The organism is Vibrio sp. 1CM24A (genome assembly GCF_023161725.1).
GTDB classification, from domain to species: domain Bacteria; phylum Pseudomonadota; class Gammaproteobacteria; order Enterobacterales; family Vibrionaceae; genus Vibrio; species Vibrio coralliirubri.
The window spans coordinates 230,687-288,357 of sequence record NZ_JALNTS010000002.1 but is presented as its reverse complement, the minus strand read 5'-3'; the positions used below and the strand labels follow the sequence as shown (position 1 = coordinate 288,357).

The following is a 57,671-nucleotide window of genomic DNA, read 5'->3' as shown; positions in this document are numbered from 1 at the left end:
CTTTATGACTAATGATGTTTAGCTCTCGCCAGCGAAGAACCGCTGGCAAATACCAGTCGCCAGTTAATCAAGATCTTTGGATTGAATTTGTTGCTCTATAAGCAATCGGCTACCCGAGATGTGTCTTCGCATTAGCATTTCTGCTAGCTCTTCATCACGGTTGCGAATCGCTTGTAAAATGTATTTATGTTCATCAAGCGCCTCTTTTGGTCGAGACTGTGCTCTAGGCGATTGGTAGCGGTACATGCGTAATAGGTGATAAAGCTCGTCACACAACAGAGAAATCAATTTGCTGTTACGACTCGCTTTGATAATGCGGTAATGAAAATCGAAATCCCCATGTTGATGGAAGTAAGATGAACCTTCGACTTCATCGATATGTTTAGAATGTGTCGACAATAATCCTTCAAGCCCGATAAGCTCTTCTTGTGTGATATGTCGCGCTGCTAAGCGAGCCGCCATGCCTTCCAATGCCTCTCGCACCGCGTACAACTCGAGTAGTTTGTCTGCAGAAAAAGTAATAACTCGAGCGCCGACATGAGGAATTCGCTCAATAAGCCCTAGCCCTTCAACACGCATTATCGCTTCACGTAGTGGACCTCGACTTACCTCAAAGCGTTTAGCCAGTTCGGGTTCCGAGATCTTACTGCCCGGTGGTAATTCACCGTTAACAATCGCCTCAACGAGATACTCAGTGAGGTTTTCTGATTTAGTGTTCTCTTTATCGCTCACACGTGTCTTCGTGTTTGCATTTAAGCTGAGATCTTTTATCGCAGTATTCATATTCACGCTGCTCACTTCTGATTGCTGAACCTTAGTTGTCAACAATTTCATAACATGAACATAAAATACACGAACAAATTGTCGACAATCAAGCCAATTGTCGACAATTTAGACTAAGGTAGTACTTTTTACAGACGATAAAAACTCATCCAAAAGGACACAAAAAATAATTTAACCATTTGTTATTTAGAGATTTAAACAGATTAACAACCACCAACCCGATACCTACTCTAAAATTATTTGAAATCGATGTGTCGACAACTTATAGCCGAACTTGTCAAACGCAGCCCCCCTTTGTATCTATCCGCCAGCTCACCGATAAACAGATATAAAAAAGGCGCACTCATGTGCGCCTTTCATTCATAGAGCCTGTTCTAACAAGCCACTTTACTCAAGCAATCTGACGAGTGACTTCGAGGTATTTGTTGATATCGACAAAATCAATTTGTTCCGGCTTCAAATACTCTTCTGCATAACGCAGGTGAGTACCGCTGGTTAAGAACAATCTAAACAGCTCGATATCGAGATGCTCATCTAATGCCATTTTGTACATGATGTCGACAGCAACACTGATTGGCTTCGCCTTCTTATAAGGCCTATCCGCAGCGGTCAACGCCTCAAAAATATCGGAGATCACCAGAATACGTTCTGGGATTGAAAGGTCATCACCAGTCAGTTTCCTTGGGTATCCCGTACCTTTGAGTGTTTCATGATGCGTCGAAGCATAGCGAGGAACACGGCTTAGCTCTTTCGGGAATGGCAGATTCTCAAGCATCTTAATTGTTCCCAGCATGTGCTCGTTTATCTTGAATCTGTCTTCTGCAGTCAACGTGCCGCGTGCAATACTCAGATTGTAGACTTCGCCTAGGTTGTATAAGTGCTCAGGTACATCCATTTTGATTTGATGTTTCGGGTCAAACTCTAACAGTCTATCTCTTTTCACTATATGCTCTGCTTTATCACTTAACAGTGGCTCTGTCGCAGGTAAGCTCGAACTCGGTTCTCGATTTAACGCCTCTACCGGCGATAAACCAAGTTGATCATCAAAGTTACGTGTCCAAGTCGTCTCAGCTATCGAGCGAATGCGAGCAACTTTGTCATCACTCATGAATTCACCACCAACGTTCGATGTCGCGATAAAAGCAAAATCATCTTGTAGCTGTTGTTTGGTTGTCGCAAGCTCATCGGAAATTTGCTGCGTTGTTAGCGTACCTTCAAGTTGCTTTCTCAAAGCGGTGATTTCCGCATCACGCCAAAGTACTTCAAATCGAGTTCTGACCTCGTGAATTCGGTTGTAGTTCGCTTCTAGCTTCGTACCTTTATCGACGATGTGTTCAGGTGTCGTGATCTTGCCACAATCATGGAGCCAAGCCGCAATTCTGAACTCACGACGTTCATCGTCATTTTCAAATTTAAAATCTTTAAAGTAGTCTGATTGAGACTTTTCAGCCGCTTCTGCCAACATCAAACCGAGCTCAGGCACACGGTTACAATGCCCTGCGGTGTAAGCAGACTTGTCATCGATGGCTTGCGCGATAAGTTTAATAAAGGATTCGACGAAGGCTTCCTGCGTTTGTTCGTGCTGCTTTATTTCAGCAGCCATGTCTTTAACCGCTACGGATAGATCCCATACTTCTTTAATGCGAGTATCAAGCACCTTCACGCTATCATAATCGCGCTGTTTCACTTTGTTGGTTTCAGCTTCAAGTTGACGTATCGGTCGAACAATCGGCGCACCAAAGATCCACGCAACAGGCAAAGTAAGGCTCATTAACAGAACTGTCACACCGATCGAAGTCGCAACTCTCTTATTAACTGCGCTGTATATTTCAGCTTCGGGGATGGCTACCGCAAAGTATTCTGAGTAATGCTCCCCCGTATCGATCTTCTTCAAATATAGATGTTTAAGTTCACCATTGAGGTTTAGCTCAACCATCTCACCTTCAACAGTCGCTGTTGCCGTTTTTTCATAGAGCTCTGTGTAAGGAATCGTCGTACCAGCATTCAAAGCATGATGATCAAACCACTTTTGAGCTAACGCTATTTTCTGTTCATCAGTAAGCGACTGGATAGCTTGGTTGATGATAGGTAACAGCTGTTGGTGTTTATTCTGCAAAACGATATGGAATTGATTAGGATAGTCTGTTTTGAGATCAAGGAGCGCTTCACTTACTTTCAAGTTCTGATGGAAGAACTTATCCAATGAAAATGACAGTACAGGCTTAACATCAATTACCGCAAAAACCTCTTCGTTGTCGACAGCGTCTAGCGCTGCCTCAATATCCGTAAACTCCAAAAGCCTAATATTTGGGAAGTCAGACCTTAATTTCGGTGTAATTGACCATCCAGATAAAATGGCGACGCTCTTGCCATCAAGCTCTTGGTAGTTAATTACGTCTAGAGCATCACGTTTCGTGACTACAGCAAACGGTAGTCCATAAATCGGGTCAGTGTATAAACCGCTAATACCGTTGCTTTCGTAATTCTGAATAGAGTGCAAACCATCGATGCTTCCCTCATGAAACTTGCCCGTTAGCTCTGCCCACGAAAAGCCATTAACAAACTCGAATTTAACGCCACTCATTTCACTGATCATTTTCAGAAGATCAATCGCATAACCGTGTGGCTGTCCGGATACTGCAAAATCCATTGGCCCCCAATCGCTTTGGTTAGAGAGTAACAAAGGAGGCGTGTTCTCAATGACAGCTTGTTGCTGAGCAGACCAATCGATTTTACTTGTCTGAGGGAGTGCATGTTTCGCTTCAGTGTCTCGATTAGACGCAATGATATTGCCCGATTTAGAGTACAGAAATGACTCAACCTGACTGTCTTCATCTAAACCTAACGCACTCGCAGATAACTTACTCGCTAACGAAGACAACACGATATCAATGCCGATTACATGTTGCGTGTCAGCAACGGCCTTTGATTCAAAAGCTAAGGAATAAGTTTGTCCCGTGATCTGAAGGTGTTGGAAAAGATAAGGCTGTGTTTTTTCAACTGTCTCAGTATTCGCGGAAACATACCAAGGTCGTGTCGTGGGAAAGTAATTGCTTGGCTCAGTCTTTGAGTCTCTGAGGTTAAACTCAAGGTCGTAATACTTAGTCGTGCGGATACGACCTGCTTCCCTGTCGCTTATCTCGATCACCACCCAACGGTCTGAGCGATCGGCACCAATTTTTTCTCTAACAAAAGGAGAAGATTCCAGATTGATAATTTGGAAGAAGCGTTCGTTAGAAGAGCCTATATAAATACTGTAAAAAAGAGGGTTATCTTTTATCGCTTCTGAGAGAATCCCACGCGACTCTTCGCGAGAGATTTGATGACTAATAGAGCGATGCACTGAAGAGAGTAAGCGAGCGGTATTTATCGCATCTGAATCGACGTTGCCGATATAGTCGCTTAAATCCTGAGATACCATGGTCAACTTCGACAAGGTATGCTCAGTCGCCATTTTCTTACTGAAGTAGTATTGAAGTGAAACCGCGACGATCGCCGTCAGCACTGTCGCAAGTAAAAACATCCCTCCAACGGTAAACCGCAACGAGATTTTTGTGTTTGCCATTATTCTATCCTTGAATAACCACTAGCCCAGAAATGTAACATGCTAGCAATATTTATATTATTACTACGGCATACTATCTCTAGCAACACATTATTCTATATATTATTCAAGATCTCCCTATATCCCCTTCTACGTCGCAATATCATTGTATTTAAATGACATTTAACAATATAAATCAGCTGCCAATTACCATAATTAATTTAATGGTATTAGTTTTCATAAAATGGAAACACCTCACGCCTTTATTGTCAGGCTTATTATATTATTTACTTTATGCTATAAATTTAGATATAAAATTTTAACATTAAGTCAGTTCGTTAGTATCGACATAACCTTATGTCAGAACATCTTCGAGCATTATCAGGCGAGCCTATGACGGATAATTTCTCCCCTTCTGCCAGCACTATTGTGGCAAAAGATTCTAAAAGCAACGAGCATGCAGTCAGCGATTTTGCAATTTCTGAGTACTTATCGAAGCCTTTTAAAATCGAACTAACCATCATCTCAAAAAACTTTGTCATCGATGATCAATTGGGGCAAAAGCTCTCTATCACCCGCTTCGTTAATGACACCGATAATTTGACCGCTACGCGAGTATTCAACGGTATTGTTACCCAGGTTCAATTACTGGGTATGGACGGTAACCTGCAGTACTCTAGTTACCGCGTCACTCTAAGACCTTGGTTCTGGTTACTGAAGCACACCCACTCTTTCCGCGTTTATCAAAACCAATCAACGAAAGACATCGTTTCAGACGTATTGACCCAAGCTGGCTTCAGTGGCTCATATAAGACGGGCACCATGCCTTCGTCTAAACGCGAATATTGCGTTCAATACGATGAAAGCGACTTTGATTTCGTAACCCGATTGCTTGCAGAAGAAGGCGTTCACTACTTTTTCCAACACAGCGATTCCGACCATCTAATGATGCTGCAAGATGCGCAAAGCCCCTTTCAAAAATCGGATGCTGGCAAGCTAGACATGATTGAGGTCCCATCAGGCAGCAATCCATTAATCAACAAATGGATGCCACAGGGGCAATTTCATGGTGCTAGCATTGAGCTAACCAACTACGACTACTCACAAACCAAATTGGTGAGCAGTAAAGAGAAGAAATCCAGCCATAAGATCGCCAACAATACCAAATTGACCAAGCAGTTTTACCCTAACCTTGGTATCACTGGTGGGATGGAAGATCTCGCTAGCAACCTAGTCAAAAGGCGAATAGAGCAGCTTGAACAAAGTTATCAAACCGTTGAAGCCGAAGCTCAACACGATTCATTTGAATTAGGCACTTGGTTCTCATTATCTTCCCATTTAGATAAGTCTCAACTCGGCGATTATCTGGTCACAGAACTTCACATTCGATACAACACAGATAATCACTGTGAGACCAAACTTACCCTACTCGATACGTCGATTCCTAATTACCCGTCACCGAGAGACAAAGCCAAAATCCACGGTCTGCAAAGTGCGATTGTCGCAGGCAGTACGGCGGGTGAAATCAATCAAGACGATCAAGGCCGCGTGCGCATTCAATTTCATTGGGATACCGAAGCCTCTGGCGACAAAACAAGTTGCTATGTGCGTGTCGCTCAGATGATGGCAGGCAGCGGTTACGGTGCTCAGTTTATTCCGAGAGTCGGACAAGAGGTATTAGTCAGCTTCATTGATGGCGACCCTGACCAACCGATTATCACAGGAAGCGTTTATAACAGTAAAAATCCGCTACCTTACAAAGAGGCGAACGCCACGAAAACAGGCATTAGCACCAAATTAAGTGGCTTAGCGAATGAGCTCTATTTCGATGACAAGAAAGATAATGAGCTGTTGTATATGCATGCGACCAAAGATTTCACCAAAGAAGTCGAGAACAATCTGACTGAAACGATCAAAGGTGAGCTGATTCAGAAAACCACCAAGCAAGTGACCGTTTCAACAGAAGATAACTACACGCTTAGCTCGGATAAAGCGATCAGTGAGAAAGGCAAATCCATTTCACTTGAAGCCGATGACAAGATAGAGCTGACCGTTGGCTCAAGTAAGATCACCATGTCTTCATCTTCCATCAGTATCGAAGCCAGTAACATTGATATTAAAGCGAGCAGCGCACTCAACCTCGAAGGGATGAACGTGACCAGCAAGGCTACATCTGCAAACAAGATTTCAGGCGTTACCACGGCTCTAGAAGCAACGAGCTCCAACAGCATTAAAGGCCTCAGTGTCGCGATTAAAGCCGATACCACCCTCTCAGCAGAAGGTTCATTAAGTGCTGAGTTTAAATCCGGCCTCAAAGGCACTTTCGATGGTGGCGTGATGGGTGAGTTAAAAGGTGCGATTGTTAAGGTGAATTAGCGAGTTCAAATCGCCAGCACTTAAACCACGCCGCAGTACAAATTTAGGTAGAACAAAAACATGTATAAAAAGATTCCGTATCAGACAGGCCGACAGTTACTCGATAGGTTCTCAAGCTCTGATGAAGCTCAAGCGCTGATCGATGAAGAACTTAATATTGATGACTCCATTGAAGCGTTGTTGGAAAACGAGCTCTATTTCGATTTAGTTCAGTTTCTGGCTCACGGGCTACCGGTTCGAGAGGCCATTTGGTGGGGCACGCACACGCTCGATGCGAGAAATGACGTCTGGTCTGCAATGCAAAAGCAATGTATTTCCACAGCTAAAGCGTGGGTCAAATCGCCATCAGAAGAGCAAAGGCGCAAGAGTGAACTATTCTCTAATAAGCTCAAATTAAATTGCGGGCCTTCTTGGTTAGCTCAAGCGGTATTTTGGAATGGTTCTGGCAGCATTGTGGCACCTGATTTACCCAATGTACTTCCAGACCCTTTTCTGTATTCGAAAGCTGTAGCAGGCGCGATAAACCACTCCGCAGCACTGCCCAATTGGGATAAAACCGACGAGTACTATAAGAAATCTATTGGAATTGCCCTTGAGCTTGCCAAAGGCAGTAAGGCATAGGAGTTACTGATGACGTTAGCCGCACGATTAACTGACATGCACGTTTGCCCAATGCAGACACCCGCTGTTCCGCCGATCCCTCACGTAGGTGGGCCAATCAGTGGGCCCGGAGTACCAACAGTTCTCATTGGCAATATGCCAGCCGCGACGCTTGGGGATATGTGCGTATGTGTCGGGCCTCCTGATAGCATCATCAAAGGCAGTGCCACTGTGCTCATAATGAGTAAACCAGCAGCACGCATGGGAGATACAACCAGCCACGGCGGTACGATTGTTCTAGGTATGCCAACTGTGATGATTGGAGGTTAAATACCTTACTTTTCATAGGGTTTCAAAAAAACCGTGACATCGGTCCACTTTCTTAGATGAAGTTCAAAGTTTTGAGTAAATATCTATTTTGCATGAGACTTTTCACGAAAAAGCTCTAGAATTAATAAATGTTAACAAGTGTTTACGAAACATAAGGATTATGTATCAAATATGACACTTTGGTGCGATCAGGATAACAATAGATTTTTACAGGATGTATATGACAGAAATCGCTCGCCTACTTGTTCCAATCTCGGATGAAGAGCCTTCAGGCTCTTATTTGAAGTTAGATCGAAGTGCCTATCGCAGTTTGAGAAACGTTTACAATAGCGCTCAATCCTCATTTCGACAGTTGGTTGAAACGCCTGATGCATCGTCTGATCCCGCAATCGTCGATGCCAATACAGACAACTGGGCTGAATTAAGAAAGATTTCAGAAGAAACGCTGACCTCACAGTCCAAAGACTTAGAGATATTAGGTTGGTACATCACAAGCCAACTTTTTACTTCTCAACCATTTCACAACCTTGCGAATGCTATCCCGGCTTTAAACCTTTTCATCGACCAATTTTGGGATACGCTAAACCCTATGCTTCCGGAAGCTAAACTCAAAGCTTCTGACGATGCAGGGAAAGCAAAGGAAATCACTGAATTTAAAACTAAACCCCTACTTCAACTCGTTGGTGAGTCTGTTGATTCAAGCTCCGTTTATATTCCTTTTCAAATGCTTGATTTTTGCGCGGGCGTTACTTTTGGTGATTACCTCACTGCTGAGCGTAAAGGCAATATCGCAGAGCTAAAAGAATCAGCGTTAGGCTCATTTGATGGAAGTGTTTCAGAAACACTCTATCTACTTGCGAGTATTTTTAGTGAATTAGAGATTGCAGAGAAAAACTTAGCTGAAAAATGCCAATCTGTTGGTGCGACCGTAATCAGCTTCAACTTCATTAAGACAAACGTACGTGACTTAATTAAAGCGATACATTTCCTTGTTGGAGAAAAATTCACTCCTTGGCCGTTGGATGACAACTTCCACGTTATCCAAAATTCAACAGAAGCACCTCAGCAAGAAGATTCGATACATTCGGCATCCCAGCAAGCAAGTGATACCCCTATTAATTCAAGTTTAACTACTGAAACAAGCCAAAACTCAGGGGCAACTAACCAGGTAAATCAAGGTAACGGAAGCGTGGCTAGTGACGGACAAGCACTAAGCAACCTTGCCTCTCAAAACCAAACTCAAACGATTGTTCAAAACGTCTCGAGCATCAACGGCATTGTTAATCGCGATCATGCGTTTCAAGAAATTAGAAAAATCGCAGAGTACTTTAAAGAAACAGAGCCTCATAGCCCTATTGCATTCTTACTCGAACGTTCAATTCGTTGGGGCTACATGAGCTTCCCAGAGTTACTCCAAGAAATGGTTGGCAATGAAAGTGTCATCGCCCAAATCAATCAAATGACAGGAATGGACAACCTAGACAAAACCGATTTGTCCGGAAAGTCCGTTCCAGTAATGACTTCCGCTCCGGAAAGAACTCCGGTAGCAACACCGACTATTGAAGAGCCAGCGGCAGTATCGCCAGTTCCTGATAGTTCAAATAGTACGACAGATACAATCCAAACATCTGAACCGACTTCCAACTCATCATCGAGCAGCCTGCAAGATTTTGAGTGGTAAAGCACATTAATGCGTTGAGCAAGGAGAAAGTAATGGCTTCTATTTTTATGAGAATTGATGGTACGACACCAAAAGGTGCAGCAACGGTAGAAAAGATCGGGGGTAAAGATGGATTCTTTGCACTTGATAGCGTTTCTTGGAGTGCAGTACGTGGTGTTGGTATCGATGTAGGTAATGCAAACAATGCGGACCAAGGTATGGTTGCTCTTGGTGAAGTCAACATGACTCGTGGCTGTGATGGTGCAACACCTCATCTAACCACTTTCTTATATGCGCCGGGTCCAGAAGGTCGCACTGTTGAAATCGTTATGACAAAACCAAACCGTGAAGGTTCTGGTGCTGATCCATATCTGATTCTAACGCTTAAGATGGCTCGTATGTCTAGCTACAACATGTCTGGCACAGACGGTTCACTTCCAAGCGAGTCTTTCAGCCTAACCTACACAGAAATTTCTAAGGCTTACTACATTGAAGCTGACGGCGGTAAGATCGAGAAAGGCCCTGAGGTTGGCTTCGATGCTACTACAGCTAAAGTTACTTCAACTGCTAAGTAATTAAACAAGGAGAGTTACCGTGGCACTAAATTCCCAACATAAACGCGTAAGTAAGAACCGCGTAAGTATTACCTATGACGTTGAGACTAATGGCGCTGTAGAAACCAAAGAGCTCCCTTTTGTTGTTGGGGTTATTGGTGACTACTCAGGCCATAAGCAAGACAAAGAAGAAGTGGAAGATCGTACCTTCTATAACGTTGATAAAGACAACTTCGACACTGTAATGAAGCGTGTTGGCCCTGAATTATCCCTAAAAGTAGACAATGTACTTGCCGGTGATGACAGCCAGTTTGAAGCGAGCCTTAAGTTTGACTCGATGAAAGACTTCGAACCTGAAGCAATTATTGAACAGGTTGAACCGCTTAAAAAACTCGTCGAAACCCGTAATCAACTGAAGGTACTTCTTTCTAAAGCTGATCGTTCCCGCGATCTAGAAAAGCTGCTTAAAGAAGTTCTACAAAGTGCAGATACGATTAATGCTCTTTCTTATGAGCTTGGCATTAAAGAAGAAGGAGCTGAGTAATGAGTACTGAAACTGAGAATCAAGCGCAACCGGAAGCAGCGGAAAGCTCACTGAGCTTCCTAGACCGTGCGATTGAAGCAACCACTCAAACTCCTGCAGACACGACAAAAGAACTGTTTTCTGTACTTACAGAGCAAGCTCTTTCTGGCACCGTGACGTGGGATAAGAACGTTACAAAAACAATTGAAAACGCAATCTCAGAGATAGACAAGAAGCTATCTCAACAGTTATCTGAAGTCATGCAACAAAAAGACTTACAGAAGCTTGAAGGCTCTTGGCGTGGTCTACAAAAACTCGTTAAAGAGAGCGAACTTGGTCGTGATCTAAAGATCAAAATGGTCGATTACACTCAAGAAGAGCTGCTTGATCAATTTGAAGATGCACCAGCGATTGACCGTAGCCCGTTATTCAATGCGGTTTACCAAGGTGAGTTTGGTACCGCAGGTGGTGAACCTTACGGCACATTCATCGGTGATTACGAGTTTAGCGCGAAAGATGAAGATGTTGCCCTACTTCGCTACATGGGTGAAGTTGCTGCAGCGTGTCACGCACCATTCGTGGCCGCTGCCAATGCTGAGATGTTCGAGTTTAATGACTTCCAAACATTCTCTGAAGGCAAGCCTGTTGCTGCAGGTTTCGACTCTCCTGCTTATGCTGCATGGAATTCATTCCGTGAGAGTGATGACGCTCGCTACGTAACTCTAACACTGCCACGAACTCTTGCTCGCTTACCTTATGGTGACAAAGGTTTGAGTACTGATGTCTTCGCTTATGAAGAGCTTGGTACTGATATGGATGGCAATCCTAAACCAACCAGCAATGATCAGTTAGTTTGGTCTAATGCAGCGTATGATCTGGGTCTTAAAATGACTCAAGCTTACACGGCTTCAGGTTGGTGTACTTCTATTCGCGGTCTGGATAACGGTGGTAAGGTCGAGAACCTTCCAAACCTAACGTACAAGTCTGAAGCGGGCGACCTACTTCAGCAGTGTCCAACAGAAGTTAACCTAACGGATGAGCGTGAAAAAGAGCTTTCTGACCTTGGTTTCCTTCCTTTGGTTCACTACAAAAGCTCTAACTACGCTGTGTTCATTGGTGGTCAAACAACTCAGAAGCCTAAAACCTTCACTGACCCAGATGCAACAGCAAACGCGGCAATTTCAGCTCGTCTGCCTTACATCATGGCAAGTAGCCGTATCGCCCACTACCTGAAAGTAATGGGTCGCGACAAGTTAGGCTCGAATCTTGAAGCTCCGGATATCAAACGAGAGCTACAACTATGGATCGACCAATACACCAACGCGGGTGCCATTGGTAATGAGCAACGTGCAAAAACCCCTCTTTGTGAATCTCGCATTGAAGTGGTCGAGCAACCGGGTAAGCCAGGCGCATACTCAGCTGTCGCTCATCTAAGACCTTGGTTACAACTTGAAGAACTGACGACCTCAGTTCGAATGGTTGCTAAGATTCCAGGCTAATATGGATTTGGCCGGAGTAATCCGGCCAAAAGTTTTGTATGAAGTTAAATACAGAATGGCAAAACAGATTCAATCAATTAGATGACACAGATAATACCTTTATGAAAGAGGCTTTATCTCTGTTATCTGAGCTAGACAAACACTCCTTAAGCTCTAAATCCTCACTAATTTCATTGATATCAACACTTATATCAACAATCGATTCCAAACTCAGTTTACAGCTTGATGAAGTCCTCCATGAACCAGAGTTTCAAAAACTGGAACGTAACTGGTTAAGCCTTCAGCAGCTTGTTTCCCTGCCCGTCAGTTACCAAAGAGCGCATGTAAAACTGCTCGATATGAACTGGGCGGAGATATCTAGCGACGTCAATCAAGCCTATTCAACCAAATCCAGTGACTTGTATAACAAGATCGGCAATAACGAACTGAATACCTTAGGTGGCCACCCTTTTGGTTGCGTCACCTTTAGTCACCCTATTTCTATGGACATCGATTTTGACGCCGATTACGACGATCTGTTTACCGTAGAACTGTTAGGTAAATTAGGCGAAGCAACACTCTGCCCTATGCTGTTTTCTCCCGTATCAACCTTCTTTGGTGAAAGCGGCGCCGATTGGTTATCTGATATCGAACGTATCAATAAGATCCTTTCCGGCCCCGACTTTAAAGCGTGGCAGGATTTACGCAGTAAGCCGAGCTCTCGCTTTATTGGCATGGCGCTACCACAAATCCGCCTGAGAGACGCATACAAGAATCGACGCGCTGGCTTCATTTACAACGAGCAAGGTCAAGGAGCTTGGGGACTAGCCAATATGGTACTGGCTACCACTATCATGCGAGAGTTTCACCGCGTGAACTGGTTTGGCTTCCTAAAATCCCGTTGGAACGACAAGCTGCAAGGTGCCGTCGTTAACCTACCAACCAATCACTATTTCGACAGTCACCTGCAAAAACCAGTGACGGATATCAGCTTGTTCGGCCAACTGTCGAACTTCTACGCTCAAAGCGGCTTTATCCCATTAGCGAAAAGCCCTTTGACCGACAAGTTTTACTTCAATGGTAACAACTCAATTTGGCAGTGCGGACAAAACGACAATGACAAAGTGCTCACGCAGATTCAAACCACACTGATGTCTTGCCGAATTGCTCATTACCTAAAGGTTCAAGTAAGAGAGATGATCGGCAGCTTCAACAACGCGACCGAGTGTGAGCTGTTTTTGACCCATTGGATTGAAAAGTTCTCGAGTAACGTTTCATTTGCAAATGAGGAAACATTATCCAAATACCCACTCAGCTTCGCCAAAGTGAGTGTGACGGAATCGAGTTCTCAAGCTGGCAGCTTCGCTTGTACTTTGCGCATTGTTCCTCAATACCAATTTGACTACTTCAGTGGTGAAGTTGTGCTGACCACCGACCTAAATGAGGTGGCCTGATGAGCTTTTGGAAGACCTTTATCAGTGATTCAAAGCCCTATCAGGATGCTGAGATTGAAGACATTAAGTTCCATCTCACCAAGCTCCTTGAAGCAGAGGCATCATTGACAGATATCGATAACCGACTGATAGAAGTCAACCGCTCGAACTTAAAGTTTGGTATCGAAGATATTCAATTGCTGAGTGCCACTCTAGAAAAAACACAACTGACTCTACGTATTGAGACGTGGATAAAAAGCTTTGAGCCACGACTCCATAACATCTCGGTAGAGCTTGGAGAGCGCAAAGAGGGTGACAACTCACTATCGTTCAACATCATCGCCAAGGTTAAGACAAGTCATGGCGAACAAGACCTTATCTTTGACTCCAAAATCGCATTAAGTGACCTAACAACCTCATTAGAAGAAGATAACTATGACTGAACCTATTATGCGTTACTTCGAGCAAGAGCTGGCTTTTGTGCGCCGTTCATTAGGTCAGTTCGGTCAGGAGTACCCGACGCACGCTGAGAAGCTCAATATTCATCAGGGGAAGATTGAAGACCCTAGCATGGCTCGTCTATTAGATGGCGTCGCACTATTGAATGCTAAGGTAGAAAAGAAACTATCAGAGCAGTTACCTGAAGTCATCGAAGGTATACTAGGAGTGCTCTATCCTTCTTATATACAAACCGTTCCTAGCGTTGCTTATCTTGAGTTACTCGCAGAAGAAGGCCCGATTGAATCGAGTACTTTGCCAAAGGGTTCGCTTTTCTCAAGTACAAACACCAAAAACGAATGTCTATTTAGAACGGTTGATGAACTCAAAATAGCGCCGTTTAGCTTAGGTAACATCAAAGCGCTAAGCGCCCCGTTTAGCTTCAATAGACCCAAATCGGCGAATCAAAGCTCAGCGGTCGTTCAGATCTCACTGAACACCGGCGACCCCGAAGTGCATTTCAGCCACTTAGAACTGAATGACCTCGACTTTTTCGTCAAAGGGTTTGAAAACAATGCGGACTCTCTAGTCGAACTTCTTCTCAATAACACCTTAGCGATTTCTATCTCAGACAACGAATGCGCTCGACATGTCACCATTGACAGCCACCAGCTTAAAAATCGAATCAGCGATCTCGAGTTTAAGTTTTTACCTGAGCATGGTAATCAATTCACGGGCTACCAACTGATTAACGAGTTTTTCTTTTTCAAAGAGAAGCGACAGTTCTTTAGGCTTAAGAACTTTGCAGATTACGCAGGCCAATTTGATGAATCGGAGATCATCATTAACTTGTTCATGTCGTCATTGCCATCCGAATTTATCCGCCTATTCAATAAAGATGTTTTCAAGTTAAACGTAATGCCAGCGATTAACTTGTTTGAGCAGACAGGCGAACCTATTGCGTACGATCACAGAACCCTTTCAGTTCCTGTGAATGCCGACGCGCATAGTGACAATAATATTGAAATCATCGAAATTCAGAAGGTGTACGAAATCACACCTAACGGTGAAATACCGTTAGTTCCTCTTTTTAAAGAGAAATACACCCACAATCAGCAATATGACTACTGGCAAAGTAAACACAATCACTTTGGTGAAATGAGCATCGCAATCTCGCTATCTGAAGCGCCAGAGGCTGAATTTAGTAAGCTACTTGGTACTCACTTGTTGTGTACAAATGGCAAGCAAGCGTGTGGCGTAAGCGGTACTTTGGAATGCCTGGAGAGTATTGATTTGCCCGGCGATTTTTCGCCTATTTATCCTCCTTCGGCACCCATTACAAAGGAAGTCGACCAAAATATCCATTGGGAATTCATTAGCTTACTGAACACCAACTTTTCATCACTGGTACAGTCTAGTAATCCGGTTGCTGACCTCAAGCATATGTTGAGTTTGTGCAGTCGAGAACAAGTATCGAGCGCTGAAATTCAAATGATTCACTCGATCACGTTTAACTCTCAAGTGTCTGCGATTCGCGTTCTAGGCAAAAATGTATTCTCTCCAGGAACCGAGATTGAACTCACACTCGATGCAACCTCGCCCTACTTGGCGTTTGCCGACGTGTTAAATCGCTTCTTCCAACAGTTTTGTAGTTTTGATCGATATATACAACTCAAGATCCGAATCTACGGACGAGATGGTGTCGTTAAAAAGTACCCTAAGATTCACGGTAGTCAATTGTGCTTATAACTCAGCGAATATCGGCAATGATGCGAACTGAAAATAACCAGAGCTTAGGCTGCAAGGGGGATATATGAAGCATTTCATCGAAGACCTAGCAGCTCAGCCTGAAAAGTACGATTTCTCTCAGGCAATGAGGCTATTGGAGCAGCTTCAGTCCCAAAGTAGCTCGCCGATACAGATCCAATTGAAATCGGAGGCGATGCCGACTGGCAACCCTCAAGAGATCCAATACTTCTCGTTAAAGGGAAACAAAGCCAAACTCAGATTAGCAAAACAAGCGCTCTCGGGCGTTAAAGGCGTGATACCTAATTACATATACGAAGAGTTGTTAGCCGCGATCCACAATGAAGATCATTCGCTGCAAGATTTTCTGGACGTATTTAATCAACGACACTTTGAAATCACCTATCGAACCAATGCTCGACGTTGGCTGCTCGTTGAAAGTGAGCAAAACCCAAAGAAAACAGCATTATTGAATCACTTTGCTGCGCTTGGAAAAGAGCACAAAGAGTATCTCCAGTATTCATTACTGCTAAGCCAACAAAGCCGAAACCTGACGACTCTAAAAAAGATTTTAAATGATTTTTTTCCCTACTCCATCGACGTGGAGTGCAAGGCATTTGAACAACGTCTATTACCGACCGACTCGTTAACTCGCATCGGTGTTAATCGAGATTTTAACAGTCGCTTGGGACAAGGTTTTTTGGTCGGCAAAACTTGCCTAGCTCATTTTAACAACTTGAGTATTTTTGTTACCCCAAAAAACAGAAATGAGTTCCTCGAGATTCAACAAGATGACCAATTTGCAAAAGCTGTGTTGTCTTTGACTCAGCACTATTTAAAAGACAGTACGCCTGTTGCCATTTATCTGAACGTCAAACGTTCATATTTAACCAAACCCCGTTTATCAAGCAAGGTTTCTATAGCCGCTCGTTTAGGTGAAATTGACTACCTTGCACCTGAGCGTAACCCCAATGAAACCGTAAAGATTTTGCTTTTGTAGTTCATAAATACGGAATGTGTAGATTATAGAGATACAAGGAATTGACTATGACACAAGTAACTCTCACTAACTTAGTAGGAAAGCTATCTCCCGAACTGAAGCAAGCGTTGGAAGCGTCTGCGGGCGCGGCGATGAACCAAGGTGTTGGAGCGATAGAAACAGAACACTGGATCCTTCAGCTTATTTCCCAAAAAGATCCAAAGCTAATGGCGTTGTGCGAATCTCAAAAGCTGTCATTAGACGCCTTAGTGAATGAGCTTTCCAAAAAAATAGCTATGCTTCCAAAAGGCAGCGAAGGTCAGCCGACACTAAGCCATGGCTTAACTGAATTAATCAAAGATGCTTGGATGATTGCCTCGGTAAACTATGGTCATGGCGAAATTGTCAGCTTGCATCTTATTCAAGCTTTGATGCAACAGAACGTGTTAGGTGTAAGCACCCTACAACTAGAAACGCTAAGCAGTGTTTCGCTCGAATCTCTGCAAGGTCTGATCAAGAAAACCCCTATTGCCCGCAATTCTGCAGCGCCTTTAGCCGGTGGTTCTGTCGATACTACCCCAGCAGGTAACGACGCACTGAGCAAGTACACGGTTAATCTGACTCAACAAGCGATTGACGGCAACATAGATCCTATTTCTGGCCGTAATGCCGAAGTAAGAAAAGCGATTGATATCTTATGTCGTAAACGCCAAAACAACCCAATTATGGTCGGTGAACCCGGCGTAGGTAAAACCGCTGTTGTTGAAGGCTTAGCGTTAAGAATCGCAGCCGACGAAGTCCCTAATGCTCTGCAAGGCGTGCAAATCCACTCTTTAGACCTTGGCTTACTGCAAGCAGGCGCGAGCGTTAAAGGTGAGTTTGAAAACCGCTTAAAAGACGTGATCAACGAAGTGAAAACGTCAGAAGTACCCATCATTGTTTTCATCGATGAAGCTCATACCCTCATTGGCGCAGGTGGCGCTGCTGGACAAAATGACGCAGCCAACCTTCTCAAACCAGCGCTAGCTCGTGGTGAATTCAAAACCATCGCAGCGACAACTTGGGCTGAATACAAAAAGTATTTCGAAAAAGATCCGGCTCTAACACGTCGATTCCAAGTCGTGACCATTGAAGAGCCAAATGCAGAAGATGCGATGCAAATGCTGCGTGGCGTAGCCGCTTCATTGCAAGCTCACCATGGCGCTTTTATTGCTGAATCCGCGATTGAAGCGGCGGTCCACTTATCGATCCGTTACCTTCCAAGTCGCCAACTGCCAGACAAAGCCATTAGTCTTCTTGATACTGCCAGTGCACGAATCGCACTGACACAAGGCGCGAAGCCAGAAGTATTGGAAACGTTAGAGCAAACCATTCGTTACCAAGAAAACGAGAAGTCGGCGTTAGAAAAAGAAGATGCACTGTTCTCAAATAGCGCTGAATTGATCAAAGAGCTCACACAATCGATTGAAGAAAACCAACAAACATTGGCAGCGTATTACACGCGCTGGGAGAAAGAGATTGAGTTAGTTGACCAAATAAAAACGGTTCAACAGGAGATCACCGAAGAACAAGAGCAAGATGCTGTCGACGCTAACAAGCAAAAACAGCTCGACACCCTGCGAACTGAATTGGCCGAGTTGCAAGGCGAAGAACCTCTTGTTTACGCCATGGTAGACGACAACACCATTGCGCAAGTGGTTGCGAATTGGACAGGTATTCCTGTTGGTAACATGATGAGTGATGAAATCGCCAAGCTGCTGACTTTAGAAGACGAGCTTAATACTCGAGTTATTGGTCAGGATGTCGCGAAAAACGAGCTTGCAAAAGCGATTCGTATATCACGCGCTGGGTTAACCGATAATCGTAAACCGATTGGTGTGTTCCTGATGTGTGGTCCTAGTGGTGTGGGTAAAACTGAAACCGCCATGGCACTTGCGGAGCAACTGTACGGAGGTAGCAACGACCTTACCGTGATTAACATGACCGAGTTTAAAGAAGAACATAAGATCTCTATGTTACTCGGCTCGCCTGCTGGTTATGTCGGCTTTGGTGAAGGTGGTGTGTTAACGGAAGCTATTCGACGTAACCCATACTCAGTACTGCTATTAGACGAGATGGAAAAAGCGCACCCTGGCGTGCATGACTTGTTCTATCAAATCTTCGATAAAGGCCATATCAAAGACAGTGAAGGCCGAACCGTTGACTTCAAAAACACCATCATCATTATGACGTCGAACGCAGCTGACCAAGCTATCTGTGATGTGTGCGCGAAGACAACTGATCGTATCGACAACGACGAGCTGCTTGAATCGATTCGTCCGGACTTGCAACAGTACTTCAAACCCGCTTTCTTAGGACGAACCACCATTGTCCCATACTACCCACTTAACGATGAAGAGTTAGCGAAAATCACTGAGATCTCGCTAAATCGAATCAAGAAGAAACTCGCAGAACAATATCAAGCTTCCTTTACTTGGGACGCAGACTTCATTCAATTCGTGGTTGACCGTAATACCGATCCAACGACAGGTGGCCGTGCAGTCGAGCAAATCATTAACCGCTCATTGATGCCGAGGTTAGCTGAAGAGTGTATTGGAAGGCTAAGCCGAAGCGAACCTATTACTCAAGTCACCGTTAGCGCAACCAACAATAGTGCCGACTTCGATTTATCGATTAAGTAGGTTTTAACTATGAACAGCAAAGCCAGCCAAACATTGACTAAACCTTCATTACTTAACCTTTCACTTAGGGTTAAGTTGATGCTTGCTATCATGGCGGTTTTGCTGTTTTCCATCACCTTAAATGCAACGCTGAACTATTTTAATTTCGAGAAAAGGCTCACTGAAACCTCCGATTCTATCTATGAAATTGTACTAGAAGAAACACATAACGATATCAACCAAGCGATCAGTTTAGGCTTGCCGCTTTCTGCAATATCAAACATACAAGGCATGCTGGATCGTCGATTAAAAATCGTTGACGGTATTACCGCCTTGGTTGTCGTCTCAAGCTCTGGCGAACGACTGTTTGGTACCGGAGAACAAAACAGCGAGAATAACCGTCAGCTATCGCTCGATATCACCAACTCTTTTGGATTAGTTGAGGGGCAAGTAAAGCTCTACTACTCCACAACTCTGTTAGAGCAACAAAAAACCTTCTTACTCAAGCTCCAGTTCCTCTATTCGGCAATTTGGATTCTACTCTCTTGCCTGTTTGCCTTTGTCGCTTTGAAGTACCTATTGAAAGGTATTGTCGGCCGAGTAAAAGGCGCAACTGCAATATTTGAGTCCGCGACCGATTCGGATGATTTACTGCCAACGATTACCCAAGCTCACAAGGCGCTGCAATCCCCAAACTCATTGTCTAAATTTGAGAAGTTGAAAAACAAGCACTTCCCAGTGTTTATCATCTCTCTTGCTATCCTGTTGACGATCATTTCTAACCTAGGGGTTTCGTATCAATCTCTAGACAAGTTTTCACAGATTTACGAGGTTAAGCTCGAACAGAAGTCCAACCTGATTGGCGACTCTTTAAATCAAATGATTAAAGAGCTACTCGATAAAGGCGTTCCTGCCGATAGGCTTCATGGCCTCGAAGACGAATTTGCGTTCTTCGTTGATCATCATAGCGAGATTCTATCGATTAACTTTGAAGGACAATCGGGCACTTCTTACCGTTATCCTGAAGAACCGGTTGACCACCCTTCTATCCGCGAATCGACATTCTCACTCAACAACAGCCACACGATTCAGCTGAACGTCACCACCGACAACAACTTGATCATTAACCTGCTTAAAGAAAGCGTCATGGACATGATTACCGTGTTGGTTGCCTCTTGCCTTGTGGTTGCAGAAATCATTCTGTTCATGTGTAACTTCATGATTATTTCGCCTTGGAATCAGGTAAAAAAAGTGTTCATGTTGGTCAACCGCGACATCGTGAATCACTTAGCCAAGATCTCTACGCGCGACGAAATTGGCAAACTGCTCAACCTGACTAATCAAGCCATTACCAAGCTAAACCCTAATCAGCCATCTCAAAATATCGACAAACAAGACTTTAGATTCATTCGCTTGCCCCTATTTTTATTAGTGTTCTCAGAAGCATCTTCACTCGCCTTCTTCCCTAGGTTTGTCTCTTCACTGGAAAACACAACCGGTTGGATCCCTGAAAACCTAGTTACGAGCTTACCCATTTCTCTGTTCATGTTGTGCTGGGCTATCTCACTGCCATTTGCAGGTTACTGGTCAGATAAAGTAGGCAGAAGACATTCATTGATGACAGGTGGGCTCATCACTTGTATTGGCTTGGTTGCTACTGCTTTCATTCAATCTCTCGAACTCTTGTTGGTAGCTAGAGCTTTTACCGCTGTAGGCTACGGTATCGTATTTATTTCAGCACAAGGTTATGTATCAGATACCACTAACGACACTAACCGTACCAAAGGAATGGCGACTTTCTTATCATCATTCTTCTCTGGCTCTTTATGTGGCGCCGCTATTGGCGGAATCCTCGCCGAGAAACTTGGATACTCAGAAACATTTATGCTCGCAGGACTTTTAGCAACATTGAGTGTCTTGCTAGTCTATGTGTTCTTTGAAAAGTCGACTACCAGCAACGCGAGTAAACCCGTTCAGCTGAAAGACTTTAAGCTTCTGTTGAGTAATAAGTATTTTGCATTAATTACGATATTCAGTGCGATACCGGCGAAGATCGTACTGACGGGTTTCCTCTACTACATCTGCCCCGTCTATCTGCAATTCCTAGGCGAAAGCAGCTCTGTTTCTGGACGGGTGATTATGGCGTATGGCCTCGCGATCATATTAATTTCACCATTAAGCGCGATTTTAGTTGATAAGCTTAAAAACAAAATGGCCTTCATTTTTATTGGTGGTTTGCTTTCATCCCTTGCCTTGCTCAATTTCTACTTCTTCCAAGGCACATTAGGGCTGCTACTTATCGTGATCATTATTGGTATTGCACACGGCATCTGTGTTTCTCCACAAATACCTTTGGTCATCGACCTCCTGTCTGGTCAGGGTATCGAGAAGGGAAAAATCATCGGTATATTTAGACTTACTGAGCGTATCGGTAATATCGCGGGGCCAATGCTGGCTGGGGTTTGTTTGAGTATCTTCGGTTACGACCAAACCATTCTTATATTTGGCGCGTCACTCCTCGCGAGCTCCTTTAGTTTAATTGTGTTTTTCTCGATATTCCTGAAATCTGATAAACAGAAGCTAGGGGTTCAATCATGAGATTTATAGTGTTCGTTCTCAGCTTTATTTTAATGTCCCCATCTTCATTTGCTAAAAGTGATGAAAAACACGTCATTCTTTTATTATGGCGAGGAGTAACGGATGCTGAACAAGGCTTCATGGATTATTTATCCCAACATATTGATGTGAGATTTACCGTTCTTGATGCAAACCGAGATAAAGCTCAGCTCAAACAACATATTCGAGATCTAGAATATAAAGAAGCCGACCTCATTTATTCATTTGGTACCACTATAACATTGAATTTATTAGGAACTTATACAGAACCTAGCGAGTTTAGAATAAACAACACGACGCCGGTTGTATTCAGTATCGTGACCGACCCTGTGGGTTCTAAGTTAATCACTGATCTATCTTCAACAGACAGAAATTTCACTGGTGTATCGCACATCGTACCCCATGAAATACAGTTTAAAGCGATAGAGAAGCTCAATAACATTTCAAGCCTTGGGGTTATATATAACGCTGACGAAAATAATTCGATTATCACCGCAAATAAAATGATGGAGTTATCGGAAATTTATAACAAGCGTGTTATGTTGTACCCATTAAACATTGATAAAACCAAGTCAAACAGCAACTTAATTAACATCACGATAAACAATATGAAACGTGATGGTATCGATATGGCTTATTTACCCCCGGATTCATACATTATCACCCAAGGCGGGGATGTCGTATCGGGGTTACATTCCGCAGGTATACCTACTTTTTCCGCGACCGAGAGTCCGATAAGAAAACATAAGGCCCTGTTTGGCATTGTCAGCCGTTACTACAATGTTGGTCAATTCGCTGGATACAAAGCGAAGAACATCTTGAAAGGAACTCAAAAAGCTTCAGACATCCCAATAGAATCACTAAGCCAATATTCCTATATTGTTAATATCGAGGCTGCACACAAGCTCGACTATTATCCGCCAGTGTCTATTTTGAAGATTTCTGAAGTGATAGGACACTCTAATGACGTTAACTAGAGCCTCTACCATCAGACTATCGTTAGTCACCCTACTCATCTCGACGTTTTGGTCGATGAGTGTCTTTGCTCAAGTAAAAATTGGGCCATCTCGCCTAATGCTGACCACACAAGATTGGCCGCCTTACCAAAGCTATGAAAACGCGACAATGCAAGGAATTGCTTTGGACAAGGTTAAATGCGCCTTAGGTATGCTGGGACAGCCTTACCAACTCACGATGACAACCTGGTCGGACGCACAACTGCGCGTGCATAGCGGTAGCCAACACGGCTTTTTCGTCGCCACTAAAACTTCTGAGCGTGATGAATACGCCACGCTCTCGGCACCCATCGCAAAACAGACGTTGAATTGGTATTTTGGCCCAGGAGTGGAGCCGAAGGTTGATGAATTGTCAAAGTTAAACCTTAACTTTTCTGCCAAATTTGGCTCAAACAAATGGTTTTGGCTAAAACGTAATGGATTTAACGTCGTTAAGCAGCCACGAGATGCTAAAGTATTACTAAGACTTTTAAAACAAAGGGAAATTGATGTTGTTTTAGAAGATGAGTTGGTCTTTAAAAGAGAGTTGAACAAAGCCTCTTTACCACTCGATTACTTCAATTCGACGAATTTAGATACCAAGGATATGGGGGTCTATTTTTCGAATCGATTCCTTAAAACCTATCCGGGTTTCTTAGACAGTTTTAATTCAGCCATATCCAAGTGCAAGGAGTAGCCATTGTCCATCAGTGTCCACATGATTTCTGTACCTGCTGAAGAGGTTGTTTCCTCTAGAGTGACGTATCTGCCCGAAAGTGGCGGAAGCTTAGGTCGTTCTCCATCATGTGATATTGCGCTCCCCGATCAATCAAAATGGATCTCTAGAACTCACTGTCAGCTCTATCCGACAGATCGTGGTTACGTGATTAAAGACATCAGCAACAACGGCGTATCGCTAAACGACAAGTCTTTGGCAAAAGAAAAAGAGTACGTCATTACCGACGGCGACATCATCAAACTTGGTGGCTATACACTGCTGGTTAGCTTATTGAGTGACCCAAAAGTCAACGCGGCCAATAACACCACACAGGATGAAACTTTTATTGAACCTTTTAACTTAAAGCTTGATGACAGCGATACTGACTTTTTAGATGACTCACCAGAAGTAGTAACCGTTCAGAAGACCTCGAACTTCTCTTCTAAGAATATTCTGAGTGACGACCCCTTCTCATCTGACCCATTTGAAGATTTGGACGATGACAAAGTCATACCGAATATTGAAGTAGACGAAATCTCTCACGCCGATAACAACACGCTCTCTTCTGCAGAGTTAGAATATCTGCCCGTCAATGTAGAGAACAATACGCGTATAGAAGAGTCGATCGACAAGCTCATCACGCTGACCGAAAAGAACCAACAATACTTACAGAATCCTCAGCTTCAACAAAAAGCGCTGTTCGACGCCCTAGAACAAACCGTTGATCAGTTCTTAAATGAGTTCGCACCAAAGCAGCTTGAGAGCCAATTTAGTGAATATGTCAGTAGCGGCATTTTTTCCAACAAAGATAAAAAGTATTGGAGAATTTACCGAAAGCATTTTCAACATCGTCAAGACAACGGGGATTTCAGACGTCAATTCAAAGCGTTGTTTATGGAGAACATGCAGAAGCAAAGTGAGGAAAGAGAATGAAACGCCTCATACTCTTATCGCTTTGTTTACTGATCACAGCATGTTCTTCATCGGACCCAGCTCCTGTTGTCACACAGTATTCGTTGACCGTTAAAGCTGATGCGACCGTCAACCAATACAATGATGATCAAGCGAACCCAGTTGTGGTTAGGCTTTACCAACTCACGGATCAGCAGCTGTTCAAACAACTGCCGTTTATTGATTTGTACAACAATGACCTGCAGTTATTGGCGGCAAACTTAGTTTCAAAACAGGTATTACCGATTGTACTGCCTAACTCAGAGCAAAAGCTGACGTTAGACATCAACAAGAACACGCAATACATTGCAGCTCTGGTCGAATTCGCTGATTACCAGAATGGCACAACCAAGACCGTTTTGATTATGCCTTCAGATCCAGAGCAAACCTTAGAGTTAACGATTACAGGGAAGAAAGCAGAGTTAGCCGTGATACAGCCTGACTCGAGCTGGTGGCAAATCTTTTAATAAAAAAGCCAATATATAAAAATAATAGAAAAGGATTTTACGTGGACGCTTTCAAAAAAGTAGTGTGGCAAGAAGGGATGTTTATTGCCCCTCAGCACTTTCAGCAGCAAGATCGCTATGTGCAAAACTACATTCGTCAGAACATTGAAACACTGGCTGGTTTTGCCCCTTTCTTTGGCATCACCGAGCTAGTGCTTAACCACGATCTCTTAAAGATCGGTAAGCTGTCTATACCGAGCTGTTCAGGTGTTTTCCCCGATGGAACCCAATTCAACCTCAAGCAAGAGATTGTTGTCGATATTCCGCAAGGCACCATTGAAACTATCGTTTATCTTGCTCTGCCAATCTCTTTGCAAGGCAATAATGACTACAGCGAAGATGGCCAAGAACAGAGTCGTTACATCACCCGTTCAATCAATGTATTCGATACTTCTACCTCCGAAAACGCCAGTGTCGAAGTCGACGTAGCTCAGCTGAATATCGGGCTCAAATTCGCGGGAGAAGACACCTCTGGCTTTACCCTCATTCCAGTGGCTAAGATTTTAGAAATCAGCGACTCAGACGAAGTCATGCTTGATAGAGCCTTCATCCCTGCTTGTTTGCATTACGGCGCTTCTACCCTCCTCAGCGAGCGAGTCAAAGAGATCCACGCGCTGGTAAGCAACCGAGCTCAAAACCTTTTAAAACGCATTGAAGCTGGCCAAGGTCAAAAAAGTCCTCAGTCTATGATGCAAGATTTTCTATGGCTGCAAACTCTCAACACATGGCTACCGTGGTTTGAGTTGACCATCAGCAACACCAAGTACCCGACCCACGAACTGTATTCGAAGCTAAAACAGTTTGAAGCTCAAGTCATGGCGTTAACACCAGCGATTCCAGGTGAGTGTCAGCCTCTAAAATATGACAAGCTCTATGACAACTTTAACCCGCTGTTTTCGAGTCTACGAAACCTACTCACACTGGTTCAACAAGATTCAGTCATCGAGTTCAAATGGGATATCTCTCTGTTTGAGAAACGCCGTCTACTTCGCACGTTAATCAAAGACCCAAGCAGCGTTTATAACCGTCGCTTCGTTCTAAGTGTTAAATCCGATATCAGCAGTACAGAGCTTAATGAGTTGTTCCCTATTTCGGCCAAGTTAAGCAGTAACAATAAGATCGTAGAGCTAGTGAGAAGCTCGCTTTCTGGTATCTCATTAACACCGCTTCCGATTGCACCAAGCGAGCTTAAGCCGATGCAAGGCGTCGCTTATTTCGAAGTGGATACTAAGGACCGAAATTGGTTAGACATGCTAGACACACGTGACGCGATTGCCCTACACGTTGATGCGCGCATTCCTGCTCTCGAAGTCGTTCTATACGCGTTGAGATAATGGCCATGGATTATTTAGACGAAGAAACACTGGTCATCGATAAAGCATCAAAAGGCTCTGCTAACACAGAGTCTGATCAGGCATTATCTAAATTGGTTGCGGTGCACTCCACCAGCACTCAAGAAGAGTTTCTGCGTCATTTTGATAAGGCAGAGAATCAACTGATCAACATCAGCAGTGATTTACTGACTAAAACACTCAAGATATCCACACTGTCTGAACCCGAAGACCTCACGGTCTTTCGTGAACAATTCATTCAAGGCATCAACGACATAAAAGCTCAAGCAACCGAGCTCACTTACCCTATCGCGGTGATCGATAAGCTGTGCTTTTTATACGCTGTAGTCATTGATGAATTCATCATCTACACCGAATGGGGAGAAAAACGCGGTTGGGAAAACAAAACCCTGCTTAGCGAACTGTTTGGCATGCGTAACGGTGGCGAACTGTTCTTCTCTGTTGCAGAAAAAGCCGCAAGACAGCCCCACAAGCTGATAGACCTTTTAGAAATCATCTACCTATTTATCAATATTGGATTCAAAGGCCAATATCGTGAAGGCGGCGCTGAACAGTTAAAAGCGTTTGTTCATCAGTTAGAGCAAACCATCAGCCAATATCGCTCGGCTAGCGGTGTACATTGTCGTACTAAAGTAAAACTCCCAGAAGTAAGGAAACCGACTAGGCGTAAACGTTACTTCATCACTAGCCTGTTTTTCTTCTGTTTAATCGCCACCAGCATTGGCTTAACTGAGTTTTGGTACACCAAGACCCACGAGCAAAGAGCGCGTGATTTCACATTCTTGCCAAGCTTTAGCGAACGTTACGTCTTATCAGGCGAAATCAAAGACATCGTATTCATCAGCGATGATAAAGACTTGGTAAATCCACCTCGTCACGCCAGCAAAGCGGACGCAATAGAAGCATCACAAACCAACGACTTTACGCCAAGTACAGCAAATTGGTTGGTTCAACTCGCTACCTTCTCAAGTAAGAAAAACGCCGAAGCTTTCATCAAGAACCTATCACCTTCAGCTTATGAGCCGATTATCTCTCCTTACAAGAAGTACTACCGAGTAATACTAAGAACAAACACCTCAGAAGAAGCGAGAAGCACAAAGGCGTGGTATGTCGAAAACGACCAAATAAACGCCATTATCGTTCGCACTTCTGCACACGAGTTAAACAAGGAAGAGTCTAACTGATTATGCCGGATGCCAAATCAAACAAGTCAGGCAATGTAAAAAAAACAGTAGGCATTTCTGCCCTAGCCTCTGTCGCCTTTTTTACCGTCGCTTCTAGCGTCATTCTGCTTACACCTCTCAACGCTTATTTGGTGTGGGCTCTGACCACTATCGCCATTATATCCACGCTTATCGGCTTCATTTGTTACTGGGTGCTGATCAAACGCAGCGCAAAATCACAAGAAGAGTCATTAGATAAAGAATTGATTCAGAAGCGACAAAAGCAACTAGCCAGTCATTTCAAGCGAATGATCAGTGGGCAGAAACGTAAAACTCGCTTAACCAGCCGTTACGACCAACCAATCTATCTACTGCTAAGTCAGAACCCGAATAAGGACAAAAGCATCATCACTCAAATGGGTTATGAAGCGTATAAGCTCGATGACTTCGGCAATGACATTGAATTCCCAATCCTGTTTTGGGTCAGTGAGCACTCGATTTTGGTTTCTATCAGTATGGGAGAAGACCAACACCCTGAGTACCTGAAAACACTGTGTCAGTCGTTAACTGCGTGGCGACCAAGACAAGCCGCCAATGGCTTATTGCTTACCACCGATGTTTCCTCGTTATTAGAAAACAATGAGCAAATTACACAGCAAGCTGATGAGCTTAAATCGACCATTAAGACTTTTAATCAAGCATTTGGGGTCAGCTTACCGATTTATAATGTTGTCTCGAATATGGGTAGCATCAGCGACTTTTGTCAGTTCTTCTCAGCATTCGATGAATCAAAAAGAGACGAAGTGTTTGGTGCTACCGCCCCTTACTCTAAACACGGTGGGGTCGATGCAGACTGGTTTAACGATGAGTATGACCACTTAATCAGCGAACTGATTGCGAATATGAGCAATGCGCTTGCCGGACAACTCAATCAAGATTATCGCAACTCGATAGCCAGCGCCCCTTTCCAGTTTGGATTATTAAAGCAGAATCTTTGGTTGTTCCTCAATCGTTTATACCGAGGGGAGCAGCTTAGTGATGCTCTGCAATTCCGCGGTTTTTACTTCACACATGATGGGCAAAGTTCAGCGCAGTCAGATTTATTGGCAAGTGCTGTCTCTTATTCGGTAGGTCACGAGCATTATCAACAAAACGAGCAAATCCCGGTTAACCAAACCTTATTTGCTCAATACCTTATGACCCACGTGATCTTATCGGAACATGAGCTGGTCGGCGTAAACAAACGCAAAGAGAATACTCTGCTCGTTAACCAAGTCGTTTTCACCCTATCTTGGATTGCCTTGCTCGCCGCCGTGTTGCTGGTGATTAAGTTTGATTTTGATTTCCAGAATCAACGAGAAACCAGAGCGGACATCATGCTTGAGCGCTATAAAGAGGCGATATCGGCATCGCCTTATGACATCGAGAATATGGCTGACAATATCCCCAACCTATTCTCACTACAGCGTATCTATAACCTCTACAAGCAGCCAGAGCCTTGGTACAGCCTGCCGTTTATGCCAAATCCGAGCATCAAGGAAGAAGTCGAAGAAGCCTATTTCACCGAGCTACAACAAGTCCTGATTCCTTCAATGGAAAACACGTTAGAGAAAGACCTGTTTGTGTATGTAAACCTTGAGGATCAATCTCAGACGCTATCTCTGTTAAACAACTATCGTCTGTTGTTTAGCAAAGACAGAACCAACGTCCAAGAGCTCAAGAACTACTACATTCGTACGCTCCAAGACCAAGGCGAAGCAGATAGCGTCAACATCGCTCAGCTTGACGTACTGCTCAATGACATCTTTGCTCGTAACCTAACGCCAGTAAAATCGAATCATGACTTAGAAAGCCTAGCGAAGAAAGTCATCACGCAAACAGGCATTGAAACCCTGCTGTACGAACACATTCAGAGTTCTACCGCCTATGCTAAGCGTGTCGATATTCGCGGTGAGCTAGGTGACAATTTCGGCTCAGTGCTTCAGTTTTCACCGAGTTACGCTGGCTACTTGGTTCCGTATATCTTTACCCCGACGGGGTTTAACCAACTCGATTTATCGGTGAATTCCCCTACTCTGAAATCCGCTTTACAGTCTTATGAAGGCGTTGCAGGAGCTTACCCTAGCGCACTGGAGCTGCATCGAATCAGTCGAGAGTTAAAGCAGACTTACCAGAATGATTACATCAACTATTGGCGTGATTTAGTTCGTAATGTCGAAGTCAAAGAAGTGGCTAATCCTACACAACTGAAAAGTGCATTAACGAGCCTGTCGGAAGCAAGCAATAACCCATTAGTCAGCTTGTACTCGACGATCGCTAAATACACCTATGTTGAGCTTGAAATCCCTGTAGAGGATGACAAGAAACAAGATCCGGCGAGTATGCCGATTCAAGACCCTGACAAAAAAGAATCCGCTCGTCAGATATCACTCAGCTTCCAAGCTTACAAAAAACAGGTATCGCCTAACGACCAAGGTAAGAAGCCAATCGACGACCTGCTCACTGCGTTTATCAACGCTAAAAAGTGGGGAGACAAGTTTTACGAAACCAAAGAGCCGCAAAAGGTTGCCTTTGATACGCTGTCCGTCACTTTGCAAGCCGGTAACCCTATTGCGTCCCTATCGAGCCTATCCAACAGCCATTTAGCGGTCGCTGAAGAGCTGGTTAACAAGGTGGTACACCAAAGTAATGAAACGGTGATGTCACTGGCTCACGACTACTTAAACACAGCGTGGTCGAACGAAATTTATCAGCCTTATCAACAGCGCTTGGCCTCTTTTTATCCGTTCAATCGAAAGTCTAAAACGGATGTCAGTGTGGCGGATGTCAAAGCCTTCTTCGTTACGAATGGCATCGTCGATAAGTTCTCTCAAACTCGCCTAAATGGATTCGTTAAAGATAGTGACGAAGCGCCTTATTTACCGGGACTACTGCCGGGTACAGGCTTATCGATTACGCCAGAGGTTTGGACAATGATGGACAAAGCCGGCGATATAAAGAGTGCCCTATTCTTAGCTGACCCATCGAACATCCTGATCAATTTCCAATTAAAAGCAGTCGATATGACGCCAAATATCACGGAGTTTTCGATCATTTCTGATAAGCCAATCTTTACCTATCGTCATGGCCCGACGTTATGGAGCCAGCAATCATGGCAAGGTGATGCGAAGTTTATCGAAAAGCTAGGTATTCAGCTTAAGGCGCAGGATTCTACAATTGGCCAGAACACCGTAAAAGGCACATGGAGTTGGTTCCGCTTATTCGAACCAAACGTTAACTTTACGTCTGCACAAAACACTCAGGTGGAGTTTGTTTACGGTGACAGCAAGGTGAAATTAACAATCAAGACTCAAGGCCAATCGAACCCGTTTGTCCCTGGCTTCTTCTCTGGATTCTCTCTGCCAAGTGGGATCTAATAACGCTTTACCAACTAGCTCGTCTTGCCTATCAAGGCGAGCTCAGCCTTTTGAAGATAATGTCTCTTCAAACAGAGAACACGTGAAAGGAGATGTGGAAGATGAAAAGCTTTTACAAGCGTTTAAAGCTCATGGCTACACTAATCTCACGCGCTTGAGTCTACGAGTTTTCAGAGCCCAACATCCTAGTTGGGGGCTGGTGACCATCAAATATGCTAAAGAGTTGAAGCACCGCCACTTTTTAAAACAAGAAGCGGAGTTTCTTCATTCCGATACAAGCTCCTGTACAAGTTCCGGCACAAACGATATTTGGCCTACATATTGTGATTACTTTTCTCGTCATCAGACTGACTGCCTCGTTCTTTCTCACTTGAGTAGTAACACACTGCAGGAAATTCAAAGCAACTCAAATATCAATGCCGATATGCCCTCTCAATGGCTTAGCACTTTAGAATCGGCCATCAACCGAATCCATGTTCTTGGTTATATTCATGGAGATATTAAGCCATCCAATATCGTGCTCAGCCCACAAGGACAAGCTCAACTTATCGACTTTGGCTCTGTCACCAAAATAGGAACTGAACGCTCTGTACTTCGCTTTGACAGCTACACTCCTCGATATTCAAGGCATCAATCAGTCACAAACAAGCTGGATGATTGGTTCGCACTTGCCGTCATATTGGAAGAACAGTTAGATGAAACGGATCTGCCCAGTCGGTATCAGGTTCTACTGAAACAGCATAGGCAAGCCCGATATTCGGCATCGCGTGTTTTCCCCTTTAACAAGTCCACAATAGATTTGAAAAGCTAATTGAACGACTGAGTAACTCTGAATGATTCAGTGTTAGCAAACGAGAACCTGAACTATTCAACCTTGATCGCACTACGACACAGTCCATTTAGTTATTCTTTGTCAAATAACGGTTAATATATAAAATATCTATCAATAAAAAGGCGTACCATTATTTTGTTAGATTCCAAAACCAACAATTAACCCTCCTGAAATCATGCATTTCCGCCAAATTCCACTACGCTTTATTAATATAAAACATAGCAATCTGATTAAATTTTTTAGGGACGAAAAATGAATCAAATTACGACAGATAAACCGATCATTCTGGTTGTTGATGACATCCCGGACAACATTCATACCCTCTCAGGGATCCTGAACGACGACTTTAAAATTAAGGCTGCAACATCCGGAGAAAAAGCGCTAAAAATTGCTTCTACTCACCCAAAGCCTCATCTCATTCTTCTCGATATCATGATGCCTGTGATGGACGGTTATGAAGTATGCCGCCGACTTAAAAGCAACCCTGTCACTTCTGACATCCCCGTTATCTTTGTGACAGCTAAGACGGATGTAGTAGACGAACAGAAAGGCTTTGAACTCGGCGCTGTTGATTACATAACTAAACCAGTCAGCCCCCCTATCGTGAAAGCTCGTGTTGTCACACATATCTCTCTGTATGACCAAAACTTGGCACTGTCTCGCAAGGTAAGACAGAGAACGGAAGCCCTCGCCATGAGTCGATTGGAGATAATCCGCAAGCTCGGCCGCGCCGCCGAATACAAGGATAATGAAACCGGAATGCACGTTGTAAGAATGAGTTACTACTCAAAGATTCTGGCTCAGCAGTTAGACGTCAGTGAAGAGTGGGTGGAGTTGTTATTCCAAGCAGCTCCGATGCACGATATTGGCAAAATCGGTATTCCTGACTGCATATTAGGTAAGCCTGGCAAGCTTGATGCGGATGAATGGGCAATCATGCAAACACACGTAACGATTGGCGGGGATATTATCGGAGACAACGACTCTAAATTGCTAAAACTCGCCCAAGAGATCGCTCTTTATCACCACGAGAAATGGGATGGCAGCGGCTACCCTCATAAGCTATCAGGCGAAGACATCCCTCTAAGTGCACGTATTGTTGCAATAGCAGATGTATTCGATGCCCTCACCAGCGAACGCCCATACAAGAAAGCTTGGCCGATTGAAAAAGCGATTGAGTTAATACAAGAGCAAGCTGGCCATCACTTTGATCCTAACTTGGTTCCTATTTTCATTAGTAAGCTCGATGAAATGCTCACTATCAAAGACTCTTTTACTGATGAACAAGAACACTAAGTTCGCTGGTACTTTATCAATACAGGCACTTTATGAATACTGTTTCAAGATTTGCTACTGATTCGAAATTAATCTTAACCTCCTTTCTGGTCGCAGCCATCGTGGTGTTTTCTGTCGCGGTAGGTGCTTGGATCAATCTCAACGATCGCTTCATCGGCGTTGAACAATACGCTTCCAGTACTCGCTTATTGACCTCACTCGATAAGCTTCGCGTTTATGAGTTGTCTTTTAGTAACGACTACAGCGAACAAGTCATCTCTAGCTTTGATCAAGAAGCAGAACAAACCGTGGGTCTAGCCAATGATTACGCCGACCAGTATGCAACGTCCCTTCCTATCAATTTACTCACGGAATATTTGGTTCAATTCAAGCAATATGTCGACATTGTTGAGTTGAACCAATCAACTCGAACGCTTATGGACGAGCGCTCCAATGCCGCAACAGACTTATTACGAGAGATGAGGGATCTACACAATCAAGCGATCAATCAAAACAATCAGAAAATTCGCGGTCTACGACTAAACAGCGAAGAACTGACCAACGTCGCACTAAAAACCAGTCAACTTGCTACTCTCGCTGTTAACATACAAAACCTTGAAAAAGAGTATTTACTCGACGGCAACCTAAAGACTCACTCGTTAGTCAAACTTGAGATGCAAAAGGCTTCACGGCTCATCTCAGAGTTGCAAGAGCAGATTTTGGATGACAAAGGACAACAACTTTTAGAGGTTGTAGATAAGGCAAAAAATCGCTATTACACCAACTTAGTTCAACTACAAGGCATACCGGCGTCTTCGAAAAAGTTAAGAGCATCCCTTATCAATCAAGTCACCCTAAGTGGCTCTGAGTTCTCACGCTCAGTTAGCTTGCTCTATCAAACCAAACAGAGCCAAGTCGCGGAACTGAGTCATCTCGTTTCTCAATCTCAAGCAGAACTCTCTTCCCAATTACTCATAGGGCAAGACCTATTGGCGATTCGCACGCTACTAAGTCGTTCAAATCGATTCAACCGAGATTTTCTGCTCGCAAATTCAAAGGAACAGAAGCTCATTGCCGACAAAGTGTCACATGTAATTAATGAGATGCAATCCAAATCTAGCAATGCACAACGACTTATTACTTTATATGCACCAAACGTAAAAATTACTGCCTTTGACGAGCATATCAGCATTTATGAATCGCAATTTATGGAGTTAGTCAGCTCACAGATGCGAGGTCACCAACTACTCACGGCAATGGATGAGAGCTTCTTAGAATTTCGAGATTTCGTCTCTCAACGTCACCTTTCAGAAAGCGTCAATGTAAAAGACTCTTCTAGCGTGACGTTCCATTTAGCCATCGGTGGGATGATTTTCTTTGTAATTATTTTGTTGATGGGCTTGCTCGCTAACAAAGCGCATTCTGCTTTAGAAACTTTCGCACACAGTCTTGCCGCTGCAAGGGATGAAGCCGATGCAGCAAACCAAGCAAAATCTGACTTCCTCGCTAACATGAGCCACGAAATTCGTACCCCAATGAATGCCATCATTGGTATGAGTTATCTGGCATTAAAAACCGATTTAACCAAGGCGCAGCGTAACTACATCCATAAAGTGAAGCTCTCTTCCGATACCCTACTCGGCCTAATCAATGACATTCTCGATTTCTCGAAAATTGAAGCTGGAAAACTCGACATTGAGAAAGTGGACTTCCAACTTGAGAATGTACTCGACAATATTACTAACTTGGTTGGCTTACGAGCCTCAGAACGCGACCTAGAGCTGCTCATTCAAGTCGACAGAGACGTGCCGACTAACCTGATTGGGGACCCGTTAAGAATTGGGCAAATATTGATTAACCTAAGTAACAATGCTGTCAAATTCACAGAGAAAGGCGAAGTGAAGATCGCTATCTCAGTTGCAGAAAGACAAGGCGATGACATCAAGTTGAACTTTGCCGTCTCAGACAGTGGGATTGGTATGACACAAGAGCAAGCCGCCAAGTTATTCAACAAGTTCACTCAGGCTGATAGCTCAACCACACGAAAATACGGTGGTACGGGCTTGGGCCTCGCCATTAGTAAAGAACTAAGCCAACTGATGGGCGGCGATATTCATGTCTCAACGGAGCTTGGTAAAGGCTCAACCTTTTCATTTACGATTGCCACTCGCGTCAGTCATTCTATCCAGCAGCATCGTGTGGTGGTGCCTGCATCGATTAACGACTTGAAAGTATTAGTCGTCGATGACAACTCCAGCGCACGCTTGATCATGGGTGACATTCTAGAGTCGTTGAAGCTAACACCAACACTAAGTTCATCGGTCGATGACGCGCTTGTTGAGTTACATACCGCTGACGCTCAGAACAAGCCATTTGATTTGGTTATCTCCGACTGGAAGATGCCTAAGAGAGATGGCGTAGACTTACTAGCAGAGCTCAACAGTGGGCAGCAGCTAAACACAATACCTAAGATCATGATGTTGACCGCTTACGATCGAGAAGAGCTTGCTGAAGCGATTGAACAAAGAGGCTTTAACGTACCGAGTATTCTAGACAAACCAATCACCTCTTCTCACCTTTATGACTCTATTGTCTCACTCTATGGACTCGACTCAGACCGTGTCTCACGCAGTGAACTTGAGCAACAAACTCAGTTAGCCAACGTCCAGCAACTAGCGGGAGCCAAGCTACTCTTAGTTGAAGACAATGAGATCAACCAAGAACTCGCGACTGAGCTATTAGAAGGACAGCAAATTCAGGTTTCGATAGCCGAAAATGGCAAGCTAGCGATCGAACTTTACCAACAAGCCATTGCAGACGGACAACCGTTCGATGGTATTTTGATGGATTGCCAAATGCCAGTAATGGACGGCTATGAAGCAACAGAGTACATCCGTCAGCAGATCAACGATCAAGATATACCGATCATCGCGATGACAGCCAATGTCATGGAGCGAGACAAAGAAAAGGCGCTCGGTTGTGGTATGAGTGACATTATTGCTAAACCTATCGATGTCGGTTCCATGTTTGCCACTCTTGCGAATTGGGTATCACCTTCCCGTCCTGCTGCGTTTGTTGGTCCAATATCACATCAAGCAGAATCAGTGAACTCTATCTCTGACGAGTCAGAAAACAGCAGTGCCTTTAATACAGCACTCTCCAAAGTTGAAGGTCTAGACATTACGCTTGGTTTAATCAGAGCCAACAATAATCACCAACTGTATAGCAAGCTATTGCATCGATTTGTCGAGGCCTATTCTGACAAGGATAAGCTTGAAAGCGAGCTAGCAAGCGGCAGCGCACCACGTTATCTCCACACACTGAAAGGGGTGGCTGGTAATTTGGGGGCGAAACAACTGCATACGTTGTGTGAAAACCTAGAAGCACAACCAGACGACAACGATTTGAAAGACAATGTGATCGACACATCGCTTAAACTAAGCAAATCACTAAGCCAAGCCTTGTCTCAAATTGAAGTATCGACAGATTCAGTAGCGACCAATTCTACCAAGTCGGAAGAGAGTTCTGAACAGCAGCAACCATCGACTACAGACCAGCAACTCTACCGCCAATTGTTGGAGGCGACGGCTAATGATGACACCGATGCACTCACCATAATTCTTAACATTGAAGATGGCGCTAAGATTGGGTTATCCCCTTCAGAATTCAAACGACTGGAAGTTTCGTTGGAAGAGTTTGATTTTGACAAGGCAACTGAGATCTTAAAAGGATCGACCTTATCTGATTAACCGTCTGACAAGTAAAGGAATTCGTTACAAACATTCCAAATTTTATAGAGAGCCTGTCATGGCTCTCTTTTTTTCACCTTCGCACAACACGTCACCGTGAACTTTATGAACAATATTAATCCAATGTTCTTTATTCTCAATATCGCCGCATTACAGACATTTCATTAACACACCGTTAACTTTAGCTTCATCTGCTAAGCAATATCCTACTCATCTGTTTAGCAGCTGGAAATAAAACATAAGTTTCTCTCCATTGAAGAGATCCCCTACATAAGGAACGTGAACCATGTTCAAGGCACTGAAACCTACTCTTGCGGCTTCTATCATCGCAGCAACCTTTTCTTTCAACACTTTTGCTGCTGACGTAGAAAAAATCCACTTCCTAATCCCTGGCGGCGCTGGTGGCGGTTGGGATATGACAGCTCGTGGTACGGGTGATGTATTAGTGAAATCAGACATCGTAGAAAATGTCTCTTTCCAAAACCTTTCTGGTGGTGGCGGCGGTAAAGCGATTGCTCACCTAATCGAAACGGCTCAACGCCAAGAAGACACGCTAATGGTGAACTCAACGCCTATCGTTGTTCGTTCACTAACGGGGATCTTCCCACAATCTTTCCGTGACCTAACTCCTGTCGCTGCAACCATTGCCGATTACGGTGCAATCGTCGCGTCTGCGGATTCTAAGTACAACACTTGGGAAGACGTCGTTAAAGAGTTCGAAACCAACCCACGTAAAGTAAAAATTGCTGGCGGCTCAGCTCGTGGCAGCATGGACCACCTTGTGGTTGCTGCAGCGTTCAAAGGCGAAGGTTTTGATGCTAAAAAAGTACGTTACATTGCCTACGATGCTGGCGGTAAAGCGATGGCGGCACTGCTTTCTGGCGAAACACAGCTGCTTTCTACTGGCCTTGGTGAAGTGCTAGAGATGTCTAAATCTGGCCAAGTAAAAGTGCTTGCTGTGACGGCGCCAAAGCGTCTTGATGCTGCACCGAATATCCCAACACTGACTGAGTACGGCAACGAAACCGTATTCGCTAACTGGCGTGGTTTCTTTGCGGCACCAGGCACAAGCCAAGCGAAGATCGACGAGTGGAATGTAGCGCTTGGCAAAATGTACAAAACCGATGAGTGGCAAGTGGTTCGTGACCGTAACGGTTGGATCGACAACTACAAAGCTGACAAAGATTTTTACGCCTTCCTAGAAGATCAAGAAAAACAGATGGGCGACCTAATGCGAGAGCTTGGTTTCTTGAAATAACCAACAACCATAGAGGGCCTATGTGCCCTCTTACTCTTTCCTTGTTTCGCCGTGCATGAGTTAACTTCAAACTCCTTTGTTTATTCGTAGACGTATTACTAACGCTTGCCGATTCGTTGTAAACGCAAGTGGCTGATAAACCAGTACCGTAATTCGCTTACCTTTGGTTAGTGATCCCAGACATTTCATTGACTCGCTCATGTACGGCTTTTTTACTTTTTATACCACCCCAAATGGAGTTGGATATGTCGGACTTACCAACCAAATTTCTGAGTAAGGAATCTTTGCTTTCGAAGGATCGCATCGGAGCCATGCTCTTTATGCTTGCGTGTTTATGCTATGGCTACCAAACCACGCTGATTCCTTTGTTCCCCGGTGACGAGTACGAACCCTTCACAGCAAGAACCTTACCTATCCTGCTAACGTTTATCGGCATTGGCCTTTCGTTGATCCTGCTTATAACCGGACAGCCGGATAAAAAAGTCACATGCGACACTACGCCGCTGAACTGGAAACTGCTTATTGGCTTCTTGGTGTTAATGGCTCTGTACGGTGTTGGGCTGACTTATCTTGGCTTTGTGTTAGCAACCAGCTTCTTCTTACTTGCAGGCTTTTACCTACTGGGTGAGCGCCGCAAAGCTGTCTTATTTGGCGCGTCGTTTCCTTTCGTTATCGCGTTCTTTCTTTTATTAACTCAAGGCTTAGATATCTACCTAGAGCCTGGTTTAATCTTCACTCTTTGGTAGGGATAACATTATGTTAGACGGAATTTTACAAGGACTTTCTACCGCCGTGATGCCAATGAACATCATGATGGTAATTGTTGGCTGTTTTGTTGGTACCTTTATTGGAATGCTACCGGGACTCGGTCCAATTTCAGCAATCGCGTTGATGATCCCGATTACATACGGCCTAGACCCTTCTTCTGGCCTAATCTTGATGGCTGGTGTGTACTACGGCGCTGTATTTGGTGGCTCAACGTCATCAATATTAATCAACGCTCCGGGTTGTTCTTCAACAGTAGTAACCGCATTCGATGGCTACCCGATGGCACAAAAAGGCCAAGCTGGTAAAGCACTTGCACTCGCGGCTTACTCTTCTTTCACTGGCGGCACGCTTTCGGCAATCATGCTTTTGATTGCGGCTCCGGCTCTAGCAAGCGTGTCACTGAGCTTCCAGTCTTCAGACTACTTTGCGTTGATGCTATTAGGTTTATCCGCTGTAGCGGCGTTTGCAGGCCCAGGTCAGGTAATTAAAGCGTGGATGATGACTATTCTTGGTTTGATGCTATCAACTGTTGGTATCGACAAAGGGGTTGGCGTTGAACGTTTCACTTTTGGCCTAACGGATCTGATGGATGGCTTTAGCTTCCTATTATTAGCGATGGCAACGTTCGCACTGGGTGAAACCTTGATGGGTATTCTAAAACCTGAGCAAGACACCAGCGCAGAAGAAAGCAAAAAGATGTCAGACATTGGTAGCATGAAGGTCACCAAAGAAGAGTTCAAAGAAGTAGCGCCAGTTTCGATTCGCTCTTCTATTCTCGGTTTCTTTACCGGTGTTCTACCGGGCGCAGGTGCCACTATTGCGGCATTCCTAAGTTACGGTATGGAGCGTAGTCTAGCGCCAAAAGACAAGCAGAAAGAGTTCGGTAAAGGCAGTATCCGTGGTCTTGTTGCTCCTGAATCAGCAAACAACGCAGCTTCAAGCGGCTCATTCGTTCCGCTACTAACGCTGGGTATTCCGGGCTCTGGTACAACCGCGATTATGCTTGGTGCATTAATCGCTTATGGCATCCAGCCGGGTCCCCGCCTGTTCGTTGAACACCCAGATGTATTTTGGTCAGTTATCATCTCTATGTACTTTGGCAACATCGTACTGGTTATCTTGAACCTGCCTTTAATCCCTTATATTTCTAAACTGCTAGCGGTACCTAGAACGGTTCTACTGCCAATGATTATCTTCTTTTCAATCACTGGCGTGTACTTGGTGTCATTCAACACGATGGACGTATTTGTGATGCTACTGGTAGCGATGGCTGCGATAGCATTAAGGCTAGCCAACTTCCCATTGGCACCATTACTGTTAGGCTTCATATTGGGCGGCTTGATGGAAGAGAACTTAAGACGTGCATTGATGATCAGCGATGGTGAGCTGAACTTCTTATGGGAACGCCCTATTACGATGACCTTCACTATTCTGGCGGTACTGGTACTGTCTAGCCCGATTCTAGTGAAACTATTTAAGAGTTTTAGAGCGAAGCCAGTAGAAGTGTAAAGCTCTACCGAATCAACTAAACCTCAACGAAAGGAGCCATTGGCTCCTTTTTTTATTTAGAGCCTCAATTCAAACCAGCGGTTAAAGATGGTAGCAAACTCACAAACCTATCTTTACAACACACATCGCGCTGATATTCATAACAAATTCAAGTAAGGTAACCAGTTAGTTAACGTATTGGATTCTAAAACTATGGATTGGTTGATTCTGTTCTTATCAGGGGTGATTGGCGGTGTGCTTAACTCCATTGCGGGTGGCGGCAGCTTCATCACCTTCCCTGCTCTATTGTTTGCTGGTGTTCCACCAATAGCAGCCAACGCGACCAATACCTTTGCTTCGTGTGCTGGATACATTAGCGGAGCCTACGCTCTGCGCCACGAAATTCAATCTGGTACTAAGCAGCTAAAACTGACCATTGCTTTGTGTGTGATTGGCGGTGGTATCGGGGCTTTCTTGCTGCTTCACACTCCAGAAGCTCTGTTCACTCAATCCGTTCCTTGGCTTTTGCTGTTTGCAGCTTTGCTATTCACGTTTGGCGGCACGCTCAATAAATGGCTTAAACAAGCGACAGTAAAACATAAGCACGCCACCAGCGCAGGCGCATTCTTTTCCGCTTTATTGCTTTTGATTGTCTGTATCTACGGTGGGTATTTTAATGCCGGTTTGGGCATTGTGACACTGAGCTATTTGGCGCTGGCTGGTTACACCAACATCAACGTGATGAATGGCATCAAACTGCTCGTGTCCGCGTGTGCTTCCCTCGCAGCGATCGTGTTTTTTATCGTCAATGGTTCGATTGATTGGCCGTCTGGCATGGCTGTATTATTGGGTACATTGGTTGGTGGTTATTATTCAGCAAAAATCTCTCGCCGCATCCCTCAACACTATGTTCGTACCACAGTGATCATCGCGAGCTTTTTGATCACCGCTTACTTTTTCTATGCTAGCTAGGTTTTATACTAAGTAGGTTCTATACCAACTAGATTCTATGTTAAGTGAGTTCTGTGCCAACTCGGTTTTAAGCTAACCAGACATTCGGTCAATAAGGCTTGTAACTGAAAAGATAAAGCAAAAAGTCTACACCCTTCTCATACCGATTTCGCTATTTTATTGCTTATAAAATAGCCAAGCCAAAATGTGTGAGACGAGTCCTTCAATTAGCAAATTTGATAACAATTTAGACTGTTTTTTAGCCTTTATTTTGCCAAAGGTGGGATAATTCTTCTGTCGAAAGTGAGACTTCATTAGGAGGCGTTATGAACACTAAACTCGGTCATGTCATGTCATCAAGTCGACTCATTTGCTTTGTCGCTTTTCTTGCTGCCACATTCGCGTGGATCCTAAAAATGCCCGCTCTGTTTTCTGTGTCAGCGCTATTCTTACTGGTCAGTGCGATCGTTTATGTCACCGATCTTTGGAAGAATCAAAGAAAGAACCGCGAAGCTTAGCCATTTACGGTTTAAATCGAACGAATTAAAAAAGGAGCTCATAGGCTCCTTTTGTGTTTTTCGCTTGTCTAATTAGGCGTACTAATCGCCGAAGCCTTCTTGTTAACGACGCTTTCTTATTAACGACGGAAGTTACGACCGTTACCGCCGCGGCGCTCTTTAAATGCAGACGCAGCTTTAGCTTGAGAAGCGTGGATAGACTCAACCGTTAGTTCCATTGGCTCACGAGGCTCTAGCCCATGGCGGAATGTACGTGAACGCGGCGGCATCTGGTATTCAATGTCCGATGCTTTAGGCATGCGCTTGAAACGGTAAAGGTAGAAGTTTTCAACCTTTTCACGAGCCCATTCGGTTTTCTTCAGGTATTTAACTGCGCTTGCCACTGTAGGCTTAGTGTTAAAGCAGTTCATACGCATTGCCGCATCTAAAATTTCCCAACCATAGTGATCCACTAATTCAGTGATCATGGTTTCAAGCTTTAAGCCGTGTAGCGGGTTATTTTGTTGCAGTTCGATTCTTTCTTCTTCAGTCATAACATTACCTTTTTCAAGGCAACTAAAGGCCTTGAATTTACTCTAGAACACAGTCATCACTGACCATTTCTAGCTCAATCACTTGGGCATTACATCCATTGCCCTTATTTATGCCTTTATGATGGCATAAAGCATACTCGTTATCCTATTTATCTTTGAAATTAATTTCGAATTGGTCACTTAACACCCTACCTTAGCTCGCTATACAGTCTAAGCACATTCTGCAAACAAACCTTCACCCCAAAGGTTATGAAACTGGTTCAACTTAACAAAACCTACGGTAACCGTATGCAAAAACCATATATTTAGTGATGACATTAAAGTTTTTCAGTACGCAGTATTACATTTTAATAACACAGTGCTATGGTTTTATTGAATATCGAAACGGTAAAAAACCCGATTAAACAATGACATAATTATAATTAAAGGTTGGCTTGCCACATGTTTGACTACTCCCATTTCAGTAGAGCAGCGGCCCAAGACAAAGACATCGTCGCCATAGTCGATGATCTCTTCCAGCTAGCTCGCGAACACTACCCCATATTATCTCGGCTATCCGTGGTGCTATGCAGTGAAAATAAAGCATCGAATTATTTTGTATCAGATTCACTGTGCCAAAACGCCAAGCATCACTACATCGAACAGGAGATCAAACCCAACTCTGCTTTAAGTCGTCTGGCTAAATCATTGGAAACAAGAATTGTTGATGACCTCTCTTTGATGAATCCTACTAAGCAAATCTCTCATCTACTCGAGCTTGGTCACCAAAGTAGCTACACCACTCCAATCCACTACCAAGAGAGTAACCTTGGGTTCGTTTTCATCAACGCATCATGCACTGACTTTTTTGCTAAGCAGACAATACAAAGTGACATCGCGTACCTCACTCAAGCGATTTCGAACCTGTTTGTGCAACTCTTCGAACGTCAGAGACATTTTCAGTCCTCATTAGCGATCGCTCTAAACATGGGGCACGCACGTGATCCTGAAACCAAAGAGCATCTGATTCGCATGGGAAAATACAGCGAGCAGCTGGCACGTACGCTTTCGCATAGTAACAATGAGATTACCCACCAATTCGTTCACCGCATTCGCTTGTATGCGCCGTTTCACGACATAGGTAAGTACCGAATCCCAGACAAAGTGCTCTTCAGTACTGAGCGTTTTTCGGAAGAAGAAAGAAACATCATGAACAATCACACGATATATGGCGAAGAGATGATTGATGACGTGGTTGCCCTTTCCCACCACAGCTCAATGTGCAGCGAAGAAGTTCAGTTCATCAAGAATATTGTACGTCACCATCATGAACGGTTTGATGGCTCGGGATTGCCAGATGCGCTCATTGGAGAAGCGATTCCACTGGAGGCAAGAATTGTAACGCTAGCAGATGTATTCGATGCTTTACTGAGTAAACGAGCTTATAAACACGCATGGTCAGCATCTAAGGTAATGGACTACATTGAAGCGCATACTGGGCTGATGTTTGATCCAGAGTGTGTGTCTGCGCTGAAGCAAAACCTTGATTACTTCATTTCGATACGAGAGCAATACAGTGATGTGCAAAGTCCACAAGCTGCGCTCGCTTAAAGGGTTGTATTAAATTTACTTTACGTGACTCTCTTTCAGAACCTACAAAAAAGGATGCCAATCGGCATCCTTTTGTTTTCTAGTTTACAGCTGATAAGAACAACAAGGTTCTAAACTGATTCTAACTAACGATTATACGTCGTAAGTTGTAGAAGCAGTGTCGCCGCCTGTACCAGTCCAGTTTGTGTGGAAGAATTCACCACGTGGACGGTCAGTACGCTCGTAAGTGTGAGCACCGAAGTAGTCACGTTGAGCTTGAAGCAGGTTCGCTGGTAGACGTGCAGTTGTGTAACCGTCTAGGAAAGATAGCGCAGAAATCGTACATGGCATTGGGATACCAGACTCTAGAGATTTCGCTGCTACTTTACGCCATGCCACTAGGCTGCCTTGTAGGATGTTTTTGAAGTACTCGTCAGAACCTAGGAACGCGATGTCTGGGTTTGCTTCGTACGCATCACGGATGTTGCCTAGGAATGCAGAACGGATGATACAACCACCACGCCACATTAGCGCTACGTTACCGTAGTTTAGGTCCCAGCCGTTTTCGTTCGACGCTTCACGCATTAGCATGAAACCTTGAGCGTAAGAGATGATCTTAGAAGCCAGTAGAGCTTGACGTAGTGCATCAACCCACTCTTGCTTGTCACCTTCAACTGGAGTGATTGTTTTTTCAAACAAAGCTTCAGCTTCAACACGTTGGTCTTTAAGTGCAGACAGGCAACGAGAGAATACAGACTCAGAGATTAGAGTCAGTGGGATACCTAGGTCTAGTGCGTTGATACCCGTCCACTTACCTGTACCTTTTTGGCCTGCAGTGTCTAGGATCTTCTCAACTAGCGCTTCACCGTCTTCATCTTTGTAGCCAAGGATGTCAGCAGTGATTTCAACTAGGTAGCTGTCTAGCTCAGTCTTGTTCCAGTCAGCGAATACTGCTTGCATCTCGTCAGCAGACATACCTAGGCCATCTTTCATGAACTGGTATGCTTCAGTGATAAGCTGCATGTCACCGTATTCGATGCCGTTGTGTACCATCTTAACGAAGTGACCAGCACCGTCGTTACCAACCCAGTCACAACAAGGCTCACCAGCGTCAGTTTTTGCAGAGATACCTTGGAAGATTGGCTTAACCGCTTCCCAAGCTTCAGCCGCGCCGCCTGGCATGATTGAAGGACCGAAACGAGCACCTTCTTCACCACCAGATACACCAGTGCCGATGAAGTGGATGCCTTTCTCACGACAATGCGCTACACGACGGTTAGTGTCTGGGTAGTTAGTGTTACCACCATCAATGATGATGTCGCCTTCGTCTAGAAGTGGGATTAGGTTTTCGATGAACGTGTCTACAACGTCACCAGCACGAACCATAAGCATCACTTTACGTGGCGCTTCTAGTTTCTCAACTAGCTCTTCTAGAGAGTAAGCACCAATAATGTTAGTACCTTTAGCTGGACCTTCTAGGAACTCGTCTACTTTAGCAGCAGTACGGTTGTGAGCCACAACTTTGAAGCCGTGGTCGTTCATGTTTAGGATAAGGTTCTGACCCATTACTGCTAGGCCAATTACACCGATATCACCTTTCATTATTTTATCTCCTTGCGGCTATTCGCACTTATGCGATAGCACTTGCTGCATTTGAATCTAGGAACCACTCTGTTTCGCCAGTTTTAGACTGGATTTTCGCTGCCGGGTAAGGCAACTCTGAAGCAGGAGTTGTATGAATTTCTTTAACGATCTCAACTTTACCTGCACCCAGTACTAGGTAGCTGATTCGTTTTGCTGCTTCTAAAACTTTCGCTGTTTTAGAAACACGGATTTGACCAGACTCAGGGTGAGAAGCTAATACAGATAGGTTCTCATCTTGGTAGTTAGTTGCACCTGGGAATAGTGAAGCTGTGTGGCCGTCTGCGCCAACACCAAGCAGAATCCAATCGAATACAGGCGTGCCGTTTTCTGTTGGGATTACGTCTGCCATCTCTTTTGCGAAACGCTCTGCTTCTGCTTTTGGTTCATCTTCACCACGGATGCGGTGGATGTTTTCAGCAGGAAGGTTTACTTGAGTCAACTCTTTTAGTTTTGAAAATAAGAGCGCGTTTGCTTCACCGAAGTTGCTTTCAGCGTCGTCTGGTGCAACGCAACGTTCGTCGCCCCACCAGAAGTGAAGGTTATTCCATTGAATACCTTCCGCGTAAGGCGCCTGTGCTAAAAGCTTGAAAAGCATTTTTGGCGTGCTGCCACCAGACAGTGAAATGTGAACAGGTGTGCCCTGCTCGCTGTATGCTTTCATTTCATTTGCTAGGTTTTCAACAACCAGTTCAGGCGTTGCAAAGATCTTGTGATTGATCATAGTTCGCAGTAATCCGTGTCTGTTAAGTTTTTGCATGGGAAACGCCATGCGCGGCCATCACGTTGCAGAAGTTCATCTGCTTCCTGTGGGCCCCAAGTACCACAAGCATAGCCAAACAGAGCTTGAGGATCTTGCTTGAAGTCTAAGATTGGTTGAACGTACTTCCAACATGCTTCTACCGCATCGGTACGTGCAAACAGAGTCGCATCACCGTTCAGTGCATCAAGAAGAAGACGCTCATAAGCCGTTAGCATCTGAGTTTCAGGCAAGTCAGAGTAAGAGAAGTTCATTTTCACTTCTTTTGCTTTGAAGCCTGCGCCTGGCTCTTTCAAGCCAAAGCTCATCTGAATACCTTCATCCGGTTGGATACGGATAATCAGCTTATTCTCTGGTGCATCTTGACCAAATACTGGGTGTGGCGTGTTCTTAAAGTGAATCACGATTTCAGTCACACGTGTTGGTAAGCGTTTACCTGTACGTACGTAGAAAGGAACACCATTCCAACGCCAGTTATTGATGTGAGCTTTCAAGCCGATGTAAGTCTCGGTACGAGAATCATCCGCTACACCATGCTCTTCGCGGTAACCTAGTAGGTGCTGACCACGAACGTCTGATGCTGTGTATTGACCTAATACTAAATCTTTACGCAGGTCGTCTTCTTCCAGTGGTTTCAGACACTGAAGCACTTTAACCACTTCATCACGAATAGAATCAGCGTTAATTTGTGCAGGCGGCTCCATACCTACCATCGCTAGCACTTGCAGCAGGTGGTTTTGGAACATGTCGCGAACTGCGCCAGAACCGTCGTAGTATCCGCCACGCTCTTCAACGCCAAGGAACTCAGCACCTGTGATTTCAACATAATCAATGAAGTTACGGTTCCACAGTGGTTCAAACATCGCGTTTGAGAAACGAAGCACTAGAAGGTTTTGAACCGTCTCTTTACCAAGGTAATGGTCGATACGGTAGATCTGGTGTTCTTGGAAGTGATGATGGATCTCTTCATCCAACGCTTGAGCTGATGCTAAGTCGTAACCAAATGGTTTTTCGATGATCAGACGACGCCAGCCGTTCGATTCATCGTTAAGGCCATGCGCAGCAAGGTTTGCTGGAATCACACCGTATAGGCTTGGCGGGGTTGCCAAGTAGAACAGTGTGTTATGGTTTTCGAATTGGTAGTCTTGCTCAAGCTTGTCTAGACGTTGTGCTAAACGAGCATAGTCGTCTACATCTGAAGTATTGATCGCTTGGTAATGCAGATGTTCAATAAATGCATTCAGCGTCTCTGGTTCAGTTTTTTCCATTTCCTGAAGAGACTTCTTCAGCTTCTCACGGTAAGACTCATCGCTGTACTCAGTACGGCTCACTCCAAGAATCGCAAAGGATTCTGGTAGTTGATTGCTAGCATACAGGTGGTATAGAGCAGGAATTAACTTGCGGTAAGTTAGATCTCCCGACGCACCAAAAATAACGATGCTGCTGTTTTCAGGTATTACCATCATCTTTCCTATAAAAACAAGGTTTTTAGTATTCGCCAAAGGTATCAGCGACATACGAAAATAGATAATAGGTCTTAACTATTACATCAATAGTAAGCGCCTATTAAATTTGAGAATGCGTTTGGTAAACGAGGGTGAAAGCTATCACCTCTATTCGGGACAGTATTGTCTATGACTATTTGATTTACATCAACCACTGTGAAAGCAATCGATTAAATATTGACTCATTTCGAACAAATTCTAATCGATAGTTCCATTCATTTGACCCGAGGGAGATGCAAATCGGCATTCTCAAACAGTGTAGTCAAGAAAGAACGGTATCTGGTCGGTGGAGTGAGCAATGAGAAAGGGAGAGAAAGGTAAAACCAGCTTATTCAACTGGCTTTATATTTATTTTGATGGTGTCGTGTTTATCTTTGCGCTTTGTTGTAGCAGCGCTCCGGACGACCCACGGTACCGTAATTTAAGTCCGCAACTAACTCACCAGTGGTAATCAAAAATTCTAAATAGCGTCTGGCGGTGGTTCGGCTAGCACCAATTCGTTCTCCGGCTTCATCGGCGGTAATATTAACGGCATCAGCTTGTTGAAAAATGGCTCTGATCTTATCCAACGTTACGCCATCAATGCCTTTGGGTAAGGTGGATACTTTTCCAGAGTCCGCTTTGGCATTGGCTTGCAGCATCTTATCAACCAAACCTTGATTCAAATCCGACACACTTTCAAACTCTTGCTGTTGAGATTGATACTTTTTCAGTGCCGCTTCCAAGCGAGGGAACATCACTGGTTTCAATAGATAATCGACCACTCCACCACGCATTGCTTGCTGCAGCGTATCCACATCTCGAGCAGCAGTAATCAAGATAACATCGCAGCCTTGATTGCTCCCTCTTACGTGATTAAGAATATCGAGCCCACACCCGTCCGGCAGATACACATCCAATAACACCAAATCCGGTTTTAAGATGTCCAGTTGCATGAGCGCTTCAGACTGTGTGGTGGCAATGCCAACCACGTCAAAGCCACCCATCTGTTCTAAATAACGATGGTGTAGCTCTGCAATCGCAATATCATCTTCAATGACCATGACTCTCGTGATTGCGTTCATTTATGTTCTTCCTTTAACCATGCTTTTTCCGTCACGATGATCTTCGCAAGATCGATTCGTGCTTAATTATTATTGTTCTTCTTTTGGCAAATAAACCGTCATTCGCGTGCCAAAATCGTGGTTGTCGACCATTTCAAGCTGCCCTTGATATCGGTCTGCCAGCTGCTTTATCAGATACAAACCCACACCACGATTTTGCTTCGCTTTGCTCGATACGCCTTTTTCGGTAAGTGCTTTGGTTGCCAACTCTTTCGGCAAACCGCACCCTTTGTCTTCTACTTCTACGATAATTTCATTGCCAAAATCACTGATTGAAACTTCAATAACCCGACGCGCTGGCGCAATTTGACCCTCTTGCTTAATCGCCGTCATGGTGGCGTCAAAGGCGTTATCAATCAGGTTGCCAAGAATTGTGACAACGTCATCCGCGTTCAACCAACTAGGCAGAGCTTCAAGCTTTGAGCCTTCTTCCACTTTAAGCTCTAAACCAATTTCTCGCGCGCGCTCCGTTTTTCCAAGGAGCATACCTGCGATGAGCGGGTCTTTAACGGTTTCACGCAAGAACTCGATCAAGCTTTGATAGTGCGCCGTTTCTTGGCCAATCAACTGCTGGACTGAATCCAACTCACCCATCTGAATCAAGCCACTAATGGTGTTAAGCTTGTTTTGATGCTCGTGGGTTTGTGAACGCAGTAGATCAGCATATTCTTTGGTTTGTGAGAGCTGGTCGGTTAAATCGTTGATTTCATCTCGTAATCGGAAACTCGATACCGCCCCGACCACCTCACCTGCCACTATAATCGGGCTGCGGTTAGCAATGATTCGCTTATTATTTAAATACAACTCAACATCGTGGTCGGTGTCGCCGGTTGACAGCAGTTGCTCTAAATCACTGCCTGGCAATACATCAGAAAGGCGCTGTTGGTTGAGTGCTTTATCCCTGTCTATCGATAAAATATCGCAGGCACTCTTATTAATTGAACGTAAAATGCCGTGCTTATCAATGCTCAGAATACCCTCTTTCACGGTACTCATGGTTACATCTAGCTCAACATACAGTCGGCCTATCTCTTCAGGCTCAAAGCCCAAAATAGCGCGTTGAAAACGGCGAGATACATAACTCGAAATCAAAGCGTTGACCGCAACCACCAGCAACGCCATCACAATCAAAAAGGCTAAGTAAGGTTCGATTCGATCTTGTAAAGAATCCAGTAAGTAACCAACTGACACCACCCCAATAACGGTACCTTGAGTGTCTTTTACCGCGGATTTACCACGAACTGAAAAACCCAGCGATCCCTTGGCGGTCGACACATAAGACTCGCCCAATATCAATGCTTTTTGGTTATCGCCACCACGCATGGGTTTACCGAGCCTGTCATCGTAAGGGTGAATCAGGCGGATACCTTTATCATCTCCAACAACGATAAACGCCGCGCCAATGAGCTGGGTAAGGTTACGAAACTTAACTTGGGTTTCTTCAGACAAAACGTAGGGAACGCCATTAGGGTCCAACGTTCCATTTTCTTTAATAATGCTGGTGACAAGCGGCGATTCAGATAGAAATTCAGCAACACCTAACGCTTTCAAACCCATCTCTTGCTCTTGAGATTGTTTGATGTAGTAAAAACCAGCCGCTGCAAGAATCAAAAGTTCAACGAGGCCAGTGACCGTCATGATAATCAGTAACCTTTTACGGAAACTGATACTGCTCCATTTCATATTCCACCGTCCCTAGTGTTAGACGATCAATGTTAACACCAAGTTAATCGCATGACCTTTCTAGAGGCGTGAATTTGTGACTGCTACTCAACTAAATAATTGAGCAGATTGTTAATTGATAACCCTTTACGTTGTTCATCTCGATTAATCGTTCACTTTTAGAACGGATTAGCTTAAAAACCAAAATAAACGAATAAATATTGAGCTAGATCACTAAGCTTTTAGGTGTTTTTTAGGTTGTTTAAAATAAATACAATTATAATAGTTGCATATGAAGAAGTTTATTGTTGCTAAGCCATAAGTCATGATTTTCAGACCGTGCTTTGAATCGAAATTTCGATTAACAAAATGGCAACAACCCTTCGCTCGCTGGACGTATCTATAACTAAAAGTTGCACGCTCGCCGTTACGAATGATGAACAAACGGATTAAGTATTCTCCCCTATTCATCCATCGCTAATTCACACTCGGCTAGCCAGACAACGAAGAGGTGACTGATAAAAGCATCACCCAATAATAAAACATTGATGAGCAGGAAGTATCGATCAGTGGCAACGTCCAATAGAAACAGGATAACAAACATAACGTATAAACATTGTTGAAAAGGAAACAAGGCAATGAAACGCGATAACTTTGGAATTTGTCTTACTAAGACTATGCTGTTCAAACATTTACAATCGACTTTTACTCACGTAAGAGCCTATGAGAAAGATGGCACCTCCCCTCTCGATCTCAAGGTATTGTTAGCATTCCCGCAAATGTCAGGTAGAGATTTATTACAAACAATGCAAGGTTCAAGACAATTGGTATGGCGCGCCGATCACCATTGTCCTAGCTTTAAATAAGCCACTTCATTTTGTAAAAACACTTCTATACTGAACTTAAAGAGCACGCTTATGCGTGCTTTTTAAGTTTCATTTATCTTTGATATTCACGTCACTCAATCTTATTTACACTTGATTAACGAGTTATGAGAATTTCTATTCATATGAGACAATCTATTCAAGACAAATGACTATCGCCCTGTTAACATTAGAGTTAATACTCTAATTGGTATTTAATGCAGATGACCAAACCAAAATTCCGATACCTTGCGATCGCCAGTATGCTTCTCGGCACTATGGCTTCGCCAGGCTATGCAGCTCCGCTCACTTTTTCTGAAGCGTGGCAAATATTACAAGAAAACAACAACTCGCTTGCGGCTCAACAAGCCAACGTTGAACGTTATCAACACCTTCAGAACTCAACAAGCAGCCTCAATCTTCCTTCTATTACCTTAGGGGCTAACTACACGCACCTTGATAGTGATGTGACGATTAATGGTGAACAGTTTGCCGATAGCTTAAGTGGCGTACCAGCTGGTTTATCTGGTATTGGAGCCGTATTACCTGGGTTAACTTCATCTCTCGGTGGCATCACCTCTACCATTACCGAACAAGACATCTTTAGCTCTTCCATTCGCGCGGTGTGGCCTATCTTCACTGGTGGTCGAATAACCGCTGCGCAAAATGCGGCGGAAGGCAAAAGCGAAGAAGCGCAAAGCCAACTGCTAATGGAAAAACAAGCTCGCTACGAAGACTTAAGTAAGTATTACTTCTCGGTGATCTTAGCGGAAGACGTCGTGAGAACGCGTCAAGCCGTTGAAGCAGGCTTAACTCAGCATCGTGATTTCGCCATCAAGCTTGAACAGCAAGGACAAATCGCCCGAGTAGAACGCCTACAAGCCGATGCTTCTTTAGATAAAGCGATTGTAGAGCGCACGAAAGCTCAGAACGACCTTAAAATTGCGCAATTGGCGCTGACTCAGATCCTTGGTCAAAGTGAAAGTGTAGAACCCTCTGAACAACTGTTTATCAATAAGAACCTGCCTCATATGGACGTGTTCATTGACCAGACACTCATGACCTATCCCGGCCTTAAGATTCTTGATGCAAAAGAGAAACAAGCAAGCAGCTTAATTAAAGCCGAGAAAGGTAAATACTACCCAGAGGTATACCTTTATGGTGATTACAGCCTATATGAAGATGATTCTCTAGCCAGTGAAATGAAACCCGATTGGTTGGTTGGCATTGGTGTGAATGTACCACTGCTTGACACTTCAGGCCGTTCCGACAAAGTCGCCGCCGCTCACAGTGCCGTATCACAGGTGCAATTCCTTAAGTCACAAGCCAAGCAAGACTTAACCGTGTTGGTGCAAAAGACTTACCTTGAAGCAAACCAAGCCATTGAAGAGGTTCAAGGCCTAAACTCGAGCTTGTCTTTGGCTCAGGAAAACCTATTACTTCGTAAAAAAGCCTTCACACAAGGGTTATCTAACTCATTAGAAGTGGTTGATGCCGAGCTTTATCTTGCGAGCATTAAAACCCAGCAATCTGCTGCTCGCTTCAAATACCTAATCTCTCTCAACAAGCTGTTAGCGCTAACCAGCGAAATGAATGCTTACTCAAGTTACTTAACCTCTTCTGTTCCGTCTGATTTCGACTCAAATACAGACACCGATAGCCAGTCAAAAGGATAATTCATGAAACCTATTAAGCCCCTTCTTCTATCTTTAGTTGGTATCGGCGTTATTGGCTGGGTCGGATACAGTTTCTACCAAGCTTATCAACCTCAGCCGGTTAAGCTTCAAGGTCAAATCGATGCGCAGCAATACAGCATTTCATCGAAAGTACCAGGCAGAATTGATGAAATATTCGTGCGTAAAGGCGATTCAGTTGAAAAAGGCGAATTGATTTTTTCTCTTCTTAGCCCTGAGATTGATGCGAAGCTAGAGCAAGCAAAAGCTGGTCAGAAAGCCGCTGGTGCATTAGCACAAGAAGCAGAGAATGGCGCACGTACTCAACAGATCCAAGCCGCGAAAGACCAGTGGTTAAAAGCCAAAGCAGCTGCCGATCTGATGGACAAAACCTACCAACGAGTAAACAACCTTTACAACGATGGTGTGGTTGCCGAACAGAAACGCGATGAAGCCAAAACACAGTGGCAAGCGGCAAAGTACACCGAAAGCGCTGCGTTCCAAATGTATCAATTAGCGCAAGAAGGTGCTCGTGACGAAACCAAAGTGGCCGCTGCTCAAAAAGCGTTAATGGCAGCGGGCGCGGTGGCAGAAGTTGAAGCTTACGCAAAAGACACACAGATCCACAGCTGGTTTAATGGCGAAGTCTCTCAGGTTCTATTGAGCAGTGGTGAACTCGCACCACAAGGCTTCCCTGTTGTGACTGTTATCGACACCAAGGATGCTTGGGCTGTGCTCAATGTCCGTGAAGACATGCTTAAGCATTTCGAGAAAGGCAGCCAGTTTGAGGCGTACCTACCGGCTCTAGATAAATCATTAACTTTCCAAGTGACTCACATCGCAGTAATGGGTGATTTCGCAACTTGGCGCTCAACAGACGCAGCACAAGGCTTCGATTTACGTACTTTTGAAGTAGAAGCGCACCCTGTCGATATGAGCGAAACACTGCGTATGGGCATGAGCCTAGTGGTTGAGCTTTAGGTGACTTATGTCTGCTAACTATCGATCTACAGGTTCGCAATCTACAGGCTCACAATCTAGAGGCTCGCAATCAACTGAGCATCATAGAGCGAAGAATACCTTGTTTAGGCAGTGGGCGATTGTCCGCAAAGACAAATGGTTGTTGTCTTGCCTAACTTGGATCCCTTTGCTGCTTGCTGCCAGTATCTGGCTGATTTTTTCGCAAGGGATCGCTCGTGACTTACCGGTCGCAGTGGTTGACCTTGAGCACAGCCAAATCTCGCAACAGTTCACACGTCTTGTCGATGCGTCACCAACGCTGCAAGTCACTCAGAAATACAGCTCTGCGAGTGATGCGGCGAAAGCGATGATCGAACGCGATATCTATGGTTATGTTGTGATACCAAGGCACTTCGACCGAGACCTTCTGCTCGGCTTGAATCCGCAAGTGTCTGTATTCTATAACAGCCAATTTATCTTAATCGGTAAGCTGGTGAACTCTGCTTTGCTGCAGGCTCAAGGGACTTTTAACGCGCAACTTGAAGTCGTGAAACAGCTGTCACACGGTGATACCACGGTGCAATCCGCATTAGGCCAAGCAGTAACAGTGCAAAGCCAGATCACACCACTGTTCAACAAGAACACCAGTTATGCTCAGTTCTTGGTGTCTGCGGTTATTCCTGCACTGTGGCAAATCATGATTGTGGTGGGCACGATATTGGTTTTGACGGCAAACGTGAGAGCTCGCGGCCTTCATGCTTGGTTATCCAACGCCCCTATGAAGTCACTCGCATCAACATTAACGCCCTACCTTGTCTTGTTTTTGATGTTTGGTATTGCGTTTAGCTTTTGGTTCTATGTGCTCTTAGACTGGCCATTTAACGGCAGCTTTGTGGCATTGACCATTGCCCAACTGCTAACCGTCATCAGTTGTATCATCATGGGTTGTTTGTTTTTCTTCTTAACACTTGATCCGGCAAGGGCGATGAGTTTCGCTGGCGCATTTACGGCACCAAGTTTTGCGTTCATGGGTATTACCTTTCCAGTAACAGACATGAACACGGCAGCTCAAATTTGGAGAAGCTTATTGCCCGTGAGTCATTACATCGAAGTACAAACGGCGCAGTCTAGTTATGGTGTGAACGCAGCACAGTCGCTGATCAGCCTCTCTTCTATGTTGTGGTATGCGGTTCCTGCATTGGTGGTTATGTTGTTAATTAAGAAACATCTAGCGCAAGCATCACTCTCAGCTAAAGCACAAGATGCACAAGATGCACAAGAAGCACAACAAGGAGTAAAACGATGAGCTTTACTCAACTGCTCAAGCAAGAACTCTTAGCGGTATTGCGCAACCCTGTCGTGCTTCTTACAGTATTTGGTGGTGTGGTCTTCTATTCATTCTTGTATCCATTGCCTTACGCGAACCAAGTTCCTCAACAACTGAAAGCTTCGGTTGTGAACTTGGATAAGAGTCAAAGCAGCTACCAATTAGAGCGAATGGTGGATGCCACCTCTCAAATCGAATTGGTCCGTCGAGACTCCACCATCGCCGATGCAAAACAAGCCGTGCTTAATCAAGAGATTGGCGGGTTCCTTGTCATTCCAGAAGACTTCTATAAAGACTTGCTGCTAGGTAAGAGCCCGACACTTTCTTACGCTGGTGATGCTTCTTACTTCTTGGTTTATGGCACCATTGTTGAAGGGCTTGCCAAGGCTGGAGGTACGTTAGCTGCGCAAGTTAAGGTCAGTCATTTGTTAGTCGAAGGTGTGCCTTTAGAATCGGCAGCCAAAGGCTACAGTGCATTCAGCTTGAACCTGAAACCAACGTTTAATAGTCGCATGGGATACATCGATTACGTAGTTCCAGCCGTCTTTGTGTTAATCCTGCAACAAACCTTAGCCATGGCTTCTGGTTTAGTGGGGGCAACCCAAAATGCTCAATCAACGTTTGGCTACTGGAGTAAAACCTCTCCAGCGAAACTGATGCTTGCTCGCTGTTGTACCTTAGTCGGCATTTATTACTTGCTGTCGATGTACTATTTCGGCGCTAGCTTTTCGATGTATGGGATAAACCAGCTCGCCTCAACAACACAGGTCTTAACCTTACTTCTGCCCTTCTTACTGGCCAGCTGTTTGATCGGGATTTTTATTGGTGAGTTAGTGCCACGAAGAGAGCTAGTCACGGTTGTAGTGTTGATCAGTTCAATGCCACTGATCTTCTCTTCAGGTTTTATCTGGCCAGTTGAAATGATGCCAGAATGGTTAGTTCTGTTATCACAGCTATTTCCAAGCACACCGGCTATCCAAGGCTTCTTAGCACTTAATCAGATGGGTGCATCTTGGCAAGAAGTGGCGTCTCAATGGACATTACTCTGGGGACAAGTTTTGTTATGGGGTTCGTTATTGACACTTAAGCTCTACCACAAATCCAGCAAAAGCACGGTTGGCAACAACAATAGTCATCGAGCCGTTTAGTGTTATGTGCTAGTGGAAAGTAGTCATGCTTTCCGGTCATCAAAAAAGCTCTGATAAAGGGCTTTTTTAATATCCTCAGATCCGAATACACCTTCAGCCTTCGAATGTTTAAACACTGCCAAAACATATCGAATACTCGAATTCTCCTACGTTCCCTCTATGTCCCGACAGCCCATCACTCTGAATTCTCCTTCATTCGCCTTTATAACAGCTACTGCATATGCTTTTCTCAGCCAAAAAAGCATCGACTTATTCCCAAACAATGACAAAACCCGAACAATTGTAAATTTATTGTAAAAATTTCTTTGTTGGTATTATTTTTATGTATAGGATTATCAGCAGGACTTGGTAGCCCGAATACCATAGTCTTATTGGTGCACATACCAAAAGGATATCCATATAAAGCAAGATCAGTACTTATATTTATTTCGTTTTTCGACCTAGCTACAGCCGTTTATGTTGCCGTCGAATGAAGTAGATAAACCACTGAGATATACAAATCAAATAGAAAACAAACACAACAGCAACAAACATAATTTATTAAAAAGACAGGGAAAACCATGAAAAACATACGTGAATTATTTTTTGGGTTTATATTATTGTTTAGTTCCAGTGCATTTGCAGAAGAAGGATCATTTAACCAAGCTATCAGCAACTTAAGTCAAAGTGTTGATGGGTTTTTCAACGAATACACAGGTTGGTTCGTTGGGCTGATATTTAAAAGTGTACCGATTGGTGAAGCTAACTTCCCCGTGATTGTTGGCTGGCTGTTGCTCGCTGCGATCATCTTCACTGTTTATTTTGGCTTTGTTCAATTTAAACGTGTCGGCATGGCGATAGACATTATCAAAGGTAAGTATACCGATCCTAACTCTAAAGAGGACGGCGAGGTTTCTCACTTTCAAGCGTTAACAACGGCGCTTTCTGGTACTGTCGGGCTTGGTAACATTGCCGGTGTGGGTGCTGCACTTGCGATTGGTGGTCCTGGCGCGACATTCTGGATGATCTTGTGTGGCCTTTTGGGTATGGCTTCTAAGTTCTGTGAGTGTACCTTAGGTGTGAAATACCGAACTATCCTACCTTCAGGTGTTGTTTCGGGTGGTCCAATGTACTACCTAAGCCAAGGTCTGGGTGAAAGAGGTTTAGGCGGACTAGGCAAAGTGCTCGCTATTGGTTTCGCATTAATGTGTATTTTAGGCGCATTAGGCGGCGGTAACATGTTCCAAGCTAACCAAGCACACGCCATGTTAACTTACGCATTTGATGT

General features: G+C 44.2%; 43 protein-coding genes (1 of these 43 cut by a window edge). 35 read left to right on the top strand and 8 right to left on the bottom strand.

The annotated features are described in order from the left end of the window. Nucleotides 1-63: 63 nt before the first annotated feature. Both MSG38_RS05175 and MSG38_RS05170 read right to left on the bottom strand, forming a co-directional pair. The gene (locus MSG38_RS05175; RefSeq protein ID WP_248401471.1) at nucleotides 64-783 is read right to left on the bottom strand and encodes a GntR family transcriptional regulator; all 720 of its coding nucleotides are present in this window, start codon (nucleotides 781-783) and stop codon (nucleotides 64-66) included. A gap of 391 nt (nucleotides 784-1,174) precedes the next feature. After that, a complete protein-coding gene (locus MSG38_RS05170; RefSeq protein ID WP_248401205.1) occupies nucleotides 1,175-4,348 on the bottom strand; it encodes an HD domain-containing phosphohydrolase in 3,174 nt (1,057 codons plus the stop codon). A 372-nt stretch (nucleotides 4,349-4,720) separates the two neighbouring features. Between MSG38_RS05170 and tssI the strand changes: the two genes are divergently transcribed. From tssI to MSG38_RS05030, 28 genes are all read left to right on the top strand, one after another. Beyond that, a complete protein-coding gene (gene tssI / locus MSG38_RS05165) occupies nucleotides 4,721-6,703 on the top strand; it encodes a type VI secretion system tip protein TssI/VgrG (RefSeq protein WP_050650595.1) in 1,983 nt (660 codons plus the stop codon). A 60-nt stretch (nucleotides 6,704-6,763) separates the two neighbouring features. Then, nucleotides 6,764-7,324: a hypothetical protein gene (locus MSG38_RS05160; protein ID WP_248401204.1), complete on the top strand. Its 561-nt coding sequence runs from the start codon at nucleotides 6,764-6,766 to the stop codon at nucleotides 7,322-7,324. A gap of 9 nt (nucleotides 7,325-7,333) precedes the next feature. Continuing rightward, nucleotides 7,334-7,633 carry a PAAR domain-containing protein gene (locus MSG38_RS05155; protein WP_017110734.1) on the top strand — a complete coding sequence of 100 codons (300 nt, stop codon included), beginning with the start codon at nucleotides 7,334-7,336 and terminating at the stop codon, nucleotides 7,631-7,633. Between the two features lie 220 nt (nucleotides 7,634-7,853). Beyond that, nucleotides 7,854-9,314 (top strand): type VI secretion system ImpA family N-terminal domain-containing protein, encoded by a 1,461-nt coding sequence (locus tag MSG38_RS05150; protein WP_050650596.1) that lies wholly within the window; start codon nucleotides 7,854-7,856, stop codon nucleotides 9,312-9,314. A gap of 32 nt (nucleotides 9,315-9,346) precedes the next feature. Beyond that, on the top strand, nucleotides 9,347-9,868 hold the full coding sequence (locus tag MSG38_RS05145; RefSeq protein WP_017110736.1) for a type VI secretion system tube protein Hcp: 522 nt from the start codon (nucleotides 9,347-9,349) through the stop codon (nucleotides 9,866-9,868). Between the two features lie 19 nt (nucleotides 9,869-9,887). Next, nucleotides 9,888-10,391, top strand: a complete 504-nt coding sequence (tssB, locus tag MSG38_RS05140; protein ID WP_248401203.1) for a type VI secretion system contractile sheath small subunit — start codon at nucleotides 9,888-9,890, stop codon at nucleotides 10,389-10,391. After that, nucleotides 10,391-11,869 carry a type VI secretion system contractile sheath large subunit gene (gene tssC / locus MSG38_RS05135; protein WP_050650597.1) on the top strand — a complete coding sequence of 493 codons (1,479 nt, stop codon included), beginning with the start codon at nucleotides 10,391-10,393 and terminating at the stop codon, nucleotides 11,867-11,869. The genes tssB and tssC overlap by 1 nt, the downstream gene beginning before the upstream one ends. A 38-nt stretch (nucleotides 11,870-11,907) precedes the next feature. Beyond that, nucleotides 11,908-13,302, top strand: a complete 1,395-nt coding sequence (locus MSG38_RS05130; RefSeq protein ID WP_050650598.1) for a type VI secretion system contractile sheath large subunit — start codon at nucleotides 11,908-11,910, stop codon at nucleotides 13,300-13,302. Next, the gene (tssE, locus tag MSG38_RS05125) at nucleotides 13,302-13,724 is read left to right on the top strand and encodes a type VI secretion system baseplate subunit TssE (RefSeq protein ID WP_050650599.1); all 423 of its coding nucleotides are present in this window, start codon (nucleotides 13,302-13,304) and stop codon (nucleotides 13,722-13,724) included. The genes MSG38_RS05130 and tssE overlap by 1 nt, the downstream gene beginning before the upstream one ends. Beyond that, nucleotides 13,717-15,468, top strand: a complete 1,752-nt coding sequence (gene tssF, locus MSG38_RS05120) for a type VI secretion system baseplate subunit TssF (RefSeq protein WP_050650600.1) — start codon at nucleotides 13,717-13,719, stop codon at nucleotides 15,466-15,468. The genes tssE and tssF overlap by 8 nt, the downstream gene beginning before the upstream one ends. A gap of 64 nt (nucleotides 15,469-15,532) precedes the next feature. After that, nucleotides 15,533-16,465, top strand: coding sequence for a type VI secretion system baseplate subunit TssG (locus MSG38_RS05115; RefSeq protein ID WP_050650601.1), 933 nt, complete (start codon nucleotides 15,533-15,535; stop codon nucleotides 16,463-16,465). 47 nt (nucleotides 16,466-16,512) lie between these two features. Then, the gene (gene tssH / locus MSG38_RS05110; protein WP_248401202.1) at nucleotides 16,513-19,125 is read left to right on the top strand and encodes a type VI secretion system ATPase TssH; all 2,613 of its coding nucleotides are present in this window, start codon (nucleotides 16,513-16,515) and stop codon (nucleotides 19,123-19,125) included. A gap of 9 nt (nucleotides 19,126-19,134) precedes the next feature. Then, complete coding sequence (locus MSG38_RS05105) at nucleotides 19,135-21,702, top strand: MFS transporter (RefSeq protein ID WP_050650603.1); 2,568 nt, start codon at nucleotides 19,135-19,137, stop codon at nucleotides 21,700-21,702. Further along, nucleotides 21,699-22,697 carry an ABC transporter substrate-binding protein gene (locus tag MSG38_RS05100; protein WP_050650604.1) on the top strand — a complete coding sequence of 333 codons (999 nt, stop codon included), beginning with the start codon at nucleotides 21,699-21,701 and terminating at the stop codon, nucleotides 22,695-22,697. The genes MSG38_RS05105 and MSG38_RS05100 overlap by 4 nt, the downstream gene beginning before the upstream one ends. Next, a complete protein-coding gene (locus MSG38_RS05095) occupies nucleotides 22,684-23,412 on the top strand; it encodes a transporter substrate-binding domain-containing protein (RefSeq protein WP_050650605.1) in 729 nt (242 codons plus the stop codon). Before MSG38_RS05100 ends, MSG38_RS05095 begins: the two co-directional genes overlap by 14 nt. A gap of 3 nt (nucleotides 23,413-23,415) precedes the next feature. Continuing rightward, nucleotides 23,416-24,366 carry an FHA domain-containing protein gene (locus MSG38_RS05090; RefSeq protein ID WP_050650606.1) on the top strand — a complete coding sequence of 317 codons (951 nt, stop codon included), beginning with the start codon at nucleotides 23,416-23,418 and terminating at the stop codon, nucleotides 24,364-24,366. Then, nucleotides 24,363-24,851 carry a type VI secretion system lipoprotein TssJ gene (gene tssJ / locus MSG38_RS05085; RefSeq protein ID WP_050621123.1) on the top strand — a complete coding sequence of 163 codons (489 nt, stop codon included), beginning with the start codon at nucleotides 24,363-24,365 and terminating at the stop codon, nucleotides 24,849-24,851. Before MSG38_RS05090 ends, tssJ begins: the two co-directional genes overlap by 4 nt. A gap of 41 nt (nucleotides 24,852-24,892) precedes the next feature. Continuing rightward, a complete protein-coding gene (gene tssK, locus MSG38_RS05080) occupies nucleotides 24,893-26,224 on the top strand; it encodes a type VI secretion system baseplate subunit TssK (RefSeq protein WP_048606919.1) in 1,332 nt (443 codons plus the stop codon). Between the two features lie 5 nt (nucleotides 26,225-26,229). Beyond that, complete coding sequence (gene icmH / locus MSG38_RS05075) at nucleotides 26,230-27,426, top strand: type IVB secretion system protein IcmH/DotU (RefSeq protein ID WP_050646564.1); 1,197 nt, start codon at nucleotides 26,230-26,232, stop codon at nucleotides 27,424-27,426. Nucleotides 27,427-27,428: 2 nt separating this feature from the next. Next, the gene (tssM, locus tag MSG38_RS05070) at nucleotides 27,429-30,821 is read left to right on the top strand and encodes a type VI secretion system membrane subunit TssM (protein WP_248401201.1); all 3,393 of its coding nucleotides are present in this window, start codon (nucleotides 27,429-27,431) and stop codon (nucleotides 30,819-30,821) included. Between the two features lie 94 nt (nucleotides 30,822-30,915). Next, on the top strand, nucleotides 30,916-31,632 hold the full coding sequence (locus MSG38_RS05065; RefSeq protein ID WP_248401200.1) for an AarF/UbiB family protein: 717 nt from the start codon (nucleotides 30,916-30,918) through the stop codon (nucleotides 31,630-31,632). Between the two features lie 273 nt (nucleotides 31,633-31,905). Next, nucleotides 31,906-32,949 carry a two-component system response regulator gene (locus tag MSG38_RS05060; protein WP_050654068.1) on the top strand — a complete coding sequence of 348 codons (1,044 nt, stop codon included), beginning with the start codon at nucleotides 31,906-31,908 and terminating at the stop codon, nucleotides 32,947-32,949. A gap of 32 nt (nucleotides 32,950-32,981) precedes the next feature. Beyond that, nucleotides 32,982-36,677 (top strand): response regulator, encoded by a 3,696-nt coding sequence (locus tag MSG38_RS05055; RefSeq protein WP_248401199.1) that lies wholly within the window; start codon nucleotides 32,982-32,984, stop codon nucleotides 36,675-36,677. A 286-nt stretch (nucleotides 36,678-36,963) separates the two neighbouring features. After that, the gene (locus MSG38_RS05050; protein ID WP_004733595.1) at nucleotides 36,964-37,935 is read left to right on the top strand and encodes a tripartite tricarboxylate transporter substrate binding protein; all 972 of its coding nucleotides are present in this window, start codon (nucleotides 36,964-36,966) and stop codon (nucleotides 37,933-37,935) included. Nucleotides 37,936-38,180: 245 nt separating this feature from the next. Further along, on the top strand, nucleotides 38,181-38,681 hold the full coding sequence (locus MSG38_RS05045) for a tripartite tricarboxylate transporter TctB family protein (protein ID WP_004733594.1): 501 nt from the start codon (nucleotides 38,181-38,183) through the stop codon (nucleotides 38,679-38,681). A 10-nt stretch (nucleotides 38,682-38,691) separates the two neighbouring features. Next, nucleotides 38,692-40,212: a tripartite tricarboxylate transporter permease gene (locus MSG38_RS05040; RefSeq protein WP_052878493.1), complete on the top strand. Its 1,521-nt coding sequence runs from the start codon at nucleotides 38,692-38,694 to the stop codon at nucleotides 40,210-40,212. Between the two features lie 192 nt (nucleotides 40,213-40,404). After that, complete coding sequence (locus MSG38_RS05035; RefSeq protein ID WP_048616394.1) at nucleotides 40,405-41,163, top strand: sulfite exporter TauE/SafE family protein; 759 nt, start codon at nucleotides 40,405-40,407, stop codon at nucleotides 41,161-41,163. A gap of 305 nt (nucleotides 41,164-41,468) precedes the next feature. Then, nucleotides 41,469-41,660, top strand: a complete 192-nt coding sequence (locus MSG38_RS05030) for a hypothetical protein (RefSeq protein WP_017059711.1) — start codon at nucleotides 41,469-41,471, stop codon at nucleotides 41,658-41,660. A gap of 119 nt (nucleotides 41,661-41,779) precedes the next feature. Here the strand turns inward: MSG38_RS05030 and MSG38_RS05025 are convergent, their stop codons facing one another. Next, nucleotides 41,780-42,193 carry a VF530 family DNA-binding protein gene (locus MSG38_RS05025; RefSeq protein ID WP_010438513.1) on the bottom strand — a complete coding sequence of 138 codons (414 nt, stop codon included), beginning with the start codon at nucleotides 42,191-42,193 and terminating at the stop codon, nucleotides 41,780-41,782. A 441-nt stretch (nucleotides 42,194-42,634) separates the two neighbouring features. Here MSG38_RS05025 and MSG38_RS05020 point away from each other — a divergent pair, with 441 nt between their 5' ends. Beyond that, complete coding sequence (locus MSG38_RS05020) at nucleotides 42,635-43,783, top strand: HD domain-containing phosphohydrolase (RefSeq protein WP_348983499.1); 1,149 nt, start codon at nucleotides 42,635-42,637, stop codon at nucleotides 43,781-43,783. Nucleotides 43,784-43,915: 132 nt separating this feature from the next. Here MSG38_RS05020 and gnd read toward each other — a convergent pair whose 3' ends face one another. From gnd to MSG38_RS04995, 5 genes are all read right to left on the bottom strand, one after another. Beyond that, nucleotides 43,916-45,364 carry a decarboxylating NADP(+)-dependent phosphogluconate dehydrogenase gene (gene gnd / locus MSG38_RS05015; RefSeq protein ID WP_248401198.1) on the bottom strand — a complete coding sequence of 483 codons (1,449 nt, stop codon included), beginning with the start codon at nucleotides 45,362-45,364 and terminating at the stop codon, nucleotides 43,916-43,918. Between the two features lie 28 nt (nucleotides 45,365-45,392). Further along, nucleotides 45,393-46,127, bottom strand: a complete 735-nt coding sequence (pgl, locus tag MSG38_RS05010; RefSeq protein ID WP_248401470.1) for a 6-phosphogluconolactonase — start codon at nucleotides 46,125-46,127, stop codon at nucleotides 45,393-45,395. Continuing rightward, on the bottom strand, nucleotides 46,124-47,626 hold the full coding sequence (gene zwf, locus MSG38_RS05005; protein WP_048606938.1) for a glucose-6-phosphate dehydrogenase: 1,503 nt from the start codon (nucleotides 47,624-47,626) through the stop codon (nucleotides 46,124-46,126). The genes pgl and zwf overlap by 4 nt, the downstream gene beginning before the upstream one ends. 410 nt (nucleotides 47,627-48,036) lie before the next feature. Then, nucleotides 48,037-48,732 (bottom strand): response regulator, encoded by a 696-nt coding sequence (locus MSG38_RS05000; protein ID WP_017063807.1) that lies wholly within the window; start codon nucleotides 48,730-48,732, stop codon nucleotides 48,037-48,039. A gap of 69 nt (nucleotides 48,733-48,801) precedes the next feature. After that, a complete protein-coding gene (locus tag MSG38_RS04995) occupies nucleotides 48,802-50,454 on the bottom strand; it encodes a sensor histidine kinase (RefSeq protein ID WP_248401197.1) in 1,653 nt (550 codons plus the stop codon). Nucleotides 50,455-51,071: 617 nt separating this feature from the next. Between MSG38_RS04995 and MSG38_RS04990 the strand changes: the two genes are divergently transcribed. The 6 genes from MSG38_RS04990 to MSG38_RS04965 form a co-directional block, all read left to right on the top strand. Next, complete coding sequence (locus tag MSG38_RS04990; protein WP_009846577.1) at nucleotides 51,072-51,299, top strand: hypothetical protein; 228 nt, start codon at nucleotides 51,072-51,074, stop codon at nucleotides 51,297-51,299. Nucleotides 51,300-51,514: 215 nt separating this feature from the next. Then, the gene (locus MSG38_RS04985) at nucleotides 51,515-52,972 is read left to right on the top strand and encodes a TolC family protein (protein WP_248401196.1); all 1,458 of its coding nucleotides are present in this window, start codon (nucleotides 51,515-51,517) and stop codon (nucleotides 52,970-52,972) included. A gap of 3 nt (nucleotides 52,973-52,975) precedes the next feature. Further along, nucleotides 52,976-53,950, top strand: coding sequence for an efflux RND transporter periplasmic adaptor subunit (locus MSG38_RS04980; protein ID WP_248401195.1), 975 nt, complete (start codon nucleotides 52,976-52,978; stop codon nucleotides 53,948-53,950). Between the two features lie 7 nt (nucleotides 53,951-53,957). Beyond that, a complete protein-coding gene (locus MSG38_RS04975; RefSeq protein ID WP_248401194.1) occupies nucleotides 53,958-55,235 on the top strand; it encodes an ABC transporter permease in 1,278 nt (425 codons plus the stop codon). Next, nucleotides 55,232-56,404 carry an ABC transporter permease gene (locus MSG38_RS04970; RefSeq protein ID WP_248401193.1) on the top strand — a complete coding sequence of 391 codons (1,173 nt, stop codon included), beginning with the start codon at nucleotides 55,232-55,234 and terminating at the stop codon, nucleotides 56,402-56,404. Before MSG38_RS04975 ends, MSG38_RS04970 begins: the two co-directional genes overlap by 4 nt. Before the next feature lie 560 nt (nucleotides 56,405-56,964). After that, nucleotides 56,965-57,671, top strand: partial view of an alanine/glycine:cation symporter family protein gene (locus MSG38_RS04965; protein ID WP_017059723.1) — the beginning only. Its footprint extends 835 nt past the window's final position; the window shows 707 of its 1,542 coding nt (coding positions 1-707); its start codon is at nucleotides 56,965-56,967; the stop codon falls past the right edge of the window.

Excerpts from the sequence above, each read along its gene's own strand:
- pgl (WP_248401470.1), bottom strand. The coding sequence starts at position 46,127 with ATGATCAATCACAAGATCTTTGCAACGCCTGAACTGGTTGTTGAAAAC.
- MSG38_RS05035 (WP_048616394.1), top strand. The coding sequence starts at position 40,405 with ATGGATTGGTTGATTCTGTTCTTATCAGGGGTGATTGGCGGTGTGCTT.
- MSG38_RS05060 (WP_050654068.1), top strand. The coding sequence starts at position 31,906 with ATGAATCAAATTACGACAGATAAACCGATCATTCTGGTTGTTGATGAC.
- tssH (WP_248401202.1), top strand. The coding sequence starts at position 16,513 with ATGACACAAGTAACTCTCACTAACTTAGTAGGAAAGCTATCTCCCGAA.
- MSG38_RS05130 (WP_050650598.1), top strand. The coding sequence starts at position 11,908 with ATGAAGTTAAATACAGAATGGCAAAACAGATTCAATCAATTAGATGAC.
- tssC (WP_050650597.1), top strand. The coding sequence starts at position 10,391 with ATGAGTACTGAAACTGAGAATCAAGCGCAACCGGAAGCAGCGGAAAGC.
- MSG38_RS05030 (WP_017059711.1), top strand. The coding sequence starts at position 41,469 with ATGAACACTAAACTCGGTCATGTCATGTCATCAAGTCGACTCATTTGC.
- tssM (WP_248401201.1), top strand. The coding sequence starts at position 27,429 with ATGCCGGATGCCAAATCAAACAAGTCAGGCAATGTAAAAAAAACAGTA.
- tssE (WP_050650599.1), top strand. The coding sequence starts at position 13,302 with ATGAGCTTTTGGAAGACCTTTATCAGTGATTCAAAGCCCTATCAGGAT.
- tssI (WP_050650595.1), top strand. The coding sequence starts at position 4,721 with ATGACGGATAATTTCTCCCCTTCTGCCAGCACTATTGTGGCAAAAGAT.
- MSG38_RS05145 (WP_017110736.1), top strand. The coding sequence starts at position 9,347 with ATGGCTTCTATTTTTATGAGAATTGATGGTACGACACCAAAAGGTGCA.
- MSG38_RS05105 (WP_050650603.1), top strand. The coding sequence starts at position 19,135 with ATGAACAGCAAAGCCAGCCAAACATTGACTAAACCTTCATTACTTAAC.
- MSG38_RS05155 (WP_017110734.1), top strand. The coding sequence starts at position 7,334 with ATGACGTTAGCCGCACGATTAACTGACATGCACGTTTGCCCAATGCAG.
- MSG38_RS05160 (WP_248401204.1), top strand. The coding sequence starts at position 6,764 with ATGTATAAAAAGATTCCGTATCAGACAGGCCGACAGTTACTCGATAGG.
- MSG38_RS05095 (WP_050650605.1), top strand. The coding sequence starts at position 22,684 with ATGACGTTAACTAGAGCCTCTACCATCAGACTATCGTTAGTCACCCTA.
- MSG38_RS04995 (WP_248401197.1), bottom strand. The coding sequence starts at position 50,454 with ATGAAATGGAGCAGTATCAGTTTCCGTAAAAGGTTACTGATTATCATG.
- gnd (WP_248401198.1), bottom strand. The coding sequence starts at position 45,364 with ATGAAAGGTGATATCGGTGTAATTGGCCTAGCAGTAATGGGTCAGAAC.
- MSG38_RS05020 (WP_348983499.1), top strand. The coding sequence starts at position 42,635 with ATGTTTGACTACTCCCATTTCAGTAGAGCAGCGGCCCAAGACAAAGAC.
- zwf (WP_048606938.1), bottom strand. The coding sequence starts at position 47,626 with ATGGTAATACCTGAAAACAGCAGCATCGTTATTTTTGGTGCGTCGGGA.
- MSG38_RS04990 (WP_009846577.1), top strand. The coding sequence starts at position 51,072 with ATGAAACGCGATAACTTTGGAATTTGTCTTACTAAGACTATGCTGTTC.
- MSG38_RS05170 (WP_248401205.1), bottom strand. The coding sequence starts at position 4,348 with ATGGCAAACACAAAAATCTCGTTGCGGTTTACCGTTGGAGGGATGTTT.
- MSG38_RS05025 (WP_010438513.1), bottom strand. The coding sequence starts at position 42,193 with ATGACTGAAGAAGAAAGAATCGAACTGCAACAAAATAACCCGCTACAC.
- tssJ (WP_050621123.1), top strand. The coding sequence starts at position 24,363 with ATGAAACGCCTCATACTCTTATCGCTTTGTTTACTGATCACAGCATGT.
- MSG38_RS04975 (WP_248401194.1), top strand. The coding sequence starts at position 53,958 with ATGTCTGCTAACTATCGATCTACAGGTTCGCAATCTACAGGCTCACAA.
- MSG38_RS05045 (WP_004733594.1), top strand. The coding sequence starts at position 38,181 with ATGTCGGACTTACCAACCAAATTTCTGAGTAAGGAATCTTTGCTTTCG.
- MSG38_RS05100 (WP_050650604.1), top strand. The coding sequence starts at position 21,699 with ATGAGATTTATAGTGTTCGTTCTCAGCTTTATTTTAATGTCCCCATCT.
- icmH (WP_050646564.1), top strand. The coding sequence starts at position 26,230 with ATGGATTATTTAGACGAAGAAACACTGGTCATCGATAAAGCATCAAAA.
- MSG38_RS04970 (WP_248401193.1), top strand. The coding sequence starts at position 55,232 with ATGAGCTTTACTCAACTGCTCAAGCAAGAACTCTTAGCGGTATTGCGC.
- MSG38_RS05175 (WP_248401471.1), bottom strand. The coding sequence starts at position 783 with ATGAATACTGCGATAAAAGATCTCAGCTTAAATGCAAACACGAAGACA.
- MSG38_RS04980 (WP_248401195.1), top strand. The coding sequence starts at position 52,976 with ATGAAACCTATTAAGCCCCTTCTTCTATCTTTAGTTGGTATCGGCGTT.
- tssF (WP_050650600.1), top strand. The coding sequence starts at position 13,717 with ATGACTGAACCTATTATGCGTTACTTCGAGCAAGAGCTGGCTTTTGTG.
- MSG38_RS05150 (WP_050650596.1), top strand. The coding sequence starts at position 7,854 with ATGACAGAAATCGCTCGCCTACTTGTTCCAATCTCGGATGAAGAGCCT.
- MSG38_RS05055 (WP_248401199.1), top strand. The coding sequence starts at position 32,982 with ATGAATACTGTTTCAAGATTTGCTACTGATTCGAAATTAATCTTAACC.
- MSG38_RS05050 (WP_004733595.1), top strand. The coding sequence starts at position 36,964 with ATGTTCAAGGCACTGAAACCTACTCTTGCGGCTTCTATCATCGCAGCA.
- MSG38_RS04985 (WP_248401196.1), top strand. The coding sequence starts at position 51,515 with ATGCAGATGACCAAACCAAAATTCCGATACCTTGCGATCGCCAGTATG.
- MSG38_RS05115 (WP_050650601.1), top strand. The coding sequence starts at position 15,533 with ATGAAGCATTTCATCGAAGACCTAGCAGCTCAGCCTGAAAAGTACGAT.
- MSG38_RS05000 (WP_017063807.1), bottom strand. The coding sequence starts at position 48,732 with ATGAACGCAATCACGAGAGTCATGGTCATTGAAGATGATATTGCGATT.
- MSG38_RS05040 (WP_052878493.1), top strand. The coding sequence starts at position 38,692 with ATGTTAGACGGAATTTTACAAGGACTTTCTACCGCCGTGATGCCAATG.